At 54.8% G+C, this 56,588-nt stretch carries 54 protein-coding genes and 3 pseudogenes (1 of these 57 running past the window's edge); 34 read left to right on the top strand and 23 right to left on the bottom strand.

From position 1 onward, the window contains the following. The 5 genes from INF86_RS14550 to dbpA all read left to right on the top strand — a co-directional run. A protein-coding gene (locus INF86_RS14550; RefSeq protein WP_193131950.1) for a hypothetical protein crosses the window boundary here: on the top strand, positions 1 to 406 show its 3' portion. It extends 83 nt beyond the left edge of the window; only the last 406 of its 489 coding nucleotides appear in the window; the start codon falls outside the window, past its left edge; the stop codon is at positions 404 to 406. Between the two features lie 313 nt (positions 407 to 719). Then, positions 720 to 1,850: a methyl-accepting chemotaxis protein gene (locus INF86_RS14545; RefSeq protein WP_022648264.1), complete on the top strand. Its 1,131-nt coding sequence runs from the start codon at positions 720 to 722 to the stop codon at positions 1,848 to 1,850. A 90-nt stretch (positions 1,851 to 1,940) separates the two neighbouring features. Beyond that, a complete protein-coding gene (gene zntB, locus INF86_RS14540) occupies positions 1,941 to 2,924 on the top strand; it encodes a zinc transporter ZntB (RefSeq protein WP_032624170.1) in 984 nt (327 codons plus the stop codon). 280 nt (positions 2,925 to 3,204) lie between these two features. Continuing rightward, positions 3,205 to 3,351: a hypothetical protein gene (locus INF86_RS14535; protein ID WP_369702450.1), complete on the top strand. Its 147-nt coding sequence runs from the start codon at positions 3,205 to 3,207 to the stop codon at positions 3,349 to 3,351. Between the two features lie 57 nt (positions 3,352 to 3,408). Next, positions 3,409 to 4,782: an ATP-dependent RNA helicase DbpA gene (dbpA, locus tag INF86_RS14530; RefSeq protein WP_193543651.1), complete on the top strand. Its 1,374-nt coding sequence runs from the start codon at positions 3,409 to 3,411 to the stop codon at positions 4,780 to 4,782. Positions 4,783 to 4,825: 43 nt separating this feature from the next. Here the strand turns inward: dbpA and ttcA are convergent, their stop codons facing one another. Further along, complete coding sequence (gene ttcA, locus INF86_RS14525) at positions 4,826 to 5,761, bottom strand: tRNA 2-thiocytidine(32) synthetase TtcA (protein WP_001186974.1); 936 nt, start codon at positions 5,759 to 5,761, stop codon at positions 4,826 to 4,828. A 48-nt stretch (positions 5,762 to 5,809) separates the two neighbouring features. After that, positions 5,810 to 5,995 (bottom strand): annotated as a pseudogene (locus tag INF86_RS22480) (tyrosine-type recombinase/integrase); the annotation flags it as partial. 81 nt (positions 5,996 to 6,076) lie between these two features. Here INF86_RS22480 and INF86_RS22580 point away from each other — a divergent pair. From INF86_RS22580 to INF86_RS14515, 3 genes are all read left to right on the top strand, one after another. Further along, positions 6,077 to 6,208: a hypothetical protein gene (locus INF86_RS22580; protein WP_255248590.1), complete on the top strand. Its 132-nt coding sequence runs from the start codon at positions 6,077 to 6,079 to the stop codon at positions 6,206 to 6,208. A 204-nt stretch (positions 6,209 to 6,412) separates the two neighbouring features. Continuing rightward, a complete protein-coding gene (locus INF86_RS14520) occupies positions 6,413 to 6,610 on the top strand; it encodes a hypothetical protein (RefSeq protein ID WP_022648260.1) in 198 nt (65 codons plus the stop codon). A 3-nt stretch (positions 6,611 to 6,613) separates the two neighbouring features. Continuing rightward, positions 6,614 to 7,036: a GFA family protein gene (locus tag INF86_RS14515; RefSeq protein ID WP_023300213.1), complete on the top strand. Its 423-nt coding sequence runs from the start codon at positions 6,614 to 6,616 to the stop codon at positions 7,034 to 7,036. Between the two features lie 33 nt (positions 7,037 to 7,069). Here INF86_RS14515 and ompC read toward each other — a convergent pair whose 3' ends face one another. Together ompC and nifJ are read right to left on the bottom strand one after the other, a co-directional pair. After that, entirely contained in the window at positions 7,070 to 8,197 is a 1,128-nt protein-coding gene (gene ompC / locus INF86_RS14510; protein ID WP_022648258.1) for a porin OmpC, read from the bottom strand. Positions 8,198 to 8,584: 387 nt separating this feature from the next. Then, positions 8,585 to 12,109 carry a pyruvate:ferredoxin (flavodoxin) oxidoreductase gene (nifJ, locus tag INF86_RS14505; RefSeq protein WP_048206785.1) on the bottom strand — a complete coding sequence of 1,175 codons (3,525 nt, stop codon included), beginning with the start codon at positions 12,107 to 12,109 and terminating at the stop codon, positions 8,585 to 8,587. 271 nt (positions 12,110 to 12,380) lie between these two features. Between nifJ and INF86_RS14500 the strand changes: the two genes are divergently transcribed. Further along, positions 12,381 to 12,647 carry a DUF333 domain-containing protein gene (locus tag INF86_RS14500; protein ID WP_003856935.1) on the top strand — a complete coding sequence of 89 codons (267 nt, stop codon included), beginning with the start codon at positions 12,381 to 12,383 and terminating at the stop codon, positions 12,645 to 12,647. 1 nt (position 12,648) lies between these two features. Here the strand turns inward: INF86_RS14500 and hslJ are convergent, their stop codons facing one another. The 4 genes from hslJ to INF86_RS14480 all read right to left on the bottom strand — a co-directional run bounded on the left by hslJ (position 12,649) and on the right by INF86_RS14480 (position 15,749). Next, positions 12,649 to 13,086 (bottom strand): heat shock protein HslJ, encoded by a 438-nt coding sequence (gene hslJ / locus INF86_RS14495; RefSeq protein ID WP_023300211.1) that lies wholly within the window; start codon positions 13,084 to 13,086, stop codon positions 12,649 to 12,651. Between the two features lie 124 nt (positions 13,087 to 13,210). After that, the gene (locus INF86_RS14490) at positions 13,211 to 13,339 is read right to left on the bottom strand and encodes a DUF2474 domain-containing protein (protein WP_017693358.1); all 129 of its coding nucleotides are present in this window, start codon (positions 13,337 to 13,339) and stop codon (positions 13,211 to 13,213) included. Next, positions 13,339 to 14,349: a cytochrome d ubiquinol oxidase subunit II gene (gene cydB, locus INF86_RS14485; RefSeq protein WP_063200111.1), complete on the bottom strand. Its 1,011-nt coding sequence runs from the start codon at positions 14,347 to 14,349 to the stop codon at positions 13,339 to 13,341. Before cydB ends, INF86_RS14490 begins: the two co-directional genes overlap by 1 nt. 5 nt (positions 14,350 to 14,354) lie before the next feature. Next, on the bottom strand, positions 14,355 to 15,749 hold the full coding sequence (locus tag INF86_RS14480) for a cytochrome ubiquinol oxidase subunit I (RefSeq protein WP_193543650.1): 1,395 nt from the start codon (positions 15,747 to 15,749) through the stop codon (positions 14,355 to 14,357). 393 nt (positions 15,750 to 16,142) lie between these two features. Here INF86_RS14480 and INF86_RS14475 point away from each other — a divergent pair, with 393 nt between their 5' ends. The 3 genes from INF86_RS14475 to patD all read left to right on the top strand — a co-directional run bounded on the left by INF86_RS14475 (position 16,143) and on the right by patD (position 19,402). Then, positions 16,143 to 16,331, top strand: coding sequence for a hypothetical protein (locus INF86_RS14475; RefSeq protein ID WP_017693360.1), 189 nt, complete (start codon positions 16,143 to 16,145; stop codon positions 16,329 to 16,331). Between the two features lie 82 nt (positions 16,332 to 16,413). Then, positions 16,414 to 17,838 (top strand): PLP-dependent aminotransferase family protein, encoded by a 1,425-nt coding sequence (locus tag INF86_RS14470; protein ID WP_063163004.1) that lies wholly within the window; start codon positions 16,414 to 16,416, stop codon positions 17,836 to 17,838. Positions 17,839 to 17,977: 139 nt separating this feature from the next. After that, the gene (patD, locus tag INF86_RS14465; RefSeq protein WP_193543649.1) at positions 17,978 to 19,402 is read left to right on the top strand and encodes an aminobutyraldehyde dehydrogenase; all 1,425 of its coding nucleotides are present in this window, start codon (positions 17,978 to 17,980) and stop codon (positions 19,400 to 19,402) included. A gap of 35 nt (positions 19,403 to 19,437) precedes the next feature. Here the strand turns inward: patD and INF86_RS14460 are convergent, their stop codons facing one another. Genes INF86_RS14460 through INF86_RS14450 form a run of 3 tightly spaced genes read right to left on the bottom strand, consistent with a single transcriptional unit; the run spans position 19,438 to position 20,331 of the window. Then, positions 19,438 to 19,620, bottom strand: a complete 183-nt coding sequence (locus tag INF86_RS14460) for a DUF1869 domain-containing protein (protein WP_003856955.1) — start codon at positions 19,618 to 19,620, stop codon at positions 19,438 to 19,440. A gap of 3 nt (positions 19,621 to 19,623) precedes the next feature. Continuing rightward, entirely contained in the window at positions 19,624 to 19,977 is a 354-nt protein-coding gene (locus INF86_RS14455) for a DUF1971 domain-containing protein (RefSeq protein ID WP_022648250.1), read from the bottom strand. 27 nt (positions 19,978 to 20,004) lie between these two features. Continuing rightward, on the bottom strand, positions 20,005 to 20,331 hold the full coding sequence (locus INF86_RS14450; RefSeq protein ID WP_022648249.1) for a DUF1971 domain-containing protein: 327 nt from the start codon (positions 20,329 to 20,331) through the stop codon (positions 20,005 to 20,007). A 243-nt stretch (positions 20,332 to 20,574) separates the two neighbouring features. On the opposite strand from INF86_RS14450, the gene INF86_RS14445 reads away from it, so the two are divergent. Both INF86_RS14445 and INF86_RS14440 read left to right on the top strand, forming a co-directional pair. Continuing rightward, on the top strand, positions 20,575 to 20,748 hold the full coding sequence (locus INF86_RS14445; RefSeq protein WP_003856960.1) for a GhoT/OrtT family toxin: 174 nt from the start codon (positions 20,575 to 20,577) through the stop codon (positions 20,746 to 20,748). 86 nt (positions 20,749 to 20,834) lie between these two features. Next, on the top strand, positions 20,835 to 21,593 hold the full coding sequence (locus tag INF86_RS14440; protein WP_193543648.1) for an alpha/beta fold hydrolase: 759 nt from the start codon (positions 20,835 to 20,837) through the stop codon (positions 21,591 to 21,593). 33 nt (positions 21,594 to 21,626) lie between these two features. On the opposite strand, the gene INF86_RS14435 is transcribed toward INF86_RS14440, so the two are convergent. From INF86_RS14435 to INF86_RS14425, 3 genes are read right to left on the bottom strand one after another with little or no spacing between them, the layout of a single operon-like run. Further along, positions 21,627 to 23,801: a virulence factor SrfC family protein gene (locus INF86_RS14435; RefSeq protein ID WP_193543647.1), complete on the bottom strand. Its 2,175-nt coding sequence runs from the start codon at positions 23,799 to 23,801 to the stop codon at positions 21,627 to 21,629. Continuing rightward, positions 23,798 to 26,779 carry a virulence factor SrfB gene (locus INF86_RS14430; RefSeq protein WP_193543646.1) on the bottom strand — a complete coding sequence of 994 codons (2,982 nt, stop codon included), beginning with the start codon at positions 26,777 to 26,779 and terminating at the stop codon, positions 23,798 to 23,800. Before INF86_RS14430 ends, INF86_RS14435 begins: the two co-directional genes overlap by 4 nt. Before the next feature lie 4 nt (positions 26,780 to 26,783). Next, the gene (locus INF86_RS14425; protein WP_193543645.1) at positions 26,784 to 28,121 is read right to left on the bottom strand and encodes an SrfA family protein; all 1,338 of its coding nucleotides are present in this window, start codon (positions 28,119 to 28,121) and stop codon (positions 26,784 to 26,786) included. Between the two features lie 282 nt (positions 28,122 to 28,403). On the opposite strand from INF86_RS14425, the gene INF86_RS14420 reads away from it, so the two are divergent. After that, positions 28,404 to 30,002, top strand: a complete 1,599-nt coding sequence (locus INF86_RS14420; protein ID WP_045308173.1) for an ABC transporter substrate-binding protein — start codon at positions 28,404 to 28,406, stop codon at positions 30,000 to 30,002. Between the two features lie 100 nt (positions 30,003 to 30,102). Then, on the top strand, positions 30,103 to 30,336 hold the full coding sequence (locus tag INF86_RS14415; RefSeq protein ID WP_045308172.1) for a YdcY family protein: 234 nt from the start codon (positions 30,103 to 30,105) through the stop codon (positions 30,334 to 30,336). Between the two features lie 3 nt (positions 30,337 to 30,339). Here the strand turns inward: INF86_RS14415 and INF86_RS14410 are convergent, their stop codons facing one another. Beyond that, the gene (locus INF86_RS14410) at positions 30,340 to 30,789 is read right to left on the bottom strand and encodes a DMT family transporter (RefSeq protein WP_022648242.1); all 450 of its coding nucleotides are present in this window, start codon (positions 30,787 to 30,789) and stop codon (positions 30,340 to 30,342) included. Beyond that, the gene (locus INF86_RS14405) at positions 30,786 to 31,304 is read right to left on the bottom strand and encodes a GNAT family N-acetyltransferase (protein WP_023306282.1); all 519 of its coding nucleotides are present in this window, start codon (positions 31,302 to 31,304) and stop codon (positions 30,786 to 30,788) included. Before INF86_RS14405 ends, INF86_RS14410 begins: the two co-directional genes overlap by 4 nt. A gap of 148 nt (positions 31,305 to 31,452) precedes the next feature. Here INF86_RS14405 and INF86_RS14400 point away from each other — a divergent pair, with 148 nt between their 5' ends. From INF86_RS14400 to INF86_RS14390, 3 genes are all read left to right on the top strand, one after another. Beyond that, positions 31,453 to 32,028, top strand: a complete 576-nt coding sequence (locus INF86_RS14400) for a helix-turn-helix domain-containing protein (RefSeq protein WP_017382277.1) — start codon at positions 31,453 to 31,455, stop codon at positions 32,026 to 32,028. Between the two features lie 66 nt (positions 32,029 to 32,094). Further along, entirely contained in the window at positions 32,095 to 33,129 is a 1,035-nt protein-coding gene (locus INF86_RS14395) for an NADP-dependent oxidoreductase (protein WP_022648239.1), read from the top strand. A gap of 256 nt (positions 33,130 to 33,385) precedes the next feature. Next, a complete protein-coding gene (locus INF86_RS14390; protein ID WP_022648238.1) occupies positions 33,386 to 34,054 on the top strand; it encodes a GntR family transcriptional regulator in 669 nt (222 codons plus the stop codon). 132 nt (positions 34,055 to 34,186) lie between these two features. On the opposite strand, the gene pqqU is transcribed toward INF86_RS14390, so the two are convergent. Beyond that, a complete protein-coding gene (pqqU, locus tag INF86_RS14385) occupies positions 34,187 to 36,304 on the bottom strand; it encodes a TonB-dependent receptor PqqU (protein WP_193543644.1) in 2,118 nt (705 codons plus the stop codon). Between the two features lie 247 nt (positions 36,305 to 36,551). Here pqqU and INF86_RS14380 point away from each other — a divergent pair, with 247 nt between their 5' ends. Then, on the top strand, positions 36,552 to 37,613 hold the full coding sequence (locus INF86_RS14380; protein ID WP_193543643.1) for a YncE family protein: 1,062 nt from the start codon (positions 36,552 to 36,554) through the stop codon (positions 37,611 to 37,613). 92 nt (positions 37,614 to 37,705) lie between these two features. Here INF86_RS14380 and ansP read toward each other — a convergent pair whose 3' ends face one another. Together ansP and INF86_RS14370 are read right to left on the bottom strand one after the other, a co-directional pair. Next, complete coding sequence (gene ansP / locus INF86_RS14375; RefSeq protein ID WP_022648235.1) at positions 37,706 to 39,202, bottom strand: L-asparagine permease; 1,497 nt, start codon at positions 39,200 to 39,202, stop codon at positions 37,706 to 37,708. 327 nt (positions 39,203 to 39,529) lie between these two features. After that, positions 39,530 to 40,420 carry a LysR family transcriptional regulator gene (locus INF86_RS14370; RefSeq protein WP_022648234.1) on the bottom strand — a complete coding sequence of 297 codons (891 nt, stop codon included), beginning with the start codon at positions 40,418 to 40,420 and terminating at the stop codon, positions 39,530 to 39,532. Positions 40,421 to 40,532: 112 nt separating this feature from the next. Between INF86_RS14370 and INF86_RS14365 the strand changes: the two genes are divergently transcribed. From INF86_RS14365 to INF86_RS14305, 12 genes and pseudogenes are all read left to right on the top strand, one after another. Continuing rightward, entirely contained in the window at positions 40,533 to 40,931 is a 399-nt protein-coding gene (locus INF86_RS14365) for a cupin domain-containing protein (protein ID WP_022648233.1), read from the top strand. A gap of 108 nt (positions 40,932 to 41,039) precedes the next feature. Then, positions 41,040 to 42,041, top strand: coding sequence for an MsnO8 family LLM class oxidoreductase (locus INF86_RS14360; RefSeq protein ID WP_022648232.1), 1,002 nt, complete (start codon positions 41,040 to 41,042; stop codon positions 42,039 to 42,041). After that, complete coding sequence (locus INF86_RS14355; protein ID WP_017382285.1) at positions 42,038 to 43,159, top strand: amidohydrolase; 1,122 nt, start codon at positions 42,038 to 42,040, stop codon at positions 43,157 to 43,159. The genes INF86_RS14360 and INF86_RS14355 overlap by 4 nt, the downstream gene beginning before the upstream one ends. Before the next feature lie 16 nt (positions 43,160 to 43,175). Further along, positions 43,176 to 45,439: pseudogene (locus INF86_RS22475) on the top strand (NtaA/DmoA family FMN-dependent monooxygenase). A gap of 9 nt (positions 45,440 to 45,448) precedes the next feature. Further along, positions 45,449 to 45,958 (top strand): GNAT family N-acetyltransferase, encoded by a 510-nt coding sequence (locus INF86_RS14340; RefSeq protein ID WP_193543642.1) that lies wholly within the window; start codon positions 45,449 to 45,451, stop codon positions 45,956 to 45,958. Between the two features lie 9 nt (positions 45,959 to 45,967). Beyond that, complete coding sequence (locus INF86_RS14335) at positions 45,968 to 46,894, top strand: amino acid ABC transporter permease (RefSeq protein WP_023300190.1); 927 nt, start codon at positions 45,968 to 45,970, stop codon at positions 46,892 to 46,894. Next, positions 46,878 to 47,651, top strand: a complete 774-nt coding sequence (locus INF86_RS14330; protein ID WP_022648226.1) for an amino acid ABC transporter ATP-binding protein — start codon at positions 46,878 to 46,880, stop codon at positions 47,649 to 47,651. Before INF86_RS14335 ends, INF86_RS14330 begins: the two co-directional genes overlap by 17 nt. Before the next feature lie 9 nt (positions 47,652 to 47,660). Further along, a pseudogene (locus tag INF86_RS14325) lies at positions 47,661 to 48,547 on the top strand (transporter substrate-binding domain-containing protein). Positions 48,548 to 48,713: 166 nt separating this feature from the next. After that, positions 48,714 to 49,331, top strand: coding sequence for a glutathione S-transferase family protein (locus tag INF86_RS14320; RefSeq protein ID WP_022648224.1), 618 nt, complete (start codon positions 48,714 to 48,716; stop codon positions 49,329 to 49,331). Positions 49,332 to 49,368: 37 nt separating this feature from the next. Continuing rightward, positions 49,369 to 49,599: a tautomerase PptA gene (gene pptA / locus INF86_RS14315; protein WP_022648223.1), complete on the top strand. Its 231-nt coding sequence runs from the start codon at positions 49,369 to 49,371 to the stop codon at positions 49,597 to 49,599. Positions 49,600 to 49,784: 185 nt separating this feature from the next. After that, positions 49,785 to 50,786 (top strand): Kdo(2)-lipid IV(A) acyltransferase, encoded by a 1,002-nt coding sequence (locus tag INF86_RS14310; RefSeq protein ID WP_193543641.1) that lies wholly within the window; start codon positions 49,785 to 49,787, stop codon positions 50,784 to 50,786. Positions 50,787 to 50,876: 90 nt separating this feature from the next. Beyond that, positions 50,877 to 51,512, top strand: coding sequence for a helix-turn-helix domain-containing protein (locus INF86_RS14305; RefSeq protein WP_193543640.1), 636 nt, complete (start codon positions 50,877 to 50,879; stop codon positions 51,510 to 51,512). Between the two features lie 139 nt (positions 51,513 to 51,651). Here INF86_RS14305 and INF86_RS14300 read toward each other — a convergent pair whose 3' ends face one another. After that, positions 51,652 to 52,128: a GNAT family N-acetyltransferase gene (locus INF86_RS14300; RefSeq protein WP_022648220.1), complete on the bottom strand. Its 477-nt coding sequence runs from the start codon at positions 52,126 to 52,128 to the stop codon at positions 51,652 to 51,654. 85 nt (positions 52,129 to 52,213) lie between these two features. Between INF86_RS14300 and INF86_RS14295 the strand changes: the two genes are divergently transcribed. After that, positions 52,214 to 53,149 carry a LysR family transcriptional regulator gene (locus INF86_RS14295; protein ID WP_022648219.1) on the top strand — a complete coding sequence of 312 codons (936 nt, stop codon included), beginning with the start codon at positions 52,214 to 52,216 and terminating at the stop codon, positions 53,147 to 53,149. On the opposite strand, the gene INF86_RS14290 is transcribed toward INF86_RS14295, so the two are convergent. Beyond that, positions 53,144 to 53,446, bottom strand: coding sequence for a helix-turn-helix transcriptional regulator (locus INF86_RS14290; RefSeq protein WP_022648218.1), 303 nt, complete (start codon positions 53,444 to 53,446; stop codon positions 53,144 to 53,146). The two genes, INF86_RS14295 and INF86_RS14290, sit on opposite strands and share 6 nt — an antisense overlap. Before the next feature lie 161 nt (positions 53,447 to 53,607). On the opposite strand from INF86_RS14290, the gene fusA reads away from it, so the two are divergent. Then, entirely contained in the window at positions 53,608 to 55,710 is a 2,103-nt protein-coding gene (gene fusA, locus INF86_RS14285; protein WP_023300184.1) for an elongation factor G, read from the top strand. Positions 55,711 to 55,777: 67 nt separating this feature from the next. Here fusA and INF86_RS14280 read toward each other — a convergent pair whose 3' ends face one another. Together INF86_RS14280 and INF86_RS14275 are read right to left on the bottom strand one after the other, a co-directional pair. Next, positions 55,778 to 56,203 (bottom strand): DUF3828 domain-containing protein, encoded by a 426-nt coding sequence (locus INF86_RS14280; protein ID WP_003857021.1) that lies wholly within the window; start codon positions 56,201 to 56,203, stop codon positions 55,778 to 55,780. Between the two features lie 3 nt (positions 56,204 to 56,206). Continuing rightward, positions 56,207 to 56,419 (bottom strand): hypothetical protein, encoded by a 213-nt coding sequence (locus tag INF86_RS14275; RefSeq protein ID WP_223862043.1) that lies wholly within the window; start codon positions 56,417 to 56,419, stop codon positions 56,207 to 56,209. Positions 56,420 to 56,588: the final 169 nt, after the last annotated feature.

Raw genomic sequence — 56,588 nt, 5'->3', positions numbered from 1 at the left:
AGTCAGGGTTTTTTGTCAGCGGATGGATGATCTTGCACAGCAAATTATTGTTTGGTTTGAGGGTTCTGGTATTGAAGTCCTGTTATCCCAAAAGCATATCACCGATTTGAGTACGGTCGGCTACAGCCTCAGTAGCAGTATATGTCGTTATGTCATCACGACTGTCATTCTGCGAAATGGAGATCGCAGCGTCAGCATTATGCCAGAACAGATCATCAGGGGATCAGAGAAGGGGTGTATGACAATGTGCATTAATGCCCCCGGCAGTATATCGGGGGAGAGGATATACCATTTAAGCATGGCGCCTGAAACAGGCTGGTATATTCGTCGCGGACATCAAAGTGTTAAAGAGAATGTTCTCATGACGGAGGACTATTTTTTCCAGTCAGTCGACTGTCTGGCCTGAACGTAAGCCAGCCTGGTGGGAGGTCACGGTAACGTAGTTGATATATATTAACTACGTTAACTTATTAAGCATGACTAAACAATGTTGCCCTACGGTACTCCTTCTTAAATAGGTAAGTGCTAATATTTAAGGGGGGGCGGTAACCAAACTACAAGCTGGATATTTACCGTATATCATGCTTTTTATCTGCCTTAAGCGAAACTGCTCAAATCAAACTGCAAAACAACAAACCAACGACGAACGTGAGGACAAAATACTGTGGCAATGCTATAAACCTTAGAGCCCACAAAAATATAAAGTCGTAGGAAAAACTATGCTAAGAAATATTAGTGTCAGAACCTTCATTGTCTATTTCCTTTTATGTGTGTTTTTGGTAAGTGATGGAGTTATAGCGCTATTTTCAGGGAGTTTTTCGCTTTTTATTGCAGTCATTATCGTACAATGTATCGCCTTAATTTTACTCTGGGCGTATATGACAAAATATCTTGTGACGCCGATCAATACTGTGAAAAAAAGTATTGAAGAAGTGACGTCAGGCAATCTCGGCGTGTCGATCCCTGAATTCGGCAACAACTGTGCGGGACGACTGATCCCGGGCATTAATAGTCTCTCCAGCAACATTGCAACGCTGGTCCGTGAGATCCGCGCCTCCTCGCAAACCGCGATGACCCTGTCAGATCAGCTTTCTTCACGCAGCGCGCAGCTTTCCGTTAAAACAGAACAGCAGTCAGCTTCGCTGGTGCAAACGGCAGCCAGCATGGAAGAGATGGCTGCAAGTACAAAAAATAATGCCGACAATACCCGTTTAGCCAGCGAACAGGCGAATATCGCGACGTTGCAGGCGCGTAAAGGCGGAGAGTTAATGGGGCAGGTCGCGAACAATATGCAATCAATTACCGACTGCGCCCAGCAAATGACAGAGATTATCTCGCTGATTGACGGTATCGCTTTTCAGACCAATATTCTGGCGCTTAACGCCGCCGTTGAAGCGGCAAGAGCGGGCGACCATGGAAAAGGATTTTCAGTGGTCGCTGGTGAGGTCAGAAGCCTGGCGCATCGTAGCGCCGAAGCGGCAAAAAATATTAAGTCATTGATTGAAGTCACCAGCCATAACGTGACGCAGGGCGTTAACGTAGTCTCTGAAGCTGAAAAAAACATGCACGACATCGTTACCGGCTCGGGCAACGTGAGCCGACTGATGGATGAAATTTCCGCCTCAACATCGGAACAAGAAAAAGGGATTTCACAAATCACGCTGGCATTGTCAGAGCTGGAACGCGTAACACAGAGCAATGTGTCGATGGTTGAAGAACTGAACGGTTCGTCAGATGTGTTGCGCAATCAGGTGATTGAACTTCAGACACGAACACGTAATTTCCGTCTGAAGAACGAGTACCAGGCTGATAATGCGTTAATAAGCCGCGAATGGGTGGTGAATTCCTGAGCATATTCAGGATGATGCCTCACATAATTATTGCTTAACCCTCGACGAAAGCTAGACTGACACCGAAAGAGATAAATCGGTGGAGGCGCTGTGGAGAGCATTAAAGGGTCTGAAGTTAACGTACCTGACGCGGTTTTTGCATGGGTACTTGATGGGCGCGGGGGCGCAAGGCCGCTTGAAGATCAGGATCACATCGACAACGAACACCCATGCTGGCTGCACCTCAACTACACGCACCCGGACAGCGCCGAGTGGCTCGCGTCCACGCCGCTATTGCCCAACAACGTTCGGGATGCGCTGGCGGGAGAAAGTCTCAGACCTCGCGTCAGCCGGATGGGTGAGGGGACGTTAATAACACTGCGTTGCATAAACGGCAGTACGGATGAGCGTCCAGATCAGCTGGTGGCAATGCGTGTCTACATGAATGAACGATTGATTGTTTCCACCCGTCAGCGAAAAGTGCTGGCGTTGGATGACGTCATTAACGATCTGAAAGAGGGCACGGGGCCTACGGATTGCGGAAGCTGGCTGGTGGATGTATGTGATGCGCTGACCGATCATGCCAGCGAGTTTATTGAAGAACTCCACGATAAAATCATCGATCTGGAAGACAACCTGCTCGATCAGCAAATTCCCCCACGTGGTTTTCTGGCGTTGTTGCGAAAACAGCTTATTGTTATGCGCCGCTATATGACCCCGCAGCGCGACGTCTATGCGAGACTGGCCAGCGAACGCATGAGCTGGATGAATGACGATCAGCGTCGCAGAATGCAGGATATTGCTGACCGGCTGGGACGTGGTCTGGACGAAATTGATTCGTGTATCGCCAGAACGGCGGTCATGGCGGATGAGATAGCACAGGTAATGCAGGAGTCATTAGCCAGGAGAACCTATACCATGTCGCTGATGGCGATGGTCTTTTTACCGAGTACGTTCTTAACCGGGTTGTTTGGCGTCAATCTTGGGGGGATCCCCGGCGGTGAATATCACTATGGCTTCACCACGTTTTGCGTCATGTTAGTGGTTTTGATTGGGGGTGTTGCATGGTGGTTGCATCGTAGTAAATGGCTGTAAATTTACGCATTTTCTAATGCTGCGACTGCTTCAAAACGACATTTTAATTGAGCGAAGTCAATAAACTTAGACCATGTTAGGTGCAATATTACTCCCGCAGGTGAATGCAACGTCAAGCGATGGGCGTTGCGCTCCATATTGTCTTACTTCCTTTTTTTGAATTACTGCATAGCACAATTGATTCGTACGACGCCGACTTCATAGTCGGCTTTTTTTTGCCTCCTGTTTATCTGCGTCTACCCTTTAGGGTAAGCACCCTAATCTGGAGGGAAAGATGAGTATGCTACTTGCCTTGCAACGCCTGAACACATGGCAGTCCGATCCGGTGCCCACCGATCCGACCCCAATTCCCGATCCCATCCCGCGTCCGCAGCCGATGCCGGATCCGCCACCGGACGAAGAACCGATTAAATTGTCGCATCGTTAGCGGAGATCTGCGAGGATACGCGCCATCTGACTGCAATCATTACCATGAGAGTATATTGTGACCGCTTTTTCCACGCTGAACGTTCTGCCTGAAGCCCAACTGACAAACCTGAATGAGTTGGGTTACCTCACTATGACCCCTGTCCAGGCCGCCGCGCTGCCAGCTATCCTTGAAGGCCGGGATGTGCGCGTGCAGGCGAAAACCGGTAGTGGAAAAACGGCTGCATTTGGACTCGGCCTGTTGCAGCATATTGATGCAACCCTGTTTCAGACCCAGTCCCTGATACTCTGCCCGACGCGCGAGCTGGCCGACCAGGTCGCGGGTGAGCTGCGTCGTCTGGCGCGTTTTTTGCCTAACACTAAAATTTTAACGCTCTGCGGCGGACAACCGTTCGGTGCGCAGCGCGATTCCCTTCAGCACGCGCCGCATATCATTGTGGCAACGCCGGGCCGTCTGCTCGATCACCTGCAAAAAGGCACCGTTTCACTCGATGCACTGCAAACGCTGGTGATGGATGAAGCTGACCGCATGCTGGATATGGGCTTCAGCGATGCGATTAACGACGTGATCCGCTTTGCGCCCGCCACGCGTCAGACGCTGCTTTTTTCTGCCACCTGGCCAGAGGCGATTGCGGCGATCAGCGGGCGCGTGCAGAAGAACCCGCTGACCATTGAAATCGATACTGTCGATGCGTTACCAGCGATTGAGCAGCAGTTCTTCGAGACGTCGCAGCAGGGCAAAATTCCACTGCTGCAAAAATTGCTTAGCCAACACCAGCCAGCGTCCTGCGTGGTGTTCTGTAATACCAAAAAAGATTGTCAGGCGGTGTGCGATGCCCTGAATGATGCCGGACAGAGCGCATTATCGCTGCATGGCGATCTGGAGCAGCGCGATCGCGATCAGACGCTGGTGCGTTTCGCTAACGGCAGCGCTCGCGTGCTGGTTGCAACGGATGTGGCGGCTCGTGGCCTGGATATTAAATCGCTTGAACTGGTGGTGAATTTCGAACTGGCATGGGATCCGGAAGTGCATGTCCACCGCATCGGGCGTACCGCGCGTGCGGGTAACAGCGGTCTCGCGATCAGCTTCTGCGCGCCTGAAGAGGCGCAGCGCGCTAATATTCTTGCGGAAATGCTGCAACTGAAACTCAACTGGGTGAATGCCCCCGGTAATATCAGCATCGCTCCGCTGGCGGCGGAAATGGACACCCTGTGCATCGACGGCGGAAAAAAAGCCAAAATGCGTCCCGGTGACGTTCTGGGGGCGTTAACAGGGGATATTGGTCTCGACGGGGCAGATATTGGCAAGATCACGGTCCATCCTGCACATGTCTATGTAGCGGTTCGCCAGTCGGTTGCGCATAAGGCCTGGAAACAGTTGCAGGGCGGGAAGATTAAAGGGAAAACCTGCCGCGTTCGGCTGCTGAAGTAAGGGAAAAAAGCGTCTCAGAAGCACTGTCTGAGACGCAGTCAGGTTATTTCACTTCCACCACGTTCAGGCGCAGTTCATCGAATTGCGCATCCTCTTCCTCTGGCTGCCAGCCAGCAGGCTGCATCGGGATCTCTTCGCGGTCAAACGCCAGATCCCCGCCATTCACTACCTCTGAACCGTGGTTAATCCCTTTGAAATCGAACAGTTCAACATCGGCGAGGTGCGAAGGCACCACGTTCTGCATGGCGCTGAACATGGTTTCGATGCGGCCCGGATAGCGTTTATCCCAGTCACGCAGCATGTCGCCAATGACCTGACGTTGCAGGTTCGGCTGTGAGCCGCACAGATTGCACGGAATGATAGGGAAGGCTTTGGCCTGAGAGAAACGCTCAATGTCTTTCTCGCGACAGTAGGCGAGTGGGCGGATCACGATGTGTTTGCCGTCGTCACTCATCAGCTTCGGTGGCATTCCCTTCATTTTGCCGCCGTAAAACATATTCAAAAACAGCGTTTGCAGAATGTCGTCCCGGTGATGACCAAGCGCAATCTTGGTGGCGCCCAGTTCGGTTGCGGTGCGGTACAGAATGCCGCGACGCAAACGTGAGCAAAGCGAGCAGGTCGTTTTGCCCTCAGGGATCTTCTCTTTTACAATGCCGTAGGTATTCTCTTCTACGATTTTGTACTCAACGCCCAGGTTCTCAAGGTACTCCGGCAGGATATGCTCCGGGAATCCTGGCTGTTTCTGATCGAGGTTAACCGCGACCAGGGAAAAGTTCACCGGTGCGCTTTGCTGTAGATTGCGCAGGATCTCCAGCATGGTGTAGCTGTCTTTACCGCCCGACAGGCAGACCATGATGCGATCGCCTTCTTCAATCATGTTGAAGTCTGCAATGGCTTCGCCCACGTTACGGCGCAGTCGCTTTTGCAGTTTATTCAGGTTGTACTGTTCTTTCTTGTTAATCTCTTGATTTTGTTGCATCTATTCGTTACTCAGATCTCAAATGGGGCAAAGGGTGAGAAAACGATTTCAAAGCGTCAGCTTCGTGTTCATCTCTTCTATCCATGTAGCATAGATTTCATACACCATCTGCGCATTTACGTGCCCCATCTGGTTAGCGATAAAAGAGGGGTTTGCGGCTACCGGTAAAAACCAGCATGCGAAAGTGTGTCGTGTATGGTACGGATTGCAGCGCCGAATGCCAGCACGATTTACAAATGAGCCCCTCAAAGAAGTTTGGTTAAGACTAACGGGTTGTCTACACTTACAGCTTACGCAGTAAAAACGGAGGTGAAAATGTCTGACCGTCCCGTTAATGGTGACCATCCTGATTATAATCCCAGCCCGGATAACCCGGAAAAGGATGGAAGAAAACCGAAAGATGATCCTGGCTCAGCGCCTGAATCAGGCGATAAAGATCCAGAGTAATGACCAGCCGCCTTTACGAAGGCGGTTTTAACACCCATTACGGCCTCGCTATGCGCAACGCTATTCACGATATTCCGATACCCGCTCAGAACCCCCTGTTTTGCCGGACGAGAAGGTGAGATAAAGCACCGACCTCTTCCCCGCGTTCCAGCACGTTTTACAGTTCTCCTGCTACGCTTTTGAGGGGAACAATGGAGCGCTTCTATGAAAAATAAAGACGAACAGACAGGATTAGTTGGGCTGGCGATTGGTGCCGCCGTTATCGGGCTGGTTTCAGCGCAGAAGATCATCAACCGTGAAAGTATTGTCGATGAGCTGGTGAGGCTCGGCAGGCAGAAGGGGGATGGTGTCGAAGATGAGGTCTTTTTAAAAGCGGCTGAGTTAGTGAGAAAAGGGGTATAAGCGATGGCTGAAATTCGTCATGCACAGTGTCATTGTGGGGCGGTGAAATTCACTGTTGAGCTGACGGACGGCCTGAATACCGCACGGCGATGTAGCTGCTCGTTTTGCAGGATGCGCGGGGCAGTAGTGGTTTCCGCGCCGTTGACGGGTATTAAGGTGACGCAGGGCGCGGACACGCTCACAGAGTACCGTTTCAACACCGGCACGGCGCGCCATTTCTTCTGCTCGGTTTGCGGTATTTACACGTTCCATCAACGACGTTCCAATCCCAATGAATATGGTGTGAATGTCGCCTGTCTGGAAAATGTTACGCCATTCGACTTCCCGGAAGTGGCGGTAATGGATGGGATAAATCACCCTATGGATGGCGACAGCGGGGTAATTGGCTATCTCTCTTTTCGCAAAGAACAGGCGAAACAGAGATAAAATTAGCCCGCAGATCGCTGCGGGCTAACGGGATTAGAACTGGTAAACCAGACCTAACGCTACGATGTCATCCGTACCGATGCCATTGTTTTTGTAGAATGAATCATCTTCATCCAGCAGGTTGATTTTATAATCAACATAGGTGGACATGTTTTTGTTGAAATAGTAGGTAGCACCGACGTCAGCGTATTTCACCAGGTCTTTATCGTCCTGACCATTGCCCAGATCTTTACCTTTGGACTGTAAATAGGAAACAGCCGGGCGCAGACCGAAATCGAACTGATATTGTGCGGTCACTTCAAAGTTCTGGGTTTTATTTGCAACCGCATCTGCATTGTCGCCGTACGGCGTCATATTACGGGTTTCGGAATACATTGCAGCCAGGTAAATGTTGTTGGCATCGTATTTGAGGCCTGCGGTCCATGCATCCGCAGTATCACCTCCCGCAGTAGTGTAATTTACCTGATCGTTAGTACGGTCAGATGAAGCATATGCCGCGCCTGCGCTGAAGCCCATGCCGAAATCATAGGTTGCGGAGATACCGTAACCGTCACCATTTTCATGACGTGTATCACGACCGTTGTTGGTCCCTTCATTGGTAGAGCAGAAATTCTCATCGCAGTTATTACCTTCATTATTACCCTGATACTGCACCGCGAAGTTCAGACCCTGCACCAGACCAAAGAAGTCGGTGTTACGGTAGGTCGCCACGCCGTTTGCACGACCGGTCATAAAGTTATCGGCATAAGTATAAGAGTCGCCACCAAATTCTGGCAGCATATCGGTCCAGCCTTCTACGTCGTACAGGACGCCATAGTTACGGCCGTAATCGAAGGATCCGTAGTCGCCTACCTTCACACCCGCGAAGGCCAGACGCGTCCAGGACTGATTGTCAGAGCCTTCGGTGTTGTTTGCCTGAATGTTGTATTCCCACTGCGCGTAACCGGTCATCATGTCGTTGATTTGGGTTTCACCTTTGAAACCCAGACGCATATAAGTTTGGTCGCCATCTTTTGACGCATCGTCAGAGAAATAATGCAGACCATCTACTTTGCCATACAGATCCAGTTTATTGCCGTCTTTATTATAAATTTCAGCTGCGTGAGCGGCTCCAGCCATTAACAAAGCGGGGATCATCAGTGCCAGTACTTTTCTTTGCATTTTGATTATTCCTTTGCAGTTATTTTTTTATTGCTTAGTGAACTTTCCGGGCTGGAAAGCTGTCCCATGCTAAATCACACAGAGGGCTGATGAATAAAATATAATTGTTACGGGTTGAGTAAAATCTAAAGCAAATGATGCGTTTGAAATAACAATTGATGCCGTGAATTAATCGTTATAATCGATACAAAATAAAAATTATTAATTAAGTGGTAAAGAAGGTATTCTCCATGGCGTTATATGCCTTTAAGATTTTTTCATCCATAATTCACGTGAATATTGTTCAGAACGTTGAGGCAATTTTCACCGAACTTCTGGATTAGCCCGGTGCACGTGCATCGGGCTTTTTTATGGCAAAAAAATGCCCGGACAAGCCGGGCATAACGGTTATTCGCTGGTTGATTTTTCCGCTTTCCCCGCCAGCTGTGCAAGGAAGTCATAACGCTTCTGAAGATCCGCTGCCGCGTCCCTCCATAGCTGCTCTGCTACTTCTGGTTGTTGAGCGTTCAGCCTGCGGAAACGCTGCTCCTGAAGTAAGGTTTCGGCAAGGGCGTCTGAAGGCGGACGGGAATCCAGCGCCAGCGGTAATTTTCCTTCATCGGCACGGCGCGGGTCAAAGCGGTACAGTGGCCAGAAGCCGGTTGCGGTAAGCTGACGCATCTGGTCGTGGCTAAGCGCCAGATCGTAGCCATGCTCCTCACACGGGCTATAGGCGATGATCAGCGACGGGCCAGGATACGCTTCCGCTTCCTGAATGGCTTTCACCGTCTGGTTAAGCTGCGCGCCCAGCGAAATCTGCGCGACGTAGACGTGTCCATACATCATCATGCTGACGCCCAAATCTTTACGCGCCTTTCGTTTGCCATGCTCACCAAATTTCGTGACCGCACCCAGTGGGGTTGCTTTCGAGGCCTGTCCGCCGGTGTTGGAATAACACTGAGTATCAAGCACCAGAATGTTAACGTTTTCGGTGAGGCTCAGGACGTGATCAAGACCACCGAAACCAATATCGTAGGCCCATCCGTCGCCACCGATCAGCCAGATAGATTTTTCAACCAGCGCGTCAGCATCGGTCAGCAGTTGTTCAGCCCCTTCAACACCCTGAAGCGCGTGGCGCAGTTCAGCAACCTGTGCGCGACGAACGTCAGGCGTGGCCTCCGCATGCAGGGCGTCATTCAGCTCTGCCGGGATTTTATCGGCAAACTGTTCCAGCAGACGCATTACGCGGGCGCGGTGCTGATCGACCGTCAGGCGGAATCCCAGACCAAATTCTGCGTTATCCTCAAATAGCGAGTTTGCCCAAGCCGGGCCGCGGCCATACGCGTCGGTGGTATAAGGCGTAGACGGCAAGTTCCCCCCATAGATTGACGAGCAGCCCGTCGCGTTGGCAATCAGCATCCGGTCGCCGTAAAGCTGGGTAAGCAGTTTGATGTACGGCGTTTCACCGCATCCGGAACACGCCCCGGAGTACTCGAAGAGGGGGGTGATGAGCTGCGAGGTACGAATGTCAATGCGTTCCAGCTTGTTGCGATCGATTTCGGGCAGGTCGAGGAAGAAGTCATAATTCACTTTCTCTTCTTCAACATGTTCCAGACGCGACATCATATTAATGGCTTTGATTGAGGGATCCTGACGATCTTTCGCCGGGCACACCTCGACGCACAGGTTACAGCCGGTACAGTCCTCTGGTGCCACCTGAAGGACATATTTCTGGCCACGCATATCACGGGATTTTACATCCAGCGAGTGCAGACTTTCCGGTGCGTCCGCCATTGCTTCTGGCGACACCACTTTGGCGCGAATGGCCGAGTGCGGGCAGGCCGCCACGCAGTGGTTGCACTGGGTGCACAGCTCTTCTTTCCAGATAGGGATCGCTTCGGCAATGTTACGTTTTTCCCAGCGGGTCGTGCCCATCGGCCAGGTGCCATCAGGCGGAAGCGCAGAGACGGGAAGAGTGTCGCCCAACCCGGCAAGCATCGCCGCCGTAACGGTTTTGACGAAATCCGGGGCAGCGTCAGACACCACTGGCGGCCGGTTCGGGCTGCTGGTATTGACCGGCTGCAACGGCACCTCGAACAGCGACTCGCGGGCCAGCGCCAGCGCCTGCCAGTTGCGCTCAACCAGCTCCTGACCTTTGCTGCTGTAGCTTTTGGCTATCGCCCCCTGGAGCTCCATCAGCGCACTGTCGCCCGGCAGAATATTGGTCAGATGGAAGAACGCCATCTGCATAACCGTATTGATACGCGCGGCCAGGCCGCACTCGCGGGCGATCTTCGCGGCGTTAATGACATACAGGCGCGCCTGTTTCTGGTTTAGCACCGCCTGGACTTCCTGGGGCAGTCGTGCCCAGACCTCATCGGCGCTATACGGGGTGTTGATCAGGAAAATACCGCCGGGCTTCAGGCGCTCGGCCATCTGGTATTTATCGATAAACTGGAGCTGATGACAGCCAACAAAATCCGCCTGAGAAATCAGGTATGCCGAGCGGATTGGATGTTCGCTGACGCGCAGGTGCGAGACGGTCAACCCGCCCGCTTTTTTGGAATCGTAAACGAAATACCCTTGCGCATACCACGGCGTGGAGTTACCGATAATTTTGATGTTGTTCTTGGTCGCCGAGACGCTGCCGTCGCTGCCCAGACCGTAGAACAGCGCTTCCAGTTTCGCATTCGAGGGCAGGGTGTTTTCCGGCAAAGGGAGAGAAAGGTTAGTCACGTCATCATAAATGCCGACCGTAAAGCGCGGCTTCGGTTTTGCCTCGCGCAGTTCAGCAAATACGGCCAGGACGCACTCCGGCCCGAACTCTTTGGAAGACAAACCATAACGCCCGCCAATGACGCGCGGCAGCGTTTCGCGTTCACCGTGATTAAACGCCTCAGCCAGAGCGGTCATTACATCAAGGTAAAGGGGTTCAGCCTGCGCGCCAGGCTCTTTGGTGCGGTCAAGTACCGCCACGGCACGTGCGCTTTCCGGCAGGGCTGCGAGCAGATGTTTCGCAGAGAATGGACGGTAGAGGCGAACTTTTAGTACGCCAACTTTTTCACCACGCGTAAGAAGCTCATCGACCACCTCTTCGCAGGTGCCGATGGCGGAGCCCATCAGGACGATCACGCGCTCGGCCTGCGGATGACCGTAATATTCAAATGGCTTATATGCGCGACCCGTCGCAGCGGCAAAATCGTCCATCGCCTGTTCGACGTGCTCATATACCGCGTTGTACCACGGGTTTGTCGCCTCGCGGGACTGGAAATAGGTATCCGGGTTGGCAGAGGTACCCCGGATCACCGGATGTTCCGGATTGAGGGCCCGAGCGCGATGGGCATCAATGTCAGCCTGCGGCAGCAGGTTCAGTATGGTGTCATCCGGCAGCGGAACGATTTTATTGATCTCGTGAGAGGTGCGAAAACCATCGAAGAAATGAATAAATGGCACTCGACTTTTCAGCGTGGCGATATGCGAAATCAGCGCGAAGTCCTGTGCTTCCTGCACGCTGCTGGCGCAGAGCATAGCGCAGCCGGTCTGACGCACGGCCATCACGTCTGAGTGGTCGCCAAAAATAGAGAGCGCGTGTGTGGCTACAGTACGTGCGGCGACGTGCAGGACAAAAGGCGTTAATTGTCCTGCCAGCTTGTAAAGCGTGGGGATCATCAACAGCAGCCCTTGAGACGAGGTGAACGAGGTCGACAGGGCACCGGTCTGCAACGCACCATGCACAGTGGCTATGGCGCCGGCTTCGGACTGCATCTCAACAACCCGCGGGACATCGCCCCAGACGTTTTTTACCCCATTACCAGCCCAGGCGTCAGCCTGTTCAGCCATCGTGGAGCTTGGGGTGATGGGGTAGATGGCGATAACTTCGCTGGTGCGAAACGCAACAGACGCGACTGCACCATTGCCGTCAATAGTTTGCATAGGACAACACCCTTACATTGCGCAAAAATGAAGGGCCTGTAAAACGACGACAGACCCTGAATATTATCTGTGTATTTTAGCAAAGCTCAGGTTTTACGATTTTCGCTTTTGTGTCCTTGGTATGCGCTGTATCAATGACTGGATGGCTATTCGCGATAAAAAATTGCGAGAAATTGTTACCAGAGCGCATAAATACGCACATCCGCTCTCGACGATGCGGTGCGTGATGCCTATTATGCATAGGTTTCGCTTTAACTATGGGGAGGAAGGTATGCGTTCTGCATTTTGGGTCGGATGTGCCGCGTTACTGTTGTCGGCATGCAGCAATGAACCTGTACAGCAGGCGACAGCGGCACACGTTACGCCAGGTATGCGAGCGGCTATGTCCAGTTCAGGCCAGGCCAACTGCGCAATGATCGGAGGGTCACTCTCCGTTGCCCGTCAGCTCGACGGCTCCGCTATCGGCATGTGCGCGTTGCCAAACGGCAAACGCTGTAGTGAGCAGTCGCTTGCCGTAGGATCGTGCGGGAGTTACTGAGTTATTCAACTCGCTTGAACATTAAAGACTTGTTGGCTGTCGCCAGCGTTAACTGGTCTTCGGTCAGGTCTACCTGAGCGCCTGTGCGTAGCATATCGGCGAGGGTCTGATCCAGTTCATTAAGCTGCGGCTCGGTGCAGAGTTTCCGCGTCATTGCCAGCGTTTTGACCGTCAACTCTCCTTCGGACAATTTTCCCTGGCCGTTGAAGCCGTTGCACATTGTGCCGGAGACGGCAATGTTGTTAATCAGGCTGATACTGGGCTGCGCGCTGAACCGAATTTCAGGCTGCGTTTTCAGGCCCTTAACCGCTTTTCCATCAACGTTTTCCAGCACGAAACGGTGATTCTCTAACTGATCGGTCTGAACGGAGGCTTTACCGGGATTAACGCATCCAGCCAGTGCTAGGCTGATTAAACTTACTGCCGCGAGCTTTTTCATTTTTCTTCTCAAACTATCAATGCTGTAAATATTTTTTCAGTGTAACCATACCCTCCAGGGTGTTAATGGGGTTTATCTGAAAGTGCGAGATAAGGACCGGGCGGCAACGCACCCGGTGAGTGAATTAGTGCGATTTAAATCCGGCTGCGGCCATCAGCATTTTAAAGAGCATACTTACGCAGGCCAGTGCCAGGACGCTGCCGCCCCAGATGATGGCAAGCCACATCAAACGTTTCCATACAGGTTGTTGCATCAGTGATAACCCTCCCCATGCTGTACTTTTCCGCGAAAAACGTAATAACTCCAGAAGGTGTAGACCAGAATCACAGGAATGATCAACAGTGCGCCCACCAGCATGAAGCCCTGGCTTTGGGCTGGCGCAGCGGCCTGCCAGAGGGTAATGTCCGGCGGGATGATATGCGGCCAGATGCTGATCCCAAGCCCGCTAAATCCAAGAAAAACCAGCCCTAACGTCATGATAAACGGCAGAGTATGGCTCGCAGGATCGTTCAGGCAGCGCCACTGGCACAGACTCAGGATCGCAACCAGCGCAGGAACGGGCAGCAGATAAAACAGATTTGGCAGCGTAAACCAGCGCGCAGCAATGGCTGCTTGGGCGAGAGGGGTCCATATACTGATTACCGCAATGAATACCAGAAGCAGGAGCAGAAGCACTTTCGATACCTGACGCATCCGCTGTTGCAGGGCATTTTCACTTTTCATTACCAGCCACGTTGTTCCTAACAGTGCGTAAGCCACCACAAGACCCGCACCGCAGAAAAGATTGAACGCGGTAAACCAGTCAAACGGACCACCGCTGTAAGCGCGACCGGTGACGTTGAACCCATGGATGACCGCGCCGACGGTGATGCCCTGGCTGAAGGTTGCCACAATTGACCCGCCAATAAAGGCCTTATCCCAGAACGGACGGTGCGCCGGAGTCGCTTTGAAGCGAAATTCGAAGGCGACGCCACGAAATATAAGCCCGATCAGCATTATTGTCAGTGGAATGGTTAGCGCGTCGATGATCACCGCATAGGCGAGAGGAAAGGCGCCAAACAGGGCCGCACCGCCAAGCACCAGCCAGGTTTCGTTGCCGTCCCAGACGGGAGCCACGCTGTTGACCATTACGTCGCGATCGTCCGCATTCGGCGTTACCGGAAACAGTATGCCTATCCCCAGATCAAAACCGTCCATCACGATATACATCAACGTGGCGAAAACGATAATCACGAACCAGATAATGGAAAGATCGATACCCATTACGGTTACTCCTTAAATTCAGTGGTGACGGCAGAAAGCGGACGAGCAGGGCGGCCATCGGATTCAGTCGCGAAGGATTCATAAGGCTGCGGCCCTTTTTTAATCAGACGCACCATATAGCTGTAACCCACGCCGAACACCGCGGTATAAACCACGAAGAAGGCCAGCAAGCTGATGCTCATGTGCAGATCGCCATGTGCGGAAACCGCATCCTTCGTACGCTGTAGCCCATAGACGACCCAGGGCTGGCGGCCGACCTCCGTTGTTACCCATCCGGCGAGGATCGCGATCAGCCCGGACGGCCCCATCAGCAGGGCAAACCACAGGAAGGAACGTGAGGTGTAGAGGCGCTGTTTGTAACGCAGCCAGACCGCCACCATGCCCAGGAAGAGCATCAACATCCCTAAACCGGCCATGATGCGGAAAGACCAAAAGACAATGGTGGCGTTCGGGCGATCGTCTTTTGGGAACTCCTTCAATGCCGGAACCTGTTTATCGAAACTGTGGGTCAGGATAAGGCTGCCAAGAGCGGGAATTTTAAGGCTAAAACGGGTCCGTTCCTGATCCATATCCGGCCAGCCAAACAGCAGCAGTGGAGTAGGCTCACCCGGCGAATTCTCCCAGTGGCCTTCAATGGCGGCTATTTTCGCGGGCTGGTGTTTTAAGGTATTAAGCCCGTGCATATCACCCACCAGTGCCTGAACAGGGGCTACGATCAACGTCATCCACAACGCCATGGAGAACATGGTGCGAATGGCAGGCGTGTTGTTTCCGCGCAGCAAATGCCAGGCCGCGGAGGCTCCGACAAACAGTGCACTGCTGAGAAATGCCGCTATCGACATGTGCAGCAGGCGGTAAGGGAAGGAGGGGTTAAACACCACGGCAAACCAGTCCACCGGAACGACCTGACCGTTGATGATTTCATACCCTTGCGGTGTATGCATCCAGCTGTTTGACGAGAGGATCCAGAACGTAGACATGAGGGTCCCCAGTGCCACCATGCAGGTCGAAAAGAAGTGCAGCCCCGGCCCGACCTTATTCCAGCCAAATAACATGACCCCGAGGAACCCCGCCTCAAGGAAGAACGCGGTGAGCACTTCATAGGTCAGCAGAGGGCCGGTAATGCTGCCCGCAAACTGCGAAAACCCGCTCCAGTTGGTGCCAAACTGATAAGCCATCACAAGGCCGGAGACCACGCCCATCCCAAAGTTGACGGCGAAGATCTTCGACCAGAAATGGTACAGCGAACGCCAGACGGGGTTTTTTGTTTTCAGCCACAGCCCTTCCAGCACGGCGAGATAGCTCGCCAGGCCAATGGTTATCGCCGGAAAAATAATATGAAAAGATACGGTAAAGGCGAACTGTATTCGCGCAAGATGAAACGCATCTGGACCAAACATGCACTGCCTCAATGTTAAACGGTGTGCTGTTATGATAAAGAGGGGGAAAATGAGATATCAGAAGCAGAAATTGATAATTTATCTATAACAGTTGTGGGAAAAGGTGAACTTTATCTGGCTGATATAGCTAACAAGGAAGAATAAAAAATTTCTTTTTATGATTTTTACGCATTAAACAGCTTGCTTTGTCCCCAGCAACATGCGTTAATGGATTTCTGGTTTTGAATCCAAATAAATATCTGACGTAGTTTTATAAAGCAGTTCTCATCACGTTGTGCCTCTCCGCAGCCTCTCTTGGGTCTTTATCTACATTCCGATTAGTTTTGTATCGAACCAACTTTTGCCTGATCGGCTCATGAGTAATTTACGTTTTTACGTTTACAGGAGAATCCTATGACTTCTTATATCCATTTCCGCTGCCCATGCTGTCATGGCTCGCAGTACCGCACCTCAGCTTTTGATGTGTCTGACAAAAATCCGTTCGGCGCAAAATGCATTTTCTGCAAATCGTCGATGATCACGCTCGACCACCTGGCCGCAGCGCGTTCTGCTCAGAATCACATTACTGAGTACCGCAAGTAATCTACCGCGTTTCCCATAACAGTTAGCAAATTTTTCTCTTTTTCTCCTGCTGATATACACTGTCAGCAATAAGGAGAATCTGATGAAAAAATACCAGCGTCTGGCGCAACAAATTATCTCGCAGATTGAGCTTGGCGTATGGTTGCCGGGCGATAAGCTGCCTTCTCTGCGAGAGCAGGTGGCAAGCAGCGGCATGAGTTTCATGACCGTGGGCCACGCGTATCAGATGCTGGAAAGTCAGGGGCGCATTGTTGCCAGACCGCAGTCAGGCTATTACGTTGCCGCCCGTCCGACCACACACCAGCCAGCACCGCCCGCGCAGGTGATGCGCGATGAAGTAGTTGACATCAACACCTATATCTTCGACGTGCTACAGGCCAGCCGCGACCCCTCCGTTGTCCCTTTTGCCTCGGCATTTCCCGATCCGCGCCTGTTCCCGCTTCAGCAACTCAACCGCTCGCTGGCTAATGTCAGTAAAACGGCCACGGCCATGAGTGTGATTGAAAACCTGCCGCCGGGTAACGTCGACTTACGTCATGCCATTGCCCGTCGCTACGCTCAGCAGGGGATGAATATCTCCCCGGACGAAATTGTGATCACCGCGGGCGCGCTCGAAGCACTCAACCTTAGTTTGCAGGCTGTCACTGAACCAGGTGACTGGGTTATCGTTGAAAACCCCTGTTTTTATGGCGCACTCCAGGCACTTGAACGTCTGAAACTGAAAGCGCTGTCGGTTGCTACTGACGTGCGTGAGGGCATCGATCTCAGTGCCCTTGAGCAGGCGTTAAATGATTATCCGGTGAAAGCCTGCTGGCTGATGACCAACAGTCAGAACCCGCTCGGCTTCACGCTGAGTGCAGAAAAGAAAGCTCAGCTGGTGGCCTTATTAACCCGGCATAACGTCACGCTGATTGAAGACGATGTTTACAGCGAACTCTACTTTGGCCGCGAAAAGCCGCTTCCGGCAAAGGCCTGGGATAAGCAGGATATGACGTTGCACTGCTCCTCATTCTCTAAGTGTCTGGTGGCCGGTTTCCGTATTGGCTGGGTGGCGGCGGGAAAACATGCGCGCCGTATTCAGCAGTTACAGCTGATGAGTACGTTATCCACCAGCTCCCCCATGCAGCTGGCGCTGGTGGATTACCTGGCGACCAAACGTTACGACGCCCACCTTCGTCGCCTGCGGCGCACGCTTGCTGAACGCAAACAGCAGGCCTGGCAATCGCTTTTGCGCCATATGCCTGCTGGCGTCAAAATCCATCATAACGACAGCGGCTACTTTTTATGGCTGGAACTGCCTGAACAGCTGGATGCGGGGCAGTTGAGTGAAAAGGCATTAATTCATCAAATCAGCATTGCGCCCGGCAAAATGTTTTCCACCTCCAATATCTGGACACCGTTTTTCCGTTTCAATACCTCATGGGGATGGGGCGAGCGGGAGGAGCAGGCGGTCGTCCAGCTGGCGGCGTTAATTCGCGAAATGATGCTGCCCCCAGTCACACCTTGATGAAAATTCCTGAAGCGACATGATGCGCGGTCTACCTTTAGTAAGGGAGTGCGGATTGGTGACGTGACGTTGTCACTCATCGACCCGCCAGAACGTGTGCTGACAGCGAAAACTATGTCGATTTCAACAGGACGATGCTATGCAAAATCAACTGCTGATTAATGGTGAACTGGTGACCGGCGAGGGTGAGAAGCAGGCGGTTTACAATCCTGCCACGGGTGAAGTATTGCTGGAGATTGCTGAAGCGTCGGCAGCACAGGTGGACGCTGCCGTCCAGGCTGCCGATCGCGCGTTCACTGAGTGGGGGCAAACGACGCCCAAAACGCGCGCCGAAAGTTTGTTGAAACTGGCTGATGTAATAGAAGCCAACGCTGACGCGTTCGCACAACTGGAGTCGCTAAATTGCGGGAAACCGCTGCACTGTGTCCAGGGAGATGAGATCCCGGCCGTGGTCGATGTGTTTCGCTTCTTTGCCGGGGCCGCCCGCTGCCTGAATGGGCTGGCTGCCGGAGAATACCTCGAAGGACATACCTCAATGATTCGCCGCGACCCGGTTGGCGTTGTCGTCTCTATCGCGCCCTGGAACTATCCTCTGATGATGGCGGCGTGGAAGCTGGCGCCCGCGCTGGCGGCGGGAAACTGTGTCGTCATCAAGCCGTCTGAAATCACCCCGTTGACGGCGCTGAAGCTGGCGGAACTGGCGAAAGATATCTTCCCGCCAGGCGTGCTCAATGTGCTGTTTGGTCGCGGCAAAACCGTAGGAGATCCGCTGACCGGGCACGAAAAAGTCCGTATGGTTTCTCTCACCGGCTCTATTGCTACCGGAGAACATATTATCGGGCATACCGCATCTTCAGTTAAACGTACCCATATGGAATTGGGTGGAAAAGCCCCGGTCATTGTCTTTGACGATGCAGATTTGGATGCCGTGGTTGAAGGCGTGCGTACGTTTGGTTTCTACAATGCTGGTCAGGATTGTACCGCAGCCTGTCGTATCTATGCCCAGAAGGGGATTTACTCCGCGCTGGTCGAAAAGCTGGGCGCAGCTGTTACCAGCCTGAAAATGGGCGCGCCGGACGATACATCAACGGAGCTGGGCCCGCTCAGCTCCGCAGCGCATCTTTCCCGCGTTTGCGCTGCCGTGGATGAAGCCAAAGCCCTTGGACATATCCGCGTCGTCACCGGTGGCAGTAAAAGAGAGGGGGCAGGATATTACTTCCAGCCAACGCTGCTGGCCGGGGCGAAGCAGGAAGATGCGATCGTCCAGCGAGAAGTGTTTGGCCCGGTGGTCAGCGTGACAGAATTTGAGGATGAAGCGCAGGTGCTGAACTGGGCTAACGATTCGCAATACGGCCTGGCCTCGTCCGTCTGGACAAAAGACGTCGGACGCGCCCATCGCCTTAGCGCACGGTTGCAGTATGGCTGCACCTGGGTCAATACCCATTTTATGCTGGTGAGCGAAATGCCGCACGGCGGGATGAAGTTATCCGGTTATGGCAAAGATATGTCGGTCTACGGACTTGAGGATTACACGGTAGTCCGACATGTCATGTTTAAACACTAAACCCTCATGCCCGGCGCAGTGCCGGGCGATTCAGCTTACCAGCCACATACCTCGTGTTCATTTTCCGTATCGTAGGCGCGAACGGTATTCACCAGATCCTTCACGACATCTGCCGCGACGTCCGGAATCAACAGCTCCATTGGCGCTTCTGTTTCATAATCCACCGACACGCCGTTGCTGTTGTTGGTGACGGTCACGGTATAGGTAGCCTTACCCATTATTTACTCCTTATGCGTGTTGACCACTTTACCGATACCCGCACCGCTGAGCGTGACGGCAGGATCCGCGAAAAAGTCGATATTAAAATAGGTGTCGTCGGTCAGTAGCTCAATGCGGTGCCATTTTTGCGGTGGCGAGATGCCAAAAGAACCGGCCTCAATGATCACTTCTAGATCGGGTTCGGTGGCATCGCCATCGGCAAAGCCAAAGTAACGCACCGCACCCTGCATGACGGACAACCGACCGTACACGCCGGCTTTGGTGTTGTGATGGGTAAAAAGCGCTTTTGGGGCGCTCTCTTTATTCCAGAACGGTGTCGAGCGGGTATGAACAAAGTTTTCAGGAATACGTAACATAATAGTTTCCTTCATGTTGTCGGACGCTTAAAGGGACTTAAGCACCTCAGGTTCAACAAAGAATTCAATATTGAACAAGGTATCGTCGGTCATCACCTCAATGTGGTGCCATCTCTCTGGCGGGAAAACGCCAAAACGACCCGCTTCAATGACGAGCTCGCTGTCAGGCTCAGGTGTAAATTCATCAGCATAGCCCAGATAACGCACCGCGCCGCGCATCACCGACAGGCGAGGGTAAACGCCCGGCTGCGTGCCCGTATCAAGGTGACGTTTAAAAATGCCGGCGGGGGCCGTTTCTTTGTTCCAGAAAGGCGTGGAACGGGTGTGAATGCAACTCTGCGGAATGCGTAGCATGTTTCCTCCCTTAAAAGCCTGCTTTTATTAGACTGCTTTCTGCAGGGATGGATTTACCAAAAAGTGCATTCTATATGCATCTTATCAATAATAACCGTTTTGCTTTACCCGGCGTTGTTACACAAGGTACTCAGTTGTTATTATCATTAATAATTAAGTGGTTATTGTGTAACGAAAAAACTTGATCTGTGTCAACATATGACGCATATTGCGTGCGGTTATTTTTCGGCTCAGGTAAACAGAATGACGTTGTATCAAAAGATGTTGGTTTTCTACGCAATCATGGCCTCCATCTGCGCATTAATTACCTGGTTCCTGTCTAAAGATCGTAAACGTATTCGCCTGTTGAGCGCATTCCTGGTGGGATCTACCTGGCCGATGAGCTTTCCTGTTGCCCTGTTAATCTCTCTTTTCTGAAGCACGCTTCAAGAATCGGCATCCAGACATAGCATTCCATACATTGAGGCTGTATAAATATACAGTCCGTCATACATGGAGTGCTTATGAACAGTTTCTATTCACAGCAAGCAGGCTGCACGGTGCGCTGGCAGGATCTTCCCGGTTTCGGTGACCCGGTTGTGTTTATCCACGGGTTGGGCTGTGCATCGTCGTATGAATATCCTCGTATTGTCTGTGATACCCGTTTCGGGGGGCGCAGAGCCATTCTGATCGATCTCCCCGGTAGCGGTTACAGTGACAAACCTGACAACTACCGTTATCGCACAAGTGAACAGGCGCAGGTGGTGGTTGAACTGTTAGACCATCTCGGCCTGGATAGTCTTTGGCTCTATGGTCATAGCATGGGGGGGAGTATCGCTATCGAAACGGCAACGCTGCTAAAGTCACGCGTTAAAGGCCTGATAGTGTCTGAACCCAATTTTCATGCGGGTGGCGGGATGTTCAGCCGGGCAATTGCGGCCCAAACGGAACAACATTTTCTGGAACAGGGCTATGATGACATGCTGCGGGCGGAAACGACGGCGTGGTCTGGAAGCCTTCAAAGCAATGCCCCCTGGGCCGTCTGGCGCGGCGCAACGAGCCTGGTCAAGGGCGTTAAACCCGACTGGGAACACCTGTTTTTGTCATTGAGCTGCCCGGTCATGTTAGTTTTTGGTGAGTGGTCCCTGCCTGATGAAGATTTTAATCGCCTGCAACATAAAGGCGTTGCTGTAAAAATTATCCCTGATGCGGGCCATTCAATGTCCTGGGAAAACCCGTCAGCGTTGGCTCAGGCTTTGTCTGGCTTCATAAACGGATCATGAAGGGGTAGCCCGCATTGCTGCGGGCTGCAATGATTAAGACAGCAAGGCAGACAAGGCTTTCCGCGCAGCAGGCTTAATGTCATACGGGCACTGATAATCCACATTCTCAATCGCGCGGGTGTAGAGCGCAACCAGCCAGTCATAAACATAGGCTGTCGCCGCATGAACAGGCTGCTCGCCAAGTCGGGTAAGACGGGGTGAAGCATTGCTCACAACTGGCGTCACAAAAATTGGCTGACCTTTGCGGATCCGGCTTGCAGGCCGTTCAGAAACGGGCGTCAGTTCATAGCCAAGCCAGCTAACGAAATTGCCTGTCGCGGCATGCAGCTGCGCAGCACTGCTTTTATCTGTTTCTGCAATACGTTGCAGTTGCAGCGGCAGATCCAGCCGGTAGCTGGTAACGATCAGCACATCCGCAATTTGCTGCAATACCTCTGGGTCCAGGCCCAGACGGGTGGCGGCCGCGTCGTTGCGACACCACTGACGAAGATGGTTAACCCACACGTTATGGGCCAGTCGCGCCTTGTCTTTGGTCTGCAACGCGCCTGGATATTCCGGCGTCTCTTCCGCAAACAGATCGATAACGTCGTTAAACAGGCCGTTGACCTGTTCCTCACGGGGCTGGTGAACCGTCAGCAGCGTCTCAAACGCATTTAACGGCGGGAGAAGTCCTTCAAGCAGTTCACCATGACGAGCGGCGCTGCCTTGCAGCGTTCGGACCATTTTTTCGGCCTCTGCCCGCCCTGCGCCTGGCTCCTGAGTGAGTGGGGCGACGTATGCGCGCATCAGCGTCGAAAGAGACTGTTGCAACAGCCTTTTCAGCGCGTGGAGACGCTTCTGGCGCTGTGCTGGAAGGGTAGCCTGCGACAGCCATTCAATTACCCGCTGCATACTGTGGGTATCGAGCGCCTGGAGCGTGCCCCAGCGCAGACCCGGCTGGCCCAGCAACTGTTGCACCGCTTCGTCCAGATTCTGCTTTGTGTTAAACCGCGCATCGTGAGGGGTAATGGCCCAGACCAGGCCCGGCAACGCGGACTCTTCCACCGGCTGCGTCTCTTTGACCCAGTTTTGCAGGAGTCTGGCCGTTTTTGCCGTCTGCTGGTGGTGGGCCGTCGCATTGCAGATAACCAGGACATCCGGCTGTATGTGCTGACGATAATGCTCCAGCAACCACAGGCATTTTGCCTGCGTCATCAGCGGCGTGTTTTCCTCAGAAATGGCCGGAATATCAATAATATCTACGTTATCCAGAACGCAGTTTTCAACGGGCAGCACCACTTCGCGGGTCAGGCAGGCCAGCACATCGACGGGCAGGCTAATGGCATTAAGCAACTCGCCGTTATTTACCGGATGAAGCAATGTTTCCTGCGCTTCCGGCACGGTAAAGGCCCCGTGAGTAAGGAAACCTTCACACGGCAGACCAAAACTGTCCACCAGCAGACTCAACGGCGCCGCAAGCGCGCTGGCATGGCTGGTTTGATGCAGCACCTGGGCGAGTTTAAGCCACTGCTGGGTTAACTCCTGCTGCTCACCCCACAGCAGAGACCAGACGCTGGCGCGGGTGCTGAGATCAAGCGACGGAACCAGCAGGGCAAACTGGTGCCACAGGGCATCATCAATATGCTGCTTAGCGCCGGGTACTACGGTTTGCCAGAACCGGGCAACGGTCGCGACTTCCTGCGCCGTTATTCCCGGCACGCTGTGCGGCTGACGCAGCGTACGCCACTTCTCAAGCCGGGCTTCAATCACCGATTTATCCACCGCACGGATCTGCGGATCCAACGTGGTGCGGGCGATAAACAGCTGTACCAGCTCGGCCTCCGTTACCAGGCTCAGGCGCAGGGGAAACGCGTCGTCTGCGACCTCGCTGGTCGCTCTGGTGAAACGCACGGCCATATTGGTCGGCGCATGCCCGGGGTTAATATGCGAGAAGTAATCAAACGTGCGTTGACCCGGCGTAACGTTCAGCCGTTCGTCGTCGCTGCCGCACAGGGAGGCCAGCAGATGCGCTTTCGCGGCCTGCGAGTGGCCGTATAAGCCGATGCTGCCCTGGCAGACAAGGGCACGTTCGAGGGCCTCTTCACGCGCGCGCGCGGCGTTAAGGCGGGCAAGCAGGGCGTCGGCTTCGTTATCCAGCATCGGGGCGTGCTGTCGCGTCTCGTTGATCCACCCGATTAAGGCCTGAGTGGTGGCAGTCGTCGCAGTCATTTAAGGTATACGCTCCCGCTGTCGATCCAGTAGTGGCTGCCGCTGTGTCGGCGATCGGCCAGAGTATTCAGTTTAAAGGTCAGGGCGTCCGGCGGCACTGGCGTGCCGTCCTGTAGCCAGGCATCACTCAGCTCGAAAGATTCCGGCCCCTCCTGCTTATTGCCGCCACGCAGCTTCAGGCGCACGTTCAGTACACCGTCGCCCGCAATGGCTTTCGCCAGCTCGGCTGAGTTGATGCTCAGGGTATAGAGCGGCGTCGCGGGCCAGCGGGCATTGGCCAACTGCCGGAAGCCGAGCGTAACGTTGCCGCGCAGCGGGAAGTGCAGACGGGCGTCCAGTTTCGCGCCGGGTTTATCGAGGTCTATATCGTGATACCAGACGTTCTCGTCCCGCAGGGTATTGATCGTGTTATCCAGCACGCCCAGATAGCGCACCGTAGAGTACGCGCCGATATCCGCTGCTTTAAAGTTAAAGCGCGGCAGACGAAGATCCAGCGCCAGGCTACAGAGCATCGCTCCCACCGCAGCGGTGGATTTCGGGTTGCCGATCCGTCCCTGCTGGCTGAACGGATACCATTCATGAACCTGGTATTTATCCAGCCAGACGATGCGGTTGACGGGCACCGGTTGCAGGTGGCGAATCAAGGCCTGAACGCCGGGCAGACAGCCTGGCCGTCCCGTGATAAGCAGGATATCGCAGCTGTAATGAGAGATCGCCTCACATACCGCATGAAGCGGGGCGGCAAGCGTGAACTGACCCGCCAGCATGGCGTCCCGCATCTCCCGGAAGCTGACGTGCAGCGGGACGCTGAACAGATCAAAGTGTTCTGAGCTGGCAGGCAACGCATGGTCGATCGCCTGCTGGAGATAATTCATCACGTTGCGCGTCGGTTTTTGCGCAAGCAGATCGCCAAAGGTGGCATGCAGCCCGGCCAGCGGATCGTCAACATCGCTCGATTCCCACGCCGCCAGGATCGCGTGACCGATCGGCATAAAGAGCTGAAGCGCCGTCTGCTGGCGCAGGACCGCCTGGGTATCGATCCGCCCGGAGTCACCGAACAGGGATGCCATCAGCTGGGAGGCATCGGCTATGCCGGATTTCTGAAGCTGGGTTTGCAGGGCGGGCAGAACGTAGCGCTGGATCACGTCCAGCAGCGTGTCGTCGCCAGCGACCTTGAACCCTTCGCGGAACAGCAGCTGCGGGGTGATTTTGACGTTATTCCCGGAACCATCATCTAACTGATAGTGCGTGATGGCCATATCCGTCGTGCCGCCGCCGATATCAATCGAGGCCACGCGCAGCGCACGCCCCGGCTGGACGCCAGGCTCAGGCGCGCGATCCGGACGGGCGAGGGAGGCGAAAAAGGCCTCGGTCTGGCCACCAAAATGGGAAATGGCTTCGTTATACAGCCACACCAGCTGGCCGCAGCTGGCCTCGTCCCACTCCATCTGGATCTCAGGGACCGGCACCACGCTTTTTTCCTGCTGCTTGCGGCTGGCAAAATCTTCATCCTGCGGGTGCCAGCCCATCGCTTTCCAGACGATGGCGATGGCTTCGAACATGCGGCGACGGAAAATCTCGCGCTCCTGTTTCGGCATTGCCGAAGGCAGGGTGAGGATCAGCGTCCGCAGCTGGCGGGGAGAGGCCGGGAAGCCGAGCCGCAGGCGGGTGGCCACGCTGTTAATCTGGCCAAGCGCCTGAGCCAGCAGCTCGCAGAGCATGTGCGTCATCAGGGTGCTGCGGCTGTACTGCGGAGAGAACACCGGCAGGCGCTCATCCTGCGGCAGCGTAAAGAGCGGTTCCCCGTCGTCGTTCATCAGGTTCATCAGCGGAAACGCAGTTGCCAGCGGTTCGCGCTGAGTTTTGCTGTTCATCTGGCTAAAGCGCCAGTCCTGCACCACCGGCGTCTCGTCCCACAGATAGCGACGCGGGCTGGAGATACCGCTGTTGCCATCCGTGCCCAGACGCTGCATCGCCAGCTTACGCGCTTCATCACCCACGCGGACTATCGACGGCCAGACGAACGCATCCTCCCGGCCGCTTTCCACCGAGAAGTGCTGCTTGCCAAAACGCGCTTCGGAAAATTCAAGACGGCTGGTAAACAGCGGCTCATTCAGAAACTGCGGCTCACTCAGGGAACGCACCTGGAGTTCAGCCGTCTGGCGCAGGCCGTCGTTGGCATCACCATGATCTTCAATAATCACGCCGCAGGTGTGGGTGTTGCCTACGTCAAGGATCAGATCGACAGGAATGGCAGGGGTGCTCAGGGTATGGGTGACAAACTTCACTTCCGGCACGGTGAGTTGTTCACCGAGCATGGAGAGCAGGTTGAGCCAGTGCGCCTGATATTCAAAGCTGCGCATGGCCTGATGCAGCTCGCGCTCGGCGCGTTTTTCAACCCCGTCAGCATATTGTGTGAAGGCTTCACGCAGCCAGCCGTCAATCCAGGTCTGGTCGAGGAAACTCTCAACCTCACTGTCGCGCCAGGCGAGGGCGAAACGCGTGCCGTTAAGAATGTCGTTTTCAACCGGCGACAGGGCAGACGTCGCATGCTCCGCAATCTGGCTGTCGAGCGCGACGGTGACCCGGTGCGTATTGCCAGCCGCGTCGGGCATGGACAGCTTCCGTACCTGGACGCGCGCCCAGTTATCCGGGCCATCAACAAACGTCCGCGGCGGGTTAAAGCGCAGGAAAGGGAGCGGCAGCCAGACACCGTCCAGCACGGTCAGGGAGTCATGCAGTGGAATGGTGCTTTCAGGCTTGACCACTTCCGGCTTCCCGCCATCGGTGGCAGGCAGCGTGTACCGGCCGTTGACCAGGTCAAAATCCAGGCGCAGCAGCGGGCCATTTGCCGTTTTACGCACGAAACGCCCGTTGCTGGCGGTGTCCTGCGGAGTCAGGCCAAAATCGAGAAACTGTACGCCGCTGTTAGCAATCAGCGTCACGCTCTGTTTATAGTCGCAAAGATTAACCAGCATAGGATCAGACACCTGCTTTCTTGAACGTCAGAGGAACGACGGTGTTGGCATCGTAACGTGCGGTGCATTCCGCCACGTCGCTGGCACCTGCCTTACAGGTCACTTCCGGCATCGGATAGCGTGAACCGTCGGTGCAACGAGCGTTTCCGCGCGTTTTGATCAACAGCTCGCCGTTGCTGTGTAATCCGGAAAAGACGTCTACCCGGCAGACAATGTTGTCGCCATGCACGACCCGGGCGAAACCTTTATTGTTCTGGATCTGGTAGCGCAGCGACGGCGGTTTGCCGGTGAGCGGATCCTGCACATCGAGAAACGCGCGCCAGGTGCCGTTCAGGAAGCGCGTTAACCCCGCTTTGACCTGGTTTGCCTCCATCACCATCGCATCTTTCGGTATCGCGGTAATGACCACCGGTTCGGCTGCCGGGGCAGGCGTTTTCACCTTCGGCTCTACCACTTCGGCCTGGTGCAGCGGGAGTTTCAGTTCAAGCGGCTCAACCGTCTTTATGGGGGCCGGAGCAATGGCGACGGGTACTGGCGCTGGTGTGGCAACAGGCGCTGCGATCGGGGCCTGTTTTGGCCAGAGCAGCGGGGTGGCGATGGCTGCAATAATGACGGCGGCAACCGGCAGCAACCACAGGGGGGAGCGACGTTTTTTCTGTATGGCCGCCGGTGCGGGCTCTGGCGGCGCGGCGTTCATGCGCACCGGCTCTGGCGTATACAGCTCATCTTCGGTGATACGGACGGTAGCCACAGGCGTGATAAGCGGCGCGTCGGCCTGCTCGAAGGTCACCACCGGGGCCGGTTCTGGCTCAGGTTCAGGTTCAGGTTCGTTAATCATCACGGGTTCAGGTTCAGGGACCAACGATTCGCGCAGGCAGTCCAGCACGTCGTCGCGCGCGTTTTCGTTAAGACTGACGAAACCCCAGAAGCAGATCACCGGTTTGCCATCCACCAGGAAAACAAAGTTTTCACCGGGAAACTGGAAAGCTTTAGAGAGCAGAGATCCAAACAGTTGCTGCGCCGTTTTCGGTGACTGAAGGCATTTTTTACTCAGCGACTCCATGCTGGCGAGCGTGTTTTCCAGATAGCGCAGGGCGCGAAAACGCTCGTCTTCATCCGCCGCCTTCCAGCTGGAGACGGTTCCCTCAACCGGGGAGTACCAGTCAACGCGATCGCCGCCGTCATTGACCTGGGGAATGGCCAGGCAATCGACGATAGCCTGCTGTTTGCGCAACCGAAGCGCTTCGCGGATTTGCAGCGCTGATTCAAAAACGGCCTGTCCGCCGCCGCCAACGGCCTGAAAATCATCCAGATTACCGCTGCGTAAAAGTGTTTTTGCCACGATTTGGTCCTGTAGACTTCTTCACGCCATTACTTTAGCGAATCAGGTAAGCAAGCAAACGGCGGAGGAGACGACAAAAGGGACGATTTCTTGCGGCATTGATCGTGACGGTTGTGCTTGACGAATTATGGACCTTAAGGCAAATCGGTTTCTGCGGGCTGATGTTAAAACCAGCGAAATGTACGGCTTTAGAATAACCTGATAGTGATTCGTTATTTGTCAGGCCAAAACGTCTGTGCTGTTATTACTGTTCACTATAATAAAACCGAAAGGGTCATAACCATGTTTACAGGGAAAACCGTGCTCGCCCTCGCGCTGAGCGCGCTGCTACCGGCAAGCGCCGCATGGGCGGCAAACAAAGACACCATTATCTACTGCTCCGAGGCGTCGCCGGAGTCGTTTAACCCGCAGATCGCCAGCTCTGGCCCCTCGTTTGTCGCCAGCTCGCAAACGCTGTATAACCGTCTGATTAACTTCGACCCGGTAAAAAACACGCCGGTGCCTTCTCTTGCGGAGTCGTGGACCATTTCGCCAGACGGCAAAACATACACGTTTACCCTGCGTAAAGGGGTGAAATTCAACAGCAATAAATACTTCAAACCGACCCGTGATTTTAACGCTGATGACGTTATTTTCTCCGTTATGCGTCAGAAAGACCCTAAGCATCCCTATCACAATGTTTCCCAGGGTAATTACGAATACTTTAATGACGTGGGCCTCGACAAGCTCATTCAGGATGTAAAAAAGATCGACGATTATCACGTTCAGTTCACGCTGAGCGAACCCAACGCGGCTTTCCTGGCCGACTGGGGAATGGACTTCGCCTCGATCCTCTCTGCCGAGTACGCGGACGCGATGCTGAAAAAGGGCACGCCTGAAAATGTGGACACCTGGCCAATCGGCACCGGGCCGTATGTGCTTCAGCAGTACAAGGTGGATTCCCTTATCCGCTACGTCGCCAACCCGAACTACTGGGACGGTGAGGTGCCGACCAAACACCTGATCTTCTCCATCACGCCAAACGTTGAGACGCGTCTGGCGAAGCTGCAAACGAACGAGTGTCAGATCATTCCTGCGCCGTCGCCGGTGCAGTTTGAAGCGATCAAGAAAAACAAAGACCTGACGCTGCACTCGGTGGATGCGCTGAACGTGGGGTACCTGGCGTTCAACACGGAGAAAAAACCGTTTGATAACGTGCTGGTGCGCCAGGCTCTGAATTACGCGACGGACAAAAAGGCCATTGTGAACGCGGTCTTTATGGGGTCTGGTACGGTCGCTAAATCGCCGATCCCGCCGAACATGCTCGGCTTTAACAAAGATCTGAAGGATTACGGCTACGATCCGGAAAAAGCGAAAGCGCTGCTGAAGCAGGCGGGTCTGGAGAAAGGCGCGGAAGTGACCCTCTGGTCAATGCCGGTTCAGCGTCCGTACAACCCGAACTCCCGACGCATTGCAGAGATGATCCAGGCTGACTGGGCGAAGGTGGGCGTGAAGGCGAAAATCGTCTCTTACGAGTGGGGGGAATATCTCTCCGGCATGCGCAAAGGCGAGCATGATTCCGCGCTGTTCGGCTGGATGTCTGATAACGGCGATCCGGACAACTTCGCCGATGTGCTACTGGGTTGTAACAGCATCAAAACCGGATCTAACGCCGCGCGCTGGTGTGATAAGGGGTATGATGAGCTGGTGCAAAAGGCCAAACTGACCAGCAACCCGGACGAACGTGCGAAGCTGTATGGTCAGGCACAGGAGATTTTCTACCAGCAGGCACCGTGGATTGCGTTAGCTAACGGCAAAACGTTCTACGCGACCCGCAGCAATGTGACCGGGTACAGCGTAAGCCTGATGGGCAGCGATTTCTCGAAAGCGAAGCTGAACTGATCGTATTTTGCCGGGTGGCGGCTATGCCTTACCCGGCCTACGGGTGTCAAATGTAGGCCCGGTAAGCGTAGCGCCACCGGGCACGTGAAAAGGAGTGACAATGTCACATTTAAATGATGTTATCGCCCGCGTCGATGCCACCATCGAAGAGAGCGTAATTACTCACATGAACGAACTGCTGATCGAATTAAGCGATGATGCAGAGCTCAGCCGTGAAGATCGCTATAGCCAGCAGCAGCGCCTGCGTACCGCGATTGCGCATCATGGTAAGCAGCATAAAGAAGAGGCGGAGGCGCGCCATGCCCACCTTACGCAGGGTGGGACTATTCTGTAAGGGTTAAAACTGGCGCCGCGCCACCAGCCAGGCGCCGACCACCAGCATCACTGCGCCGCAGACCGGGCCAACCAGCGCGCGCAGGGGAACGCCGTTGCTCTTAAGGATGTCCATCACCAGGCCGCCAATCAGCTGGCTTGCCACCAGGACGGCAATGGTCGTTGCCGCGCCCACATTCTGATAGCCGCTAATACTGGCAAAGACAAAAAAAGACCCCAGCAGGCCGGGGATCAACGTCCACCAGCGCACCGTTGACGCCAGTTCGTTAAACCCCGCCAGGCCATTTTTCACCAGCAAAATGCTGACAAACAGCACAATCCCCACCAGCGAGTTCAGCAGCATGGCGATAAGAATGGTGGAGGAAGATTGCGTAATGCGCACCATCAGGGTGTTTTGCACCACCAGCCCAATCCCGGCGGCTACCAGAAACGCTAACGTCAACGATTGATTCATGGCAGAGCATCCGGATCGCTGCGCTCATCAAGCTGGAGCTGCATAAAGGTTAAGTCCAGCCAGCGACCGAATTTGGTTCCCACCTGCGGCATATTGCCGGTGGTAATAAAGCCAAGGGTTTCGTGCAGATGAATTGACGCCTGGTTCTGCGCCTCAATACCGGCAACCATCACGTGTTTACCGATCTGGCGGGCTTCCTTGATTAACTCCGTCATCAGCAGCCGGCCAATGCCTTTGCCCTGATGTTCGGGATGAACGTACACCGAGTGCTCCACCGTGTGGCGAAATCCGTCGAACGCTCTCCAGTCGCCAAATGAGGCGTATCCCGTCACCACTCCGTCTTCTTCACTGACCAGCACTGGATAACCCGACAGAGTACGCGCCTCAAACCATGCGATACGGTTATCGGTGTCGACAGTTTTATCATTCCAGATGGCGGCGGTGTGCAGCACCGCATGGTTATAAATTTCACCGATAGCGGCACAATCTTCTTTGCAGGCATGACGAACAATCATGGGTAACCTCTGGCTGTGTTGTTCACTATAGTAGTACGATTTACTCACAATATTACACAGTTCTTATATTGCATCGCTACGACAAAATCCCTATTTTTTTGTCATAAAACTGCCCCGAAAAACCATCCGTACACTATAGTATGACGTCATGAATACAATGACAGACAATATGAATCAACGCATTAGCGCCCGCATACGCCTTGAACGCGAGTCGCGGGGCTGGTCATTAAGCGAACTGGCCGAACGGGCAGGTATCTCACGCGCCATGATCCACAAGATTGAACGGGGTGACAGTAGCCCAACGGCGACGCTGCTTGCGCGGTTATCCGGTGCCTTCGGTATTAGCATGTCTACGCTTATTGCGCGCGCGGAAATGCAGGAGGGCAAACTGTTACGTCTGGCGAATCAGCCCGTCTGGCGCGATCCGCAAACCCACTATTTGCGTCGCCATGTGTCGCCGCGCAGCGATATGCCTATCGACCTCGTCCAGGTGGAGCTACCCGCAGGTAGCGATGTGCCGATGCCCGCCTCCTCTTATGCGCTGGCACGACAGCTGATTTGGTTGCAGGCAGGTGAACTGGTCTTTCTGGAGGGGGATACTCGCCATGAAATGAAGGCCGGAGATTGTCTGGAACTCGGGCCGCCGAACGACTGCCGGTTTATCAACGAAACGGATGAATCGTGCCTTTATCTGGTCGTGCGGCTTAATCAGTCCGGCTCATAATGCACAGGCGATCCGCAGGATAACGTGCCAGACTTGAATGACATTTTCAGCAGTAAGGAGCGATGAATGAGTCAATCTACTACGCAAAACCGACGCTGGGTACTGGCTTCCCGTCCACACGGCGCGCCGGTTGCCGATAATTTCCGCCTGGAAGAGCAGCCGATCCCCGCGCCCGCAGAGGGGCAGGTGTTATTACGCACCGTATGGCTCTCGCTTGATCCGTACATGCGAGGCCGTATGAGCGATGCGCCATCCTATTCACCTCCGGTCGAGATTGGCGCGGTGATGGTGGGCGGCACGGTAAGCCGCGTCGAGACCTCCCGTCATCCGGATTATAAAGAGGGTGAATGGGTTCTGGGTTACAGCGGCTGGCAGGAGTATGAACTATCCGACGGGCAGGGGCTGGTGAAGTTGGGTGAAAACCCGTCGCATCCTTCATGGGCACTCGGTGTGCTGGGGATGCCGGGCTTCACCGCGTATATGGGGCTGCTCGATATCGGCCAGCCTCAGGCAGGGGAAACCCTTGTCGTGGCGGCGGCCACGGGGCCGGTCGGCGCAACGGTGGGGCAGATCGGTAAAATCAAAGGATGCCGGGTCATCGGCGTGGCTGGCGGGGAGGAGAAATGCCGTCATGCGGTCGACGTGCTCGGTTTCGATGCCTGTCTGGATCACCATGCGGATGATTTTGACGAACAACTGGCTAAAGCCTGCCCGCAGGGCATTGATGTGTATTACGAAAACGTCGGCGGTAAAGTCTTTGACGCCGTGCTGCCGCTCTTGAATACCTCCGCCCGCGTGCCGGTTTGCGGACTGGTCAGCGGCTACAATGCGACCAACCTGCCGGAGGGTCCGGACCGCTTACCGCTACTGATGGGGACCATCCTGAAAAAACGCATCCGTATGCAGGGTTTTATTATCGCGCAGGACTATGGTCATCGTATTGACGAGTTCCAGCAGGAAATGGGCCGCTGGGTGCAGGAAGGCAAAATTCACTATCGCGAGCAGGTTACGGAAGGGCTGGACGCGGCGCCGGACGCCCTGATTGGCCTGCTTGAGGGGAAAAACTTCGGCAAGGTTGTGATCCGCGTGGCGGCCGACTAAACAGAGCATCGGTTATGGCGGGCAGTGTCCGCCATAATTATTTGTGAAGATACGATATATTGTCTTTAATTAATCCATAAGCTTTGCGCGCCTCGGCCCAGCTGAGCCAGAAGTGAAAAATGCAATATTATTTGAACGATTTTAATATTACGCGCGCCCCTCATACCAGGCATGACGATACAGGATATATCTAACCGGCGATGTTTTTTTAAACAGACGCTGAAAATGGCATTTTGTTTGGCTACGGGAATTAAACATGCTTGATTTGGAACATATGGAAAAAGCACAAAGAATCAGTCTGACTTTGCAAGTAGAGAACAGTTTAAAGGGAGCATTAATTACGGGCTCATTAAAACCTGGGGCTCGACTCGTTACAAAAGAGATTGCGGATAAATTGGGCACCAGTATCACACCGGTGCGCGAAGCCCTGCTGCGCCTGGTGTCGGCGGGGGCATTACAGGCCACGCCAGCGCAGGCGTTTTTGGTGCCAGAAGTGACGCTGGAACGCTATAACGAAATTAACGCCATCAGAAAGCAGCTTGAACCGATGGCCGTTGCGGCGGCGTGCCAGAATATGACCGAGACCAAACTGGATGCGTTACGCGCGCTGTCAGATAACTTCAGTGCCGCCATGCATCAGGGCGATGTACAGAAAGCGATCCATGCCAACCGCGTGTTCCGGTTCACGCTCTATCAGTATGCCGAGATGCCGACCCTTCACTCGCTGATTGAGCAGCTCTGGGTACGGATTGGTCCGTGCATTCACTATCTGCATGAAGAGTTAAGCGAGGTTCCCGCAGCGACCTATCATTATGACGATCTGCTTTCTGCGCTTGAGCAAAGGGATGTGACGGCCAGCCGGGAAGCGATCGACAAAGCCATTGATGAAGCCAATATTCTTCTGCAACGGCAATACTACAGTTAAGGATCCCTCTGGCGCACTTATTTGTTTATTTGTATCAAACGTCCTTGATTATATTCCCGGCGCATCAGGCAACCGGGAATGATGTTATTTAGCTTATTTTTTTACCGGCAACGTGCGCTGCCGGAGAATGGTTTACTCAAAACGATAAGAGACCGACAGGCCCACGCCATAGTTACGACCAGGGGCAGGTTCGTAATAGCGGTTGTAGCCAGCGTTAACAATCTCTGAACCGGCGTACTCTTTATCGAACAGGTTATCGACGCGACCAAAGACGTCCATTCCCCATTTGCCGTAGTTGAGTTTATAGCCGGTATTCAGGCCCACAACGGTATAAGAGGGCGCTTTAGCGGTGTTGGTATCGTTGGCCATGACATCGTTCATGTAGCGGGCATCTGCCCCTGCGTACCAGCCTTCCTCAGGCTCCCAGCCAAACGACACATATCCCATGTTACGGGCGATCCCCGGCATCCGGTTGCCGCTACAGTCTGCATTGCTACAGACGTTGGTGCGGTAGGTGGCATCAAGATAGGTCCACGCCATCTTCAGCTTCCAGTTCTCGGCAAACTGCTGGTCGAGCGCAATTTCCACACCCTGACGGCGCGTTTTCCCCGCGTTTTTATAAGTCGTGCGACCATCCTTGCTTTCGTCCACCACGATCTCATTGTCGGTATCCGTGCGGAACAGCGCCGCCGTCAGGATGCCATTGCCGATGCGGGTTTTGCTGCCAATCTCATAGGTGTTGTTGGTGGACGGTTGCAGGTTCATATTGAGGCCACCTTTGCCATCAGAACGGTAGGAAAGTTCGTTGATGGTCGGCGTCTCAAATCCCCGTCCTGCCGCGGCATACAGGTTCCATGCGTCGGTCACGGCGTATTTCACCGCACCTGCCGGGAGCCATTTGTGGTAGCTGGCGTCGCCGCTGTCATCACCGTTTTGCGGGGTAATGTAACGATCGTTGGAGTCAAACCAGACGGAGCTATAACGTACGCCCGCCTCTAAGGACAGTTTTTGCGTTAGCTGCCACTGGGTTTGCAGGTAGGGATCCAGGTTCCACATCAGATTGCGTTCGTCACGGCGTTTATTACCCTTCACGCCATAATCTGGCACGCCGTTGTCCATAACGAAGTTCTCATACCCGCGACGATTTTCGCTCATGTTTTCGTAGTTCAACCCGGTGGTAAATGTCACCGGAACCAGCAGTTCGCCGCGGTGGGTCCAGCGCGTATCAATACCCTGATAGTGACGCTGCATATCAATCACACCGCCCGAATGCGCAGGATTCTCGCGCTGAGTGGACGCCGGAATGGACTGGTACTGAGTCATTTCACGCTCACCGGCATACATCATCACGCTGAGGTCGTCCTGTTCGCTCAGCTGACGGTCGTAGCGGATCCCGGCCTGGGTCTGCTTAATGGTCTTACGCGTGTTGTACTGATCGCCACGTGGTGACTGGCGCGGGTTATTCTGCCACTCCTGATAGCTCAGTCCGCCCGGATCGTTGGCTTTCATGTCCACGCTGTTAAAAATCAGCGTCAGCTTGCTGACATCATCAATACGCACGCCCAGTTTCGCGTTGGCGAGGTTTTTGCGCGCGCCGCTGTGGTCGCGATAGCCATGGGTGGTGAAACGGGTAGTGGATACGGCGTAATCCACATCGCCCGCCTGAGTACCATCACCCACCGCCCCGGTGGCCTTCATACCGTAACGCCAGGTGCCGTAGCTGCCGTAAAAGCTGCTGGCTTCAATGGTGGCTGGCTGTTGTCCGGTCTGGGTGTTGATGTTGATCACGCCGCCGGAGGCATTACCGTACAGGGCAGAGAAGGGGCCGCGCAGCACGTCGACGCTCTCTATGCTGTTGAGGTCAATGTTTGATGTCTGCCCCTGGCCGTCGGGCATGGTTGCCGGAATGCCGTCCACGTACATACGGATCCCGCGTACGCCGAAGGTTGAGCGCGCGCCGAATCCGCGAACGGAAAGTTGCAGATCCTGAGCATAGTTCTGGCGGTTCTGGATTTGCAGGCCAGGTACGCTCCCAAGGGATTCAGAAAGGTTGATGCGCGGTGTGGCATGTCGCATATCCTCGCCGCTCACCACGCTGACTGCGGCCGGGGTGTCCAGTTCTGAGACGGTTTGCGGCGTGGCGCTGACGATCATGGTCTGTTCATCCGCGGCCATCGCACTCAGCGGGCCAAAAATGACGGGAACGAACAACAGGGGTAGTGATGCCTTATGGGCAGTAATAATTTTCATGGAGTAAGCCGGTTAAGAAAAAATTCGAACCAAATCAACTGGAACCTGTGTATATATGTTAAATCCTTTGTAAATGTTATGAAAACTATAACCGCACATTTCGTGAATGTAAGGTTTTGAAGGAAAGAAATACTCCACATTCAACTCATTAATGATTACTATTCTCATTAAAATAACGGCAAAGCGATGACTTTGCCCGCCGGAAGCGATGTCAGCGGTAAATCTCCTCATTTAAAAAGGAATTGTTATGTCTTTACGTCATCTGTGCTCGCCGCGCCTGCGTGGGTCTCTGCTGTTGGGCTCTTTACTGTTTGCCGGTACGTTCCAGGTTCATGCCGCTGAAGAGATGCTGCGCAAAGCGGTCGGCAAGGGCGCGTATGAAATGGCCGTCAGCCAGCAGGAAAACGCGCTGTGGGTTGCGACGTCACAAAGCCGCAAAACCGATAAGGGCGGCGTGGTCTATCGTCTGGATCCGGTCACGCTGGAAGTGACGCAGGCGATTCATAACGATCTCAAGCCGTTTGGCGCCACGATCGATAACGCCACCCAGACGCTGTGGTTCGGTAACACCGTCAACAGCGCCGTGACGGCGATTGACGCCAAAACGAGCGAGGTGAAAGGGCGCCTGGTGCTGGACGATCGCAAACGTAGCGACACGGTGAAGCCGCTTCAGCCGCGCCAGCTGGTGGCCGATGACGCGACCAATACGGTATACATTACCGGCATCGGCAAGGAGAGCGTGATCTGGGTTGTTGATGGCGCAACGCTGAAGCTGAAGGACACCATCACGAACACCGGCACGTTCAGCACCGGACTGGCGCTGGATGCGAAGGCAAAACGCCTGTATACCACCAATGCGGACGGTGAGCTGGTGACCATTGATACCGCGACCAACAAAATCCTCAGCCGTAAGAAAGTACAGGAAGACGGAAAAGAGCACTTCTACCTGAACCTGAGCCTGGACACTGCCGGCCAGCGTGCGTTTGTGACGGATTCAAAACAGCCTGAAGTGCTGGTGGTGAATTTGAAAGATGGCAGCGTAATGCAGAAAATCGCCGCGCCAGAATCGCTGGCCGTACTGTTTAACCCGCCGCGTAACGAAGCCTATGTGACGCACCGCGAGGCGGGCAAGGTGAGCGTGATTGACGCCAAAACTTACAAAGTGACCAAAACCTTCGATACGCCGGTTTACCCGAACAGCCTGGCGCTGTCTGCGGACGGTAAAACGCTGTACGTGACGGTGAAACAGAAGTCTACCCGTCAGCAGGAAGCCACTCAGCCTGACGATGTGATTCGTATCGCGCTTTAAGGTGGGAATTGCCCGGTGGCGCTGCGCTTACCGGGCCTGGAAAACCATGAAATGCAGGCCGGGTATGGCGTAGCCGCCACCCGGCTTTTTTATTAACGCGACGTCTCTTCCACCAGCGGACCATCCTGTTTGTCATCTCCAGGATGAACCGGGGCGGTACTGTGGATTTCATTCACGCGTTTACGCACGCCAAACCAGCCAGCAATCAACAGCACCGCCAGCAGCGGGATTGTGGCGATGGTGTAAGTACCGTTCGGGTAGTCGAAGGCCATCAGCACCAGCACACTCAACAAGAACAGCAGGGTAAGCCAGGAGGTCACCGGCGCGCCCGGCAGCTTGAAGCTGACGTCAGCCGCTTTCCCTTCTTTAATTGCTTTGCGCAGACGCATCTGACACACCACGATAAAGGCCCAGGAGGCGATGATGCCCAGCGCAGCGACGTTCAGCACGATCTCAAATACCTGAGACGGCACGAGATAGTTCAGGAACACGCCAAAGATATACACCACCAGCGTAGCCAGAATACCCGCGTAAGGCACCTGCTGCTTGCTCATCTTCGACATAAACTTCGGCGCAGAGCCCCCCATCGACATGGAGCGCAGGATACGGCCCGTCGAATAGAGCCCGGAGTTCAGGCTGGAGAGCGCGGCAGTCAGTACCACGATGTTCATGATGCTGCCCACGTACGGCACGCCCAGCTTAGAGAAGAAGGTCACAAACGGGCTTTGCCCCGCCTGGTATGCATTCCACGGCAGCAGCAGTACCAGCAATACCACGGAGCCCACATAGAACAGACCGATACGCCAGATCACGCTGTTGATGGCTTTAGGCACCATCGTCTGCGGATCTTTACATTCACCTGCCGCCGTACCGACCAGTTCGATGGAGGCAAAGGCGAACACCACACCCTGCACCAGAACCAGCGCTGGCAGCAGGCCGTGCGGGAAGAAACCACCGTTATCGGTAATCAGGTGGAAGCCGGTGGCGTTGCCGTCCAGCGGTTTACCGGTGCCGAGGAATACGGTCCCGACCACCAGGAAGATCACAATGGCCAGCACCTTCACCAGCGCGAACCAGAACTCCATCTCGGCGAACCATTTCACGCCAATCATGTTCATGGTCCCGACGATTGCCAGCGCCCCGAGGGCGAACACCCACTGCGGCACATCGCCAAACGCGCCCCAGTAGTGCATGTACAGCGCAACGGCGGTGATATCGACGATACCGGTCATTGCCCAGTTAACGAAGTACATCCAGCCCGCGACATACGCGGCCTTTTCACCGAGAAATTCACGGGCGTAAGAGACAAAGCTACCGCTGGAAGGGCGGTGGAGCACCAGCTCGCCGAGGGCGCGAAGAATGAAGAAAGAGAAGATCCCGCACACCAGATAGACCAGGGCGAGAGCGGGGCCAGCCATTTGCAGACGTGCGCCTGCACCTAAAAAAAGACCTGTACCGATAGCGCCGCCGATGGCGATCATCTGCACCTGACGGTTGCCCATCGCCTTGTGATAGCCCTCTTCATGAGAGTTCAACCAGCGACGTTTAGCAGCATGATGATCGGCTGCGCTTTTATTGCTTGTTTTCATTGAGTTACCTGTTTGCCTGTCTGAACCATTAACGTGATAGTCCTGCCTGGCAGAAGCCGAAACAAACGATTGCTTCTGCGCAGACACATGCTGCCTTTCCAGTCATTCTGTGTATGGATAAGGCAAAACATGGCGAGGCATCCTACCCGCAATTGATAAGCGACGCAAAATATAACCGTGCCGAAAGTGATGCTCGTCGAAGGAAATCGTGTGGTCAGAGCAGACTGCGATCACAACGCGCTGAATCGTGACGTTTTTTTAGGCAAAAAGGTCTGTGAATGCTGATTTAATCATCAGGTTTACTTAATAGTTACCTATAGGTAGAGCTTATGGATGCCGCAGAGCTGCGATAAGTAATGAAAACGCGGAAGTGTGCTGGCGGCGGCTCGGATAATAGAGATGATAACCGGCAAAAGCCGGACACCAGGCTTCAAGCACACGCACTAACCGGCCCTCAGCAAGGGCGTCCTGAACCGCATCTTCCGGGACGTACGCCAGCCCCAGACCGTTTTCGGCGGCATCAATGCGTTGCGGCAGGCTGTTGAGGATCAATTGGCCGTCAACCCGCACGCGCAGCTCACGTCCGTCCCGTTCAAATTCCCAGGCATATAATCCGCCGCGTGTGGGCAGGCGCATATTAATGCAGCGGTGCTGATCAAGCTGCTCCGGCGTTTCCGGTACCCCGAAACGATGCAAATAGTCTGCCGACCCGACGACCGCCATGCGCATGTCCGGGGCAATACGTATCGCAATCATATCTTTCGCCACCTGCTCACCCAGACGCACCCCCGCGTCAAAGCGGCCATCGACAATATCTGTCAGCCCATCGTCCACCGTGACTTCAACGTTGATGTCAGGATACTGCGCCATAAAGGGTTTAAGCACAGGCCACAGCACGGCAGACATGGCGTGCTCCCCGGCGGTTAGGCGAATATTCCCGGCAGGTCTGTCGCGGGTATCACGCAGCGCGGTAAGTTCCTGCTCGATCTCCAGCAGATGGGGGCTTAAGCGCATGAAGAGTTGCTCGCCGGCCTCGGTAGGGGCCACGCTGCGGGTGGTGCGGGTTAACAGACGGACTTCCAGCCTCGCTTCCAGATTGCGCATTGCGTGACTGAGCGCCGACTGAGATACCCCAAGCTGCGCCGCGGCGCGGGTAAAACTGCGCTCCCGGGCGACAACCATAAAGGAGAGCAGATCGTTGAAGTTGTCTTTTAACATGGCGGCTTATCCTATTTATGAATTGAACTCATAGTTCCTTTCTGATTATGCACTCTAATGCTCCCCATGGCTTTACGCTACTGTTAACGCAATAGCAAACGAGGAGTAGATCATGAAAATTATCCGTAGCGGTTCGCTACCTTCCGTTCATGGGCCAGAGGCCTGGTTTACCGGCAGCGTGCGCATTGACGCACCTTTCCAGGCGACTGAACCGGCAAAAGTCGGCGGCGCGACCGTCACCTTTGAACCCGGCGCACGTACCGCCTGGCATACGCATCCTCTTGGACAAACGCTGATCGTGACGCAGGGGCGCGGCTGGTTACAGGAGTGGGGGAAAGAGGCGGAACCGCTGAATCAGGGTGATATCGCCTGGATCCCACCCGGCGTGAAGCACTGGCACGGCGCAAGCGCGCAGACGGCCATGACCCATATCGCCATCGCAGAAGCTGTCGACGGGAGCCCGGTGGCATGGCTGGAGAAGGTCACCGACGAGCAGTATCCGAACGAGTAGCGGTAAGCTATAGCTGATTTCCGGCAATCCAAATGTAAATTAATTGTTTCTCAGAGGTGAAATCCGCCTTTAATAATGACGACATGTTAAGTCAAACGAGAACGCAACATGTCATGGCGAATCAGCATTCTGGATAAAAGCCCCGTCGCAGAACACGAAACAGCCGCCGATGCGCTGGCGCGAACCTTAGCACTGGCGCAACAGGCAGAAACGCTGGGTTATCACCGCTTCTGGATTGCCGAACACCACAATACCCCGCAGCTTGCCAGCCCCTCGCCGGAGCTGCTGATTGCCTGGATCCTCGGGCAAACAAAACGTATTCGCGTGGGCTCAGGCGGCGTCATGCTGCAACATTACAGCCCCTATAAAGTCGCCGAAAATTTTAACGTACTGGCCGCCATTGCGCCGGGCCGGGTTGATCTGGGCGTTGGCAAAGCGCCCGGCGGTCTGCCGCTCTCTACCCGCGCCTTGCAGTACGGCCTAAATCCGCAGGAAAAAGGCAGCTTTACTGAACAACTGACGCAGCTTGATCGCTGGATCCGCCCTGAAAATCAGTCAGCGGAGGAGGACGTTCGCGCCACGCCGCTGCCGCCGGTGCCTGCCCGGGGATTTCTGCTGGGCGCCAGTACCGAAAGCGCGCTACTGGCGGCCTCCCTCGACTGGCATTTTGTCTTTGCCGCCCATCTGAACGGTGATCCTGAGCTGCTGCGCGAGGTCGTCACAGCGTGGCGTCAACACAGCGTCCGGGAGGTGATTGTGGCCGTGCAGGTCATTGTTGCCCCAACCCAGGCTGAGGCCGATGCGCTGGCGCAGAAGGTTGAAGTGTGGGGCGTGGAGCTGGTAAACGGACAGCGCGTCACCGTGGCCAGCGAAGAACAGGCCTACGCCTTTGCGCGGCAGGCGGGGAGTGACCCGGTGCGCATCGCGCGTCGGGCGCAGTCTCTGCTGGCCGGAACGGCGGCGTCGGTGCTTGAACAGCTCAACGCGCTGCATCAGCAGTGGGGAATTGACGAATTTATCATCGACACGCCGGTCGCTGATGGCGCAACGCGCGCGCAGTCACTGCGACTGCTGGCCGAGGCGCGATTTAACAGGGAGGTGACCGTATGAGCTTTAGCGAACAACTGATTGCCTGGCGCCGTGAGCTGCACCAGAACCCTGAACTCTCCGGTCAGGAGGTCGAAACAACGGCGCGCCTGCGCGAGTGGCTGACGGCGGCCGGTATTGCACCGCTGCCTTACGATCTCCAGACCGGGCTGGTTGCGGAGATCGGCACGGGCAACGCACTGGTTGCGCTGCGTGCCGATATCGACGCGTTACCCATCGACGAGCGCAGTGGGGTGCCGTTTAGCTCCCGGCGTGCGGGGGTGATGCATGCCTGTGGCCATGACATCCACACCAGCGTGATCCTCGGCGCTGCGTTAAAGCTAAAGGAGCGGGAAGCCTCGCTCAACGGTCGCGTGCGGATCCTGTTCCAGCCTGCGGAAGAGAATTTCGGCGGAGCAAAAAGTATGGTGCGGGCCGGGGCGTTACGTGACGTACGCGCGATTTTCGGAATGCATAACGAGCCTTCACTGCCGGTCGGCGAGTTTGCTACGCGCGGCGGCCCATTCTATGCGAACGTCGATCGCTTCGTTATTCATGTTACCGGCAAAGGCGCGCATGCCGCACGTCCCCATGAAGGCAACGACGCCATCGTGCTGGCAAGCCAGCTGGTGACCGCGCTGCAAAGCGTTGCCAGCCGTAACGTCAATACGCTGGATTCGGTTGTTCTGAGCGTGACGCGCATCGCCGGGGGGAATACCTGGAACGTGCTGCCGGAAAGCGTTGAGCTGGAGGGCACGCTGCGCACGCACCGTACGGAAGTGCAGCAGAACGTGAAAGCGCGCGTCGGTGAAATCGCCGCCGGATTTGCCAGCGCCTTTAGCGCGCAGATCAACATCACCTGGTACGCCGGGCCCACCGCGCTGGTGAACGATGAACACTGGGCCGGGTTTGCCACCTCGGTCGCGCGCGAAGCGGGATATGAAACCCGGCATGCGGAACTGCACATGGGCGGGGAGGATTTCGCGGTCTATCTGCAAAACATACCCGGCGCGTTTGTCAGCATTGGCAGCAACAGTCCGTTTGGGTTACATCACCCGGCATTTAACCCGGACGAAGCATTAATCGAACCCGCTGCCCGCTATTTTGCTCAGCTCGCGGAAAAAGCCCTGCAACACGTTTAATTAATTTGAGGTGAATATGTCTGCACATCGTCAATTGCGGCTGGGGACCATTTTGCATGGTGCATCCGGAAATATGTCTGCCTGGCGCCACCCGGCGGCGGTCGCGGATGCCAGCATTAATTTTGATTTCGTCAAAGAAACGGCTTTAAAAGCAGAAGAGGGCAAGCTCGACTTTATATTTGTGGCCGACGGTCTTTATATTAACGAGAAATCCATTCCGCATTTTTTAAACCGCTTTGAGCCGCTGACGCTGTTGTCCGCGCTGGCGAGTATCACCTCGCGCCTGGGGCTGGTCGGCACGTTATCCACCTCGTACAGCGAGCCTTTCACCGCTGCACGCCAGTTCGCCAGCCTCGATCACCTGAGCAACGGACGCGCGGGCTGGAACGTGGTGACGTCACCGCTGGAAGGGTCAGCCAAGAACTTCTCCCGCGAAAAACACCCGGAGCATGCGCTGCGCTACCGCATTGCCGATGAGTATCTCGACGTGGTGAAGGGGCTGTGGGATTCCTGGGAAGGGGATGCCTTTATCCGCAATAAAGAGAGCGGACAGTTCTTTGATGCGTCGAAACTGCATACTCTGGATCACCACGGTGATTTCTTCCAGGTTTCCGGCCCGCTGAATATTGGCCGCACGCCGCAGGGACGTCCGATTGTCTTTCAGGCTGGTGCGTCCGACGACGGTAAAAAGCTGGCGGCAAAACACGCTGACGCCATCTTTACCCACCATGACACGCGGGAAGAAGCCCAGGCTTTTTACCGCGATGTTAAACAGCAGCTTGAAAGTCACGGCCGCCGCGCAGGGGATTTACATATATTCCAGGGCGTCAGCGTGATTGTTGGAAACGACGCCGATGACGTAGAAAACCAGTATCAAACCACGGCGGCACTGGTCTCCATTAATGATGCGCTGAATTACCTTGGACGTTATTTCGAGCATCACGACTTCAGCCAGTATTCTCTCGACGCGCCGTTCCCGGATATTGGCGATTTGGGCAAAAACAGCTTCCGCAGCACCACCGATGAAATCAAGCGTAACGCCCGTGAGCGCAACTTAACTCTGCGTCAGGTCGCGCTGGAAGCCGCATCGCCGCGCCCGCGTTTTTCCGGCACACCGGAGCAGGTGGCCGATGGTTTACAGGCCTGGTTCGAGGAGAAGGCGGCGGATGGCTTCATCATTCAGGGCGGTACGCCGGACACCTTCCCGCGCTTTGTCGACCAGGTGGTCCCCCTTTTACAGGCGCGCGGCCTGTTCCGCACCGACTATCCCGGCACCACGCTGCGCGAAAGTCTGGGCTTAGATGAGCCCAAAAATCAGTTCACACAACAATAAAAGAGAAAAACGCTATGCAGAAATCATCGCTTATTCTGGCGCTTGCGCTGGCCTTTACCCCTGTCGTCTGGGCAGAGAACGTCAATATTAACGGCACCGGCGTGAGCATTGAGGCCAATAAAACGCCGATCAATACCGCCAAAAACAGCGATGCGATCGCGCAACTGCCGAAAGACTATCGCTTTGCCGTGCCGGGGAAATTTACCGTGGCGGTGGCGGGACTGAATCAACCGCCGCTGACGGTCTTTTCCGACGACAACAAGACCCTGCTGGGAAGTGAGGTCGACATTGCGCGTCTGGTGGCGGACAGCCTTGGGCTGGAGCTGAACGTGGTTCCCACCTCCTGGGAGGACTGGCCGCTGGGGGTGGCCTCCGGGAAATACGATGCGGCTATCAGCAACATCACCGTCACCAAAGCGCGCAAAGAGAAGTTCGACTTCGCCACCTATCGCAAGGATTCACTTGGCTTCTACGTGAAATCCACCAGTCCCATCAACTCGCTTGTGAAGGCAGAGGATATCGCCGGGCTGCGCATCATCGTGGGTTCCGGCACCAACCAGGAAGCCATTCTGCTGGCATGGAACGAAGAGAACCTCAAAAAAGGGCTTAAACCTTTTACGCCGATCTACACCAAAGACGACGCGGCCCAAACGCTGGCGCTTCAGTCCGGACGCGCGGACGCCTACTTTGGCCCGAACGTGATCGGCGCCTGGAAAGCGGCGCTCAACGGTAAAACCAAACTTGTCGGCAGCGTCGACGGCGGCTGGCCGAAGGCGGCGCATATCGCGGTGACGCTGAAAAAAGGCAGCGGCCTGGTCGAACCGGTTCAAACCGCGCTGAACGGCGCGATCAAGAACGGAGATTACGAAAAGGTGCTGAACCGCTGGGGGGAAGGCGTGGAGCGTATCTCCAGCTCCGAAGTTAACCCGGCGGGTCTGGGCGATTAAGGAGGCGCTATGCTTGAACAATTTCGTGACGTTTCGCCGGAAGATGCCGATCTTCAACCCATTATCGCGGGGCTTTTCGGTGAGTACGCCGCTCGTTACGGCGACTACTTTTCAAAGGATGCGGAAGTCGAGCTGACAGAGTGGTACCTGGCGCCGCAGGGGCTGTTTATCGTCCTGGAGCGCGATGGCGAGATCATCGCCACCGGGGCGTACAAGCCCTTCGACGAACATACCGCAGAGATCAAACGTATCTGGACGAATAAAACGCTGCGCCAGCAGGGACTGGCCGCGCGCGTGGTACAGGAGCTGGAGCGCCGGGCGGTGCTGGCGGGTTACAGCCACATCTACCTGACTACGGGGTTTCGTCAGCCGGAGGCGGTGCGGCTCTATCTCAGTCAGGGGTATCAGCCGCAGTTCGATCTCAACCGCGACCCGGAAGAGTATAGCCAGCCGCCGTTCGACGGTCGGCTGCGTTTCACCAAGACGCTGATCCGCGAAGCGCTCAGCAAAACCGCATAAGGAGCGACGATGAGCAACGTTGAAACCATAAAAGTGGTCCCGGCACGTTATCCGCTGCGCGCTGCTGGCGCCGTGGTGGCGCTGTTTGTGCTGGCGGTCGTGATCCAGTCCGTGGCCTTTAATCCGCGCTGGGAATGGGCGGTATTTGCCCGCTGGTTCTTTGACCCGGTGATCCTCGAAGGCGTCGGACAGACGCTGCTGCTGACGTTGATAAGCACCGTACTGAGCGTGGTGATTGGCGGCATGCTGGCGCTGGCTCGGCTCTCGTCATCATGGCTGTTGAACAGCCTGGCGTGGGGTTACATCTGGCTGTTCCGATCGCTGCCGCTGATCGTGGTACTGATTATCCTCTATAACTTCTCCTATCTCTACGACACGCTCTCTCTCGGCGTGCCTTTTACCGGCATTACCTGGGGCAGCTTTGAAACCATCAACGTTCTCGGGCAGTTTTCTACCGCCATCGTGGGGCTGACGCTGGTGCAGAGCGCCTATACTGCGGAGATCATTCGCGGGGGCTTCCTTGGGGTCGACCACGGTCAGTATGAGGCGGCCGCTGCGCTGGGTCTGCCGGCGTGGCGTCGCACCGTGCGCATAATTCTCCCCCAGGCGCTGCGCACCATCCTGCCGTCCGGGTTTAACGAAATCATCAGCCTCGCCAAAGGGACGGCGATGGTTTACGTGCTGGCGATGCCGGAACTGTTCTACACGATCCAGATGATCTACAACCGCACCCAGGAGGTGATCCCGCTGTTGATGGTGGGGGCCGTCTGGTATCTGGTGATCACCACCGTACTGTCTGCCATCCAGCATGTTATTGAGCGTGGACTCGCCCGCAGCGAGCGCCGCTCCGCCGTAAACCAGAGCCGGGCGACCAGCCGCGCGCGTTCCGTCACCACTTCGTCAGCACAGGAGCCCGTTCATGCAAGCCTCTCCTGAAGGACACATTTCCATAACCGGCGTCAGTAAGTTTTTTGGCCGACATAAAGCGCTCGATAACGTCACGCTTGAGATCCCACCGGGCTCCGTGACGGTGATCCTCGGACCCTCTGGTTCGGGAAAATCGACGCTGCTGCGCACTATTAACCATCTGGAGCGCGTAGACGAAGGCTTTATTCAGATTGACGGGGATTACATCGGCTATCGCCGTCAGGGTGACAAACTCTACGAGCTCAAAGAGAAAGAGATCCTCAAACAGCGCGTCAACGTTGGGTACGTGTTTCAGAACTTCAATCTTTTTCCGCATCTTACGGTGCTGGAAAACCTGGTTGAAGCACCCATCGCGCATAAAAAGTTCAGTAAAAAAGAGGCTATTGAAAACGCCTACAGCCTTCTGGATGTGGTAGGTCTGCGCGATAAAGCCGATGCCTGGTCGCGTCACCTCTCCGGCGGCCAACAGCAGCGCATCGCCATTGCCCGCGCGCTGGCGCTGCGCCCGCGCGTGATGCTGTTTGATGAACCAACCTCGGCGCTGGATCCGGAACTGGTTGGCGAAGTGCTGGACGTGATTAAAAAGCTCGCCCGCTCCGGCACTACGCTGGTGGTGGTCACCCATGAGATCGGCTTTGCCCGGGAAGTGGCGGACCAGGTGGTATTTATGGTCGACGGTAAAATTGTGGAGCAGGGCAGCAGCGACGACGTGTTAAACCGACCGTCGCATCCGCGAACGCGCCAGTTCCTCTCAAAAGTGCTGTAAGGAGCGCAGATGAAATATGGACTCCTGGCGGGGCTGGTCTTCACGACAGCGAGCCACGCCAGCATTGATTTAAAGGCCAACGAACAGCCGCTGCCAGTGACGGTTGATCAACAGGCAGTGGCGAAAATCCCGGCGAACTATAAATTTGTTGAGCCGGGTACCCTCACGGTGGCGATTTCAGCCCTGAATTCTCCGCCGCTGGCGCTGCTGGCCAGTGATAACCGCACCCGTATTGGCAGCGACCCGGATATCGCCCGGTTGCTGGCGGGCAGTCTGGGGCTGAAGCTGAAGCTGGTGCCAACGGCGTGGGAAGACTGGCCGCTGGGGATCACTTCCGGGCGCTATGACGTGGCGTTGGTGAATATCGCCGTCACCGAGCAACGTAAGGAGAAGTTCGATTTTGCAACCTATCGCGTCGATTCCCTGGCCTTCTCGGTGAAATCCACCAGCAACGTACAGTCGATCACCAGTGGGAAGATCTGGCCGGTAAAAAGGTGATTGTCGGGTCAGGCACCAATCAGGAATGTATTCTGCTGGGCTGGAACGAAGAGAATAAAAAGGCCGGACGCGAGCCTGCGTTGCCGGTTTATCTGACCGACGACGCCTCAGGCAATCTCTATATTCAGTCCGGCAGGGCGGATGTCTTCTTTGGACCGCAGTCCGTTTCGGCCTACAAAGCCGCGTTAACCGGCAAAACCCGCGTCGTGGGATTAGGCCCGAAGAAAGCCTATGTCGCCACCACAACCAAAAAAGGCAATGGGCTGGTGTATGCGTTGCAGGCTGCGCTGGACGGTGCGATTAAGCGCGGGGATTATCAAAAGGTGCTGGCGCGCTGGGGGGAAGCGGGCGAAGCGGTGACGTCTTCAGACGTTAATCCGCCCGGGATAACCTACTAATGGTGCTCTATACCCTAAATAATTCGAGTTGCAGGAAGGCGGCAAGGGAACGAATCCCCGGGAGCGTACATAAGTACGTGACTGGGGTGAGTGAATGCAGCCAACGCACCTGCAACTTGAAGTATGACGGGTATACACTTAGGGTTTTCATCCCTGAGGAGGCAACATGATCAAACTCTATGGCGTACCCGGCTGGGGATCGGCAATCAGTGAGGTGATGCTGACTCTGGCAGACATCCCGTATCAGTTCGTCAACGTGGATGGGTTTGACCAGCCCGGCCCGCAGCGCGAATTGCTGTTGAAACTGAACCCGCTGTGCCAGGTGCCGACGCTGGAGCTGGAAAATGGGGCGATCGTGACGGAAACCGCGGCGATCGCCCTGATGGTGCTCGACAGACGACCCGACCTCGCGCCGCCCGTTGGGCAGGCCGAGCGCCAGCAGTTTCAGCGCCTGCTCATCTGGTTTGTGGCGAACGTCTATCCCACCTTTACGTATGCAGATTACCCGGAACGCTGGGTGCCTGATGCCCCGGAACAGCTGAAGAAAAACTGTATTGAGTACCGGAAATCCCTCTATCTGTGGTTTGACAGCCAGCTCAGCGCCTCGCCTTATGCCTTTGGCCAACAGCTTACGCTGCTTGACGTCTATATTGCCGTCGTGCGTACCTGGGGGCCAGGTCATGAGTGGTTTACCACCAACGCACCTAATATCACCGCCATCGCGGATGCCGTCTGCGCGTTGCCAGAACTGCACAAGGTGCTAAAAGCTAACGACATAATCTGATAACGTGGAACGCTAACCTATAAAAGGAGCCCTGCCCATGCCTCACGTTGATATCAAATGTTTTCCACGCGATCTGACTGACGAACAAAAAACGGCCCTGGCGGCGGATATCGCCGAAACGATAGTCCGTCATCTGAACAGCAAAGATCGCTCAATCTCCGTGGCGCTTCACGAAGTCCAGGAAGCTGACTGGAAGGCGCAGGTCTGGGATACCGAGATTGGACCTAAACTGGATGAACTGATTAAGAAGCCCGGCTATTCGATGTAACTCGCCTGCCGGGTGGTGCAGTATCACCCGGCGATCCCCGCCTTTCATTCCTTTCGCAAAAATCGATAATAAACAGCACAACGTTTCCGCTACAATTCACTCCTCCGAACAATATTCGTTAAATCAGCAGGTAAGCACTACAACTGCACCAGATTAAGTACAGATAGTAAAAGGATAATTTTTTCATGACAAAATTACCTCGGTTTTCACTCGCCTTTATTCATCCTCGTTACTGGCTCAGTTGGGCAGGCATCGCCGCACTCTGGTGTACGGTCCAGCTCCCATATTCGCTTCTGTTAAAAGCAGGGCACGGACTCGGGCGTCTGGCCATGCGTCTGCTTCCACGCCGCGTGGCAATCGCCAGACGAAATCTTGAGCTTTGCTTTCCGGAGATGAAAGAGGGTGAGCGCGAGCGTTTGCTTGAGCGTAATTTTGAATCGGTTGGAATGGGCGTCATCGAAACGGGCATCGCGTGGTTCTGGCCTGACTGGCGCGTGCGCAAACACTTCAGCGTGACCGGCTACGAACATATGGAACAGGCAAGGGCGCAAGGAAGGGGCGTGGTGCTCATTGGCATGCATTTTCTCACGCTGGAATTAGGCGCACGCATCTTTGGCATGCTCAACGCGGGTATTGGTGTCTATCGTCCCAACAACAATGCATTGCTCGACTGGCTACAGACGCGCGGTCGTCTGCGTTCCAATAAAACCATGCTCGACCGTTACGATTTGAAGGGCATGATCCGCGCGCTTAAGCAAAACGAGATCCTGTGGTATGCCCCGGATCACGACTATGGAAAAACGAATAGCGTGTTTGTGCCGTTTTTTGCCGTCCCGGACGCCGCGACAACTGCCGGGAGCTATATGCTGGTGAAGAGTGCCAGACCGGCCGTGATCCCGTTTGTACCACGCAGAAAAGCAGACGGCACAGGGTATGAGCTGATTATCCTGGACGATATTAGCGATACCTTGCAGGGAGGCGATAAAGTGGCCGTGGCTACGCAGATGAACAGGGCGATTGAGCGTGCGGTGATGATGGCACCCGAGCAATATATGTGGCTGCATCGTCGCTTCAAAACGCGTCCTGAAGGGCAACCGGACCGGTATGCGCGAAAAAAACAGGTCCAGTCCTCAGTCAGAACTTTCGCTGCCAGCGATATGTCGGATCGGTCGAGTATCCAGCAGTAACACAGGGGGCGGATGCCGTTGCGCTCCGCCCTTTATAAAATCTGCGCCGCTGGATAGAATTACCGCATCCACCTTGTCGGGATGCAAAATATGACCGGAAGAGTCGACTATCACCTTGAAAAATATATCCTCACCGAAGTCGCCGAGCCAGAACGTCTGACCCGCCAGTGGGCAGATGTGATGCGCGAGTGTCGCGAGCAAAAATCCGGTGCGGAAGAGCGTTTGCGTCTCGCGCTGCTGAATGTGGATTATGTGACCAGCTTTGAGCTTCCCTTCCGGTTACTCCTCACCCGCGCCCCGCAGTTGATTGATGGGATCAGAAATGAGTTCCAGCTCAGTCAAAAAAATGTCCTGTTCAACGGCAAGCGGTTTGGCTGCGTTTACAGCCTTAAACAGGACCTGGAAAGTGTTCCTGACGAATTTACCTATCACCTGAAAACGCGGATCCAGCGAAGCGACAGCACTGGCGGAAGTGAAGTACCTTACCGGCAAATTGCACAGCAGGTGAAAGCGCCCAGGGAACGACTCAAACTGGCACTCGAAAATGGACTATCTGTAACGGCGCTCGACGGGCTTTTCTGGTTTGGCATTCAGCGTATCGCGGCCGATGTGCAGAGGCTAAGAAAAACGGGCACGAGGATTGTGACGTCAGAGACTGAGGTGTTTGATACGCTAACGATGACAACCCGGCGGATCCCTGTCTATAGCCTGACGCAGCCGGAATGAGCCTCGGTCGCTGAATCGTCGAGCGTCTCAGAGAAGACAAAAAAGGCGGTAATCTCTTTCTCAGGTATACCGTGCTTCAGCAACGCTTTCATTGACATTATGCCCCTTAGAAAGAGGGGCGTTTCACGCGATGGCATTGCTACTCAGCAAATGCCCGCAATGCCTCGCCATCAAGACGATAGCGTACCCATTCGGACTGCGGTACCGCGCCGATGCTCAGATAAAAATCAATTGCAGACTGGTTCCAGTCAAGCACGCTCCATTCCAGCCGGCCGCAGTGACGTTCCACTGCGCATTGCGCGATATTTTTAAGCAGTGCTTTTCCCGCACCCTTGCTGCGGTATTCCGGGGAGACATACAAATCTTCCATATAGATGCCGTTGCGACCAAGCCAGGTGGAATAGCTGGTGAAAAAAACGGCATACCCCACAGCATGGCCTGCATATTCGGCAACCAGCGCTTCGGTTTTACTGTCTGCACCAAACAGCGTTTTACGGATTTCGTCCGGCGTGGTGACCACTTCTTCTGGCGCTTTTTCATAGACTGCGAGTTCGTAAATCATATCGTATATTGCCGCTGCATCTTCAGGTCGCGCCTGACGAATCGTAATGCTCATTCCTTTCCCTTTATCTTTGTTTGTAGTTGATGGGGATAAGCATAAAGGCTAATGTCAGAAGAATTAAGTGCAATGAAATCAATAAATGATGAATATTATGCATCCAGCCTTAAGGCGCCTTGATTTAAACCTTCTGCCGGTTTTTGACGCGATTTATCGCCACAGTTCCGTTCGACTTGCGGCAGATGAGCTGGCGATGAGCACCTCGGCGCTCAGCCATGCCCTGTCACGTCTGCGTGTTTCGCTCAACGACCCGCTGTTCTACCGGGAAGGACATCGAATGTGTCCCAGCGTCTATGCCACCCAGCTTGCGCCAGTTATTGCATCGGCCCTGAAATATCTCGACCAGGAGCTGTCGCCGCAGCCGGAATTTGATCCTGCTATCAGTACAGCGTGTTTGCAGATCGCGATAACGGACTTTACCGCGTTCTGCATATTCCCTGCGCTCATGAATACGCTTCAACATGCGGCGCCTGGCTTGCGTCTGGAATTACGATATTTGCCGCACAGCCCGGCGTTGACGGAATTACTGGCAGGAGAGGTGGATCTGGCCCTGGGATTCAGCACCATTGAGGATCGCCGGTACCCGGAGCTGGAAGAGATCAGCTGGTTCGAAGATGAATATGTGGTGATTAGCAATGCGAGCCGGAGCGCGCTCACGCTGGAGGATTATCTCGCCGCCCGGCATCTTGTGGTTACGCCGTGGAATGAGAAGCAGGGGGTGCTGGATTTGCAGCTGGAACGCATGGGTTATACCCGACACATTGCGATCAAAACCCCGTCTATGCTCAGCGCCCCGTTTGTTATTGCAGAAAGCGATCTGCTGATGGCGTTACCGCGATTCGCCGCTGAAAAGCTGCTGCCAGCTACCCGTATTAAAATTTTTGATTTACCGTTCCACATCAGTCCGTTTGAAGTAAAAATTTATTCGCACAAGCGCAGCGGGAAACGAGGCGTCACGAACTGGCTCAAAGCTACGCTGCGCGCGCTGGCCGAAGGGCAACAGTCAGAGCGCTTATGATTTCGACTGTAACAGGATTGCCATCAGCCCCGGAAAGCGGGCGTCCAGATCTTCTCTTCTCAGTGAAATCATATTCTCGCGCCCCTGCGGGCGCTGCCAGATCACGCCGCTGTCGCGCAGTACACGCCAGTGGTGAGTCATGGTTGATTTCACCACCTCGTCCGGGCGCAGCGCGTTGCAGCTCAGCTCACTGCCGTCGGCCAGCCGTCGAATAATCGCCAGCCGCAGCGGATTGCCGAGGGCGAACAGCACATTTTCCAGCAGTATTTGTTCAGGTTCCGGGTGGTTTGGGATCATCGTTTTCCTGCGTCTCGCGTGAGATTGAGCTATATCAACAATAGGTCAACCGTTAAAAAATAGTTCGATAATACTCGTACAATAGGACTATTATAACAAACGAACAAACACGCGACTATCCTGGTCGTCACAAACCCGTCATGAAGACGTAAGGAAATATCATGCCCCGACCCATTCCACTCGAACGTTATCGCAACATCGGTATCTCCGCGCATATCGATGCGGGCAAAACAACCACCACTGAGCGCATCCTGTTTTACACCGGGATGAGCCACAAGCTGGGTGAAGTACACGATGGCGCGGCAACCACCGACTGGATGGCGCAGGAGCAGGAGCGCGGGATCACCATTACGTCGGCGGCGGTGAGCTGTTTTTGGCCCGGCATGGACAGAGGCTTTGAACCGCACCGCATCAATATTATCGACACCCCCGGGCATGTGGATTTCACCATTGAGGTGGAACGTTCCATGCGTGTGCTCGACGGCGCGGTGATGGTTTATGACTCCGTCGGCGGCGTGCAGCCGCAGTCGGAAACCGTCTGGCGTCAGGCGAATAAATATCACGTCCCGCGTCTGGCATTCGTCAACAAAATGGACCGCCCGGGTGCGGATTTCTTCCGCGTGGTGCGGATGATGCAGGAGCGGCTGAAAGCTAATCCGGTCCCGATTGTGATCCCCGTGGGCGCAGAGGAACACTTCACCGGCGTGGTTGATCTCATCAAGATGCGCACCATTCTTTGGGATGATGCAACCCAGGGCATGGCGTTCACCTACGCGCCGGTGCCCGACGATCTGCTGAGCACCGCGCAGACGTGGCGAGAAAAAATGGTCTCGTCTGCGGCAGAAGCCAGCGATGAGCTTATGGATAAGTACCTTGAGACGGGCGAACTGGATGAAGCGGAAATCATCAAAGGGCTACGGATCCGGACGATCTCCGGTGAAATACAGCCCATGCTGTGCGGCAGCGCTTTCAAGAACAAGGGTGTGCAGCGCATGCTCGACGCGGTGATTGAATTGATGCCGTCTCCACTGGACGTGCCCGCTATTGATGGGGTAGACGAAGATGGACAGCACGCCGAGCGCCACCCAAGCGATGATGAACCATTCTCTGCGCTGGCCTTCAAGCTGATGAGCGATCCATACGTCGGACAGTTGACCTTTATTCGTGTCTATTCCGGCATACTGCGCAAAGGCGACGCGGTTTATAACCCGGTAAAGGGCAAAAAAGAGCGAATCGGGCGCATCGTGCTGATGCATGCCAACGACCGCCATGAGGTGGACGAGTTGCGCACAGGGGATATCGCAGCCTGTGTCGGGCTGAAAGACGTCACCACCGGTGACACGCTGACCGACCCGAATGCGGTGATCACCCTTGAAAGGATGGAGTTCCCGGACCCGGTTATTTCGCTGGCGATTGAGCCGAAAACCAAGGCCGATCAGGAGAAAATGGGGATCGCCCTACAGCGCCTGGCGGCGGAGGATCCGTCTTTCCGCCTGCACACGGACGAAGAGTCCGGTCAGACCATTATCTCCGGGATGGGCGAACTGCATCTCGAAATCATCGTTGACCGCATGAAGCGTGAGTTTGGCGTTGAGGCAAACATTGGTCGTCCGCAGGTCACCTACCGTGAAACCCTGCGTAAAGCGGTGAAGGATATTGAAGGTAAATTTGTCCGACAGTCCGGCGGGAAAGGGCAGTACGGTCATGTGGTCCTGAGTCTGGAGCCGTTAGCAGCCGGAAGTGGTTTTGTGTTTGAAGATGCCACCAAAGGCGGGGTAGTGCCGCGGGAGTACATCCCGTCGGTGGAAAAAGGCTTGCGAGAAGCCATGAATACGGGTGTGCTGGCGGGCTATCCGGTTGTCGATGTGAAAGCGACCCTGACGTTTGGTTCCTACCATGACGTTGACTCCTCGGAGATGGCCTTCCGCATGGCGGCGATCCTCGGCTTCAAAGAGGGCGCGCGGCGGGCGGATCCGGTTATTCTTGAGCCGGTGATGCACGTTGAGGTGGAAACGCCGGAAGAGTATGCCGGGAACATTATGGGCGATCTCTCCTCCCGCCGCGGCATGGTGCAGGGGATGGCAGAGCAGTACGGCAGCCAGATTATTCGCGCTGACGTCCCGCTGGCTGAAATGTTTGGCTACGCCACCACGCTGCGCTCGATGTCCCAGGGGCGCGCGACGTATACGATGGAGTTCCATCATTTTGCGGAAGCTCCGCGGAATGTGGCGGATGAGATTATTGCGAAGCGCGTGAAGAGTTAATTAATTGCACATGGTAGTCATTTGGCTACCATGTGCCTTTATTATTACGACAGGGAGTTTATGCCTGCTACTTAATTAGCGTCGCCGATCGCACTTTCCATTTTCCTTGCTCTTCAACGAGACAATCTGCAATAACATGATCTTGCTTCTTACCAAATGCGACATAGACGTTTGTGCAAACGGCGTCAAAATCAGAATGTAAGACGGTTATCTGATTCCAGTCATCATCCCAGTCCTGCGCTTTGATAAACATATCCGCATCGGGCATATCTTTGTCGTTACTGTCGCCAGAGTACATTTCTTTAATTGCTGCAATGGTCCCTGAGGCTACGTACTCGTTCATAATGTCTGGATTGAGTACGGGCGGTTTGTTCTGATCTAACTGCGCTATATACCATTGATTGAATTTAAGCGCCGCCTGACCCGGTGCATAAATGTTTTCTGCGGCCGCGAGCGGAGACAGGGCGAACAGTAAAAAGTAGAGTGGTTTCATTAATCATGCCTGAACAGTTCGTAATGAGGTTGTATGTTGCGGTAAGCCTGCATTGACTAATGTGCGCCCCATATCTTTTGCCAGACGCGTGTTGGGGATTTTTAATCGACCACCCGCTCTGATCGCTTCTGTTACGTAACGAGCACAATAACCCGTGCTGCTGGGTTGCGCGTGTGATTTCGCATATGATATTGCGCCATCTTTGTTCCATGACATGGATATTTCCTTTACGAAAGATTGTTTATGCAACAGCTTCTGAAATATCCTCCGTTTAACATCGTTATGATAAACATAAAATGCCATAGAAATTTTATATAATTCAGATGGGTATAATTAAAAAATCAATCCAGCGCCTTCACCATCTTCCCACTCGTCACAAACGTCC

It is taken from the genome of Enterobacter cloacae complex sp. I1M, assembly GCF_014982425.1.
Lineage (GTDB): Bacteria > Pseudomonadota > Gammaproteobacteria > Enterobacterales > Enterobacteriaceae > Enterobacter > Enterobacter intestinihominis.
This window is presented reverse-complemented; position numbering and strand designations above follow the sequence as displayed.

Bases quoted from the DNA above. Each gene is read 5' to 3' on its own strand.
- INF86_RS14545 (WP_022648264.1), top strand. From the start codon at position 720: ATGCTAAGAAATATTAGTGTCAGAACCTTCATTGTCTATTTCCTTTTA.
- INF86_RS14535 (WP_369702450.1), top strand. From the start codon at position 3,205: ATGCTACTTGCCTTGCAACGCCTGAACACATGGCAGTCCGATCCGGTG.
- ttcA (WP_001186974.1), bottom strand. From the start codon at position 5,761: ATGCAACAAAATCAAGAGATTAACAAGAAAGAACAGTACAACCTGAAT.
- INF86_RS22580 (WP_255248590.1), top strand. From the start codon at position 6,077: ATGTCTGACCGTCCCGTTAATGGTGACCATCCTGATTATAATCCCAGC.
- INF86_RS14520 (WP_022648260.1), top strand. From the start codon at position 6,413: ATGAAAAATAAAGACGAACAGACAGGATTAGTTGGGCTGGCGATTGGT.
- INF86_RS14515 (WP_023300213.1), top strand. From the start codon at position 6,614: ATGGCTGAAATTCGTCATGCACAGTGTCATTGTGGGGCGGTGAAATTC.
- ompC (WP_022648258.1), bottom strand. From the start codon at position 8,197: ATGCAAAGAAAAGTACTGGCACTGATGATCCCCGCTTTGTTAATGGCT.
- nifJ (WP_048206785.1), bottom strand. From the start codon at position 12,109: ATGCAAACTATTGACGGCAATGGTGCAGTCGCGTCTGTTGCGTTTCGC.
- INF86_RS14500 (WP_003856935.1), top strand. From the start codon at position 12,381: ATGCGTTCTGCATTTTGGGTCGGATGTGCCGCGTTACTGTTGTCGGCA.
- hslJ (WP_023300211.1), bottom strand. From the start codon at position 13,086: ATGAAAAAGCTCGCGGCAGTAAGTTTAATCAGCCTAGCACTGGCTGGA.
- INF86_RS14490 (WP_017693358.1), bottom strand. From the start codon at position 13,339: ATGCAACAACCTGTATGGAAACGTTTGATGTGGCTTGCCATCATCTGG.
- cydB (WP_063200111.1), bottom strand. From the start codon at position 14,349: ATGGGTATCGATCTTTCCATTATCTGGTTCGTGATTATCGTTTTCGCC.
- INF86_RS14480 (WP_193543650.1), bottom strand. From the start codon at position 15,749: ATGTTTGGTCCAGATGCGTTTCATCTTGCGCGAATACAGTTCGCCTTT.
- INF86_RS14475 (WP_017693360.1), top strand. From the start codon at position 16,143: ATGACTTCTTATATCCATTTCCGCTGCCCATGCTGTCATGGCTCGCAG.
- INF86_RS14470 (WP_063163004.1), top strand. From the start codon at position 16,414: ATGAAAAAATACCAGCGTCTGGCGCAACAAATTATCTCGCAGATTGAG.
- patD (WP_193543649.1), top strand. From the start codon at position 17,978: ATGCAAAATCAACTGCTGATTAATGGTGAACTGGTGACCGGCGAGGGT.
- INF86_RS14460 (WP_003856955.1), bottom strand. From the start codon at position 19,620: ATGGGTAAGGCTACCTATACCGTGACCGTCACCAACAACAGCAACGGC.
- INF86_RS14455 (WP_022648250.1), bottom strand. From the start codon at position 19,977: ATGTTACGTATTCCTGAAAACTTTGTTCATACCCGCTCGACACCGTTC.
- INF86_RS14450 (WP_022648249.1), bottom strand. From the start codon at position 20,331: ATGCTACGCATTCCGCAGAGTTGCATTCACACCCGTTCCACGCCTTTC.
- INF86_RS14445 (WP_003856960.1), top strand. From the start codon at position 20,575: ATGACGTTGTATCAAAAGATGTTGGTTTTCTACGCAATCATGGCCTCC.
- INF86_RS14440 (WP_193543648.1), top strand. From the start codon at position 20,835: ATGAACAGTTTCTATTCACAGCAAGCAGGCTGCACGGTGCGCTGGCAG.
- INF86_RS14435 (WP_193543647.1), bottom strand. From the start codon at position 23,801: ATGACTGCGACGACTGCCACCACTCAGGCCTTAATCGGGTGGATCAAC.
- INF86_RS14430 (WP_193543646.1), bottom strand. From the start codon at position 26,779: ATGCTGGTTAATCTTTGCGACTATAAACAGAGCGTGACGCTGATTGCT.
- INF86_RS14420 (WP_045308173.1), top strand. From the start codon at position 28,404: ATGTTTACAGGGAAAACCGTGCTCGCCCTCGCGCTGAGCGCGCTGCTA.
- INF86_RS14415 (WP_045308172.1), top strand. From the start codon at position 30,103: ATGTCACATTTAAATGATGTTATCGCCCGCGTCGATGCCACCATCGAA.
- INF86_RS14410 (WP_022648242.1), bottom strand. From the start codon at position 30,789: ATGAATCAATCGTTGACGTTAGCGTTTCTGGTAGCCGCCGGGATTGGG.
- INF86_RS14405 (WP_023306282.1), bottom strand. From the start codon at position 31,304: ATGATTGTTCGTCATGCCTGCAAAGAAGATTGTGCCGCTATCGGTGAA.
- INF86_RS14400 (WP_017382277.1), top strand. From the start codon at position 31,453: ATGAATACAATGACAGACAATATGAATCAACGCATTAGCGCCCGCATA.
- INF86_RS14395 (WP_022648239.1), top strand. From the start codon at position 32,095: ATGAGTCAATCTACTACGCAAAACCGACGCTGGGTACTGGCTTCCCGT.
- INF86_RS14390 (WP_022648238.1), top strand. From the start codon at position 33,386: ATGCTTGATTTGGAACATATGGAAAAAGCACAAAGAATCAGTCTGACT.
- pqqU (WP_193543644.1), bottom strand. From the start codon at position 36,304: ATGAAAATTATTACTGCCCATAAGGCATCACTACCCCTGTTGTTCGTT.
- INF86_RS14380 (WP_193543643.1), top strand. From the start codon at position 36,552: ATGTCTTTACGTCATCTGTGCTCGCCGCGCCTGCGTGGGTCTCTGCTG.
- ansP (WP_022648235.1), bottom strand. From the start codon at position 39,202: ATGAAAACAAGCAATAAAAGCGCAGCCGATCATCATGCTGCTAAACGT.
- INF86_RS14370 (WP_022648234.1), bottom strand. From the start codon at position 40,420: ATGTTAAAAGACAACTTCAACGATCTGCTCTCCTTTATGGTTGTCGCC.
- INF86_RS14365 (WP_022648233.1), top strand. From the start codon at position 40,533: ATGAAAATTATCCGTAGCGGTTCGCTACCTTCCGTTCATGGGCCAGAG.
- INF86_RS14360 (WP_022648232.1), top strand. From the start codon at position 41,040: ATGTCATGGCGAATCAGCATTCTGGATAAAAGCCCCGTCGCAGAACAC.
- INF86_RS14355 (WP_017382285.1), top strand. From the start codon at position 42,038: ATGAGCTTTAGCGAACAACTGATTGCCTGGCGCCGTGAGCTGCACCAG.
- INF86_RS14340 (WP_193543642.1), top strand. From the start codon at position 45,449: ATGCTTGAACAATTTCGTGACGTTTCGCCGGAAGATGCCGATCTTCAA.
- INF86_RS14335 (WP_023300190.1), top strand. From the start codon at position 45,968: ATGAGCAACGTTGAAACCATAAAAGTGGTCCCGGCACGTTATCCGCTG.
- INF86_RS14330 (WP_022648226.1), top strand. From the start codon at position 46,878: ATGCAAGCCTCTCCTGAAGGACACATTTCCATAACCGGCGTCAGTAAG.
- INF86_RS14320 (WP_022648224.1), top strand. From the start codon at position 48,714: ATGATCAAACTCTATGGCGTACCCGGCTGGGGATCGGCAATCAGTGAG.
- pptA (WP_022648223.1), top strand. From the start codon at position 49,369: ATGCCTCACGTTGATATCAAATGTTTTCCACGCGATCTGACTGACGAA.
- INF86_RS14310 (WP_193543641.1), top strand. From the start codon at position 49,785: ATGACAAAATTACCTCGGTTTTCACTCGCCTTTATTCATCCTCGTTAC.
- INF86_RS14305 (WP_193543640.1), top strand. From the start codon at position 50,877: ATGACCGGAAGAGTCGACTATCACCTTGAAAAATATATCCTCACCGAA.
- INF86_RS14300 (WP_022648220.1), bottom strand. From the start codon at position 52,128: ATGAGCATTACGATTCGTCAGGCGCGACCTGAAGATGCAGCGGCAATA.
- INF86_RS14295 (WP_022648219.1), top strand. From the start codon at position 52,214: ATGATGAATATTATGCATCCAGCCTTAAGGCGCCTTGATTTAAACCTT.
- INF86_RS14290 (WP_022648218.1), bottom strand. From the start codon at position 53,446: ATGATCCCAAACCACCCGGAACCTGAACAAATACTGCTGGAAAATGTG.
- fusA (WP_023300184.1), top strand. From the start codon at position 53,608: ATGCCCCGACCCATTCCACTCGAACGTTATCGCAACATCGGTATCTCC.
- INF86_RS14280 (WP_003857021.1), bottom strand. From the start codon at position 56,203: ATGAAACCACTCTACTTTTTACTGTTCGCCCTGTCTCCGCTCGCGGCC.
- INF86_RS14275 (WP_223862043.1), bottom strand. From the start codon at position 56,419: ATGTCATGGAACAAAGATGGCGCAATATCATATGCGAAATCACACGCG.